The organism is Streptomyces sp. NPDC048417 (assembly GCF_040651615.1).
GTDB lineage: Bacteria > Actinomycetota > Actinomycetes > Streptomycetales > Streptomycetaceae > Streptomyces.
The window spans coordinates 233966-291636 of record NZ_JBEZKI010000010.1 but is presented as its reverse complement, the minus strand read 5'-3'; the positions used below and the strand labels follow the sequence as shown (position 1 = coordinate 291636).

Genomic DNA, 57671 nt, shown 5'->3' with positions numbered 1-57671 from the left:
GACGGCCTTGTTGCGCTGCCGAGCCTTCTCGTTGGTCTTGATCCGCTTGATCTGGGACTTGATGTTCGCCACGAAAGAGCCTTTTCAGGTTCTGGTGCGGGACCGTGCAGATCCCGTACCGATGATTTCTCGAAGACGTGCCTCGCGCTGAGAGGGCATGAGACACAGCTGCCCAGAGTAGCAGCGGGGCGGGGAACGGCCCAAACCGGTCTCCGGTCCCCTGCCATGGGACCATGGAGACTACGTATCGATCCGACCCGAGGCATAAGGCGCCTCAAGAGACAGGACCCTGCGTGCCCGCGACCCCTAACAATGTGCCCGAGCCGAGCCGTACCGCCCCGGCTCTGATCCGCAATTTCTGCATCATCGCGCACATCGACCACGGCAAGTCCACGCTCGCCGACCGGATGCTCCAGCTGACCGGCGTGGTCGAGCAGCGGCAGATGCGTGCTCAGTACCTCGACCGGATGGACATCGAGCGCGAACGCGGCATCACGATCAAGTCCCAGGCGGTGCGTCTGCCCTGGGCCCCCACCGAGGGCCCCGACCAGGGCAGCACGCACATCCTCAACATGATCGACACCCCGGGGCACGTCGACTTCACCTACGAGGTCTCGCGGTCGCTGGCGGCCTGCGAGGGGACCGTCCTCCTCGTCGACGCCGCCCAGGGCATCGAGGCGCAGACCCTCGCCAACCTCTACCTGGCGATGGAGAACGACCTCACGATCATCCCCGTGCTCAACAAGATCGACCTGCCGGCCGCCCAGCCGGAGAAGTTCGCCGAGGAACTGGCGAACCTGGTCGGCTGCGAACCGGACGACGTGCTGCGGGTCTCCGCCAAGACCGGTGTGGGCGTCGACGCCCTGCTGAACAAGGTCGTCAAGGAGATCCCGGCGCCGGTCGGCGTCGCCGACGCGCCCGCCCGCGCGATGATCTTCGACTCGGTCTACGACTCCTACCGCGGTGTCGTCACCTACGTCCGTGTCATCGACGGCCAGCTCAACAAGCGCGAACGCATCAAGATGATGTCGACCGGCGCCACCCACGAGCTGCTGGAGATCGGTACGAACTCGCCCGAGATGCTGGGCGCCGACGGCCTCGGCGTCGGCGAGGTGGGCTATCTGATCACCGGTGTGAAGGACGTCCGGCAGTCCAAGGTCGGTGACACCGTCACCAGCCAGCACAAGGGCGCCACGGAGGCGCTCGGCGGCTACAAGGACCCGAAGCCGATGGTCTTCTCCGGTCTGTATCCGCTGGACGGCTCCGACTACCCCGAACTGCGCGAGGCCCTCGACAAGCTGCAGCTCAACGACGCCGCGCTCGTCTACGAGCCGGAGACCTCCGCCGCTCTCGGCTTCGGTTTCCGCGTCGGCTTCCTCGGCCTGCTGCACCTGGACGTGATCCGGGAGCGGCTGGAGCGCGAGTTCGGGCTCGACCTGATCGCGACGGCCCCGAACGTGGTGTACCGCGTGGTCATGGAGGACGGCAGCGAGCACACGGTCACCAATCCGAGCGAGTTCCCCGAGGGGAAGATCGGTGAGGTGTACGAGCCGGTCGTGCGCGCCACCATCCTGGCGCCCAGCGAGTTCATCGGCTCGATCATGGAGCTGTGCCAGACCCGGCGCGGCACCCTGCTCGGCATGGACTACCTGTCCGAGGACCGCGTCGAGATCCGGTACACGCTGCCGCTCGCGGAGATCGTCTTCGACTTCTTCGATCAGTTGAAGTCGAAGACGCGTGGTTACGCGTCGCTGGACTACGAGCCCACCGGCGAGCAGACGTCCAGCCTGGTCAAGGTCGACATCCTGCTGCACGGCGACAAGGTGGACGCCTTCTCGGCGATCACGCACAAGGACGCGGCGTACGCGTACGGGGTGCGGCTCGTCGCCAAGCTGCGCGAGCTCATCCCCAGGCAGGCCTTCGAGGTGCCGATCCAGGCCGCCATCGGCTCCCGGGTGATCGCCCGCGAGACCATCCGCGCCATCCGCAAGGACGTCCTCGCCAAGTGCTACGGCGGTGACATCTCCCGTAAGCGCAAGCTGCTGGAGAAGCAGAAGGAAGGCAAGAAGCGGATGAAGATGGTGGGTTCCGTGGAGGTTCCGCAGGAGGCCTTCATCGCCGTCCTCAGCAGCGATGACAGCGCGGGATCGGCCAAGAGCAAGAAGTAACCGCCGGTAACAATCGGCTACGGCCGCAAATCGGGTGCAACAGGGGTCCGCTGTACGAAAGTGTGGCGGGCCCCTACGCGTGCGTAGGGTCGCTCTGCGTGGAACATGCGGGGAAACAGACAGGCCGAGGCCCCTTACGTACAGGCCGGTCGCGGCTTACTCTGATCCCTGCTCGATAGTTACTCGCGAGTTAAACAAGTAGTGCGAACCGCACCGTGAGTAAACCCAGCCGCCTGAGTAAACCCAGCCGCACTGAGCCAGCCGCACCGTCGCGGGCCCCCGGAGGATGTCGTGAGCGACACGCAGACACTGATCGAGAACCGTCCGCCGTCCGTGGCGGCCCTCTTCCTGGAGCGCGTGGCGGCCACACCGGACGCCGAGGCCTACCGGTACCCGGTGCTCGCCGCCTCCGGTCAGGGCCCGGACGACTGGAAGTCGCTGAGCTGGGCGCAGGCGGCCGAGCGCGTCTACGCGATCGCGGCCGGGCTCATCGAACTCGGTATCCAGCCCGAGCAGCGGGTCGCCCTGGCCTCCTCCACCCGTGTCGAGTGGATCCTCGCCGACCTCGGCATCCTGTGCGCCGGAGCGGCCACCACGACCGTCTATCCGCAGACCAATGCCGAGGAGTCGGCGTTCATCCTCTCCGACTCCGGAAGCCGGGTGCTGATCGCGGAGGACGCGGCGCAGGTCGCCAAGGCCGTCGAGAAGCGCGCCGAGCTGCCCGAGCTCACCCAGGTCGTCGTCATCGACCCGGCCGGTGCGCAGACGGGTGACTGGGTCATCACCCTCGCCGAGCTGGAGGAGCGCGGCGCCAAGTACCTGGAGAGCCACCCCGAGCTGATCAAGGAGCGGGTCGGGGCGATCACCAAGGACCAGCTCGCCACGCTCATCTACACCTCCGGCACCACCGGCCGCCCCAAGGGCGTACGGCTGCCGCAGGACAACTGGTCGTACATGGCGAAGGCGATCGCCGCGACCGGGCTGATCAGCGCCGACGACGTGCAGTACCTCTGGCTGCCGCTCGCCCATGTCTTCGGCAAGGTGCTCACCTCCGGGCAGATCGAGGTCGGCCATGTCACCGCCGTCGACGGCCGCGTCGACAAGATCATCGAGAACCTGCCGGTCGTGCAGCCGACGTACATGGCCGCCGTGCCGCGCATCTTCGAGAAGGTCTACAACGGTGTCGCCGCCAAGGCCCGAGCCGGTGGCGCGGCCAAGTACAAGATCTTCCAGTGGGCGGCCGACGTCGCCCGCGAGTACGCCAAGGCCACCCAGGACAACTTCCGCCGCACCGGGTCCGCCACCGCGCCCTTCGGGCTCACCGCCAAGCACAAGGTCGCCGACGGCCTCGTCTACTCCAAGCTGCGGGAGGCCTTCGGCGGGCAGTTGCGGGCCTGCGTCTCCGGGTCCGCCGCGCTGGCACCCGAGATCGGCTACTTCTTCGCCGGCGCCGGTGTGCACATTCTCGAGGGCTACGGTCTGACGGAGTCCTCCGCCGCGTCCTTCGTGAACCCCGGCGAGGCCTACCGCACCGGTACGGTCGGCAAGCCCCTGCCCGGCTGCGAGGTACGGATCGCCGACGACGGGGAGATCCTGCTCCGCGGCCCCGGCATCATGCAGGGCTATCACGGACTGCCCGAGAAGACGGCGGAGGTCCTGGAGGCCGACGGCTGGTTCCACACCGGTGACATCGGTGAGCTGTCCCCCGACGGCTATCTGCGGATCACCGACCGCAAGAAGGACCTCATCAAGACGTCCGGCGGCAAGTACATCGCGCCCGCCGAGGTCGAGGGACAGTTCAAGGCGGTCTGCCCGTACGTCTCCAACATCCTCGTCCACGGCGCCGACCGGAACTACTGCACGGCCCTGATCGCCCTCGACGAGGTCGCGATCCTGGATTGGGCCAAAGAGAACGGCCTGGACGGCAAGTCCTACGCCGAGTTGGTGGCCGCGCCGGCGACCGTCGAGATGGTCGACGGATACGTCAAGCAGCTCAACGAGGGGCTGCAGCGCTGGCAGACCATCAAGAAGTTCCGGCTGCTGCCCCGGGACCTGGATGTGGAGCACGGGGAGATCACACCGAGCCTGAAGGTGAAGAGGCCGGTTGTGGAGCGGGAGTACAGGCACCTGATTGACGAGATGTACGCCGGGACGCGCGAGGCGTAGGAGGTGGCGGGGGACGTGTGGCGGCCGCGGGTTCGTGGTGGCTCGTCGCGCCCACGCGGCGGAGCCGCACGTCGTCACAGTCTCCCGCCCCTTTCAGCCGGACCGCTTGGCGTTGCTTAAGAGTCGGCGCATTTCCCTGACCTCTTCTCGTAGCGTCACTACGTCGACAGGTTCGTTGGACAGCTGATCCTCCAGAACCGTCAGCCGTTTGCCCAACGCGCTGAAGTCCGCCTGTTCGCGAGCCAGCAGTGACTGCAACTGCTGGTTCTTCCGGTGCAGTTCCAGGAAGACGTTGACCTTCGCCCGCAGCACCCATGGATCGAAGGGCTTCGTCAGATAGTCCGCCGCGCCTGTCGCGTAGCCGCGGAACGCGTACCCGGCGTCCTCCTCGGCTCCCGTCAGGAAGATGATCGGGACGTCCTTGGTCTGGTCGAGGCGTTTGATGTTCGCGGCTGTTTCGAAGCCGTCCATGCCCGGCATGCGGATGTCGAGGAGGACCACGGCGAAACGGTGGCGCAGCAGGGCCTTCATCGCCTCCTCGCCGGAACGCGCGCGTACTATCGGCTCGTTCAGGGATCCGAGCACGGCCTCCAGCGCTATCAGGTTGTCCTCCATGTCGTCGACCAGGAGGATGCCGGCCCGCTCGTCAGCGATCATCGTCCCGTCCGTTCCTTGTCGGCGGGCTCGCCGTCTTCCGTGCTGTCGGGGTCCAGGAGTGCGCAGACGACGGTGAGCAGCCGGTCGACGTCCACGGGTTTGGGTACGTAGTCGTTGGCGCCGCGCGCGATGGACTTCTCCCGGTCGCCGGGCATCGCCTTCGCCGTCAGCGCGACGATCGGCAGGCCGGTCCAGCGGGGGGCGCGGCGGATGGCCGCGATGGTCTCGTAGCCGTCCATCTCCGGCATCATGATGTCCATCAGGACCAGTTCGACGTCCGGGTTGCGTTCGAGGGTCTCGATGCCCTCCCGGCCGTTCTCCGCGTAGAGCACGGGCATGCCGACGCGGCCCAGGACGTGGGTGAGCGCGAAGACGTTGCGGATGTCGTCGTCGATGATCAGGACGCGTCGGCCGGGCAGGATCTGGCCGGCGCGGCCGGACTGCCACGCCTCCAGCTTGGCCGGAGCCGGCCAGGAGTCGTCGGTGTCGGGGGTGGTGGCCTGGGCGGGGCCGAGGACGGGCAGGGCGTGGTCCTCCGGGGTGGGGCCGGCCGCCGTGTGCCCGGGGCAGACGACCGGGACGTACAGCGTGAACGTCGAGCCCTTGCCCTGTTCGCTCGCCGCGACGATACGGCCGCCGAGCAGGCCCGCGATCTCGCGGCTGATGGACAGGCCGAGGCCGGTGCCGCCGTACTTGCGGTTCGTGGTGCCGTCGGCCTGCTGGAACGCCTCGAAGATCACCGGGAGTTTCTCGGCGGCGATCCCGATGCCGGTGTCCGTCACCTCGAAGGCGATCACCTCGTCGCTGCCGTGGACGTAGCGCTGGTCGGGGTCCTGCACCCGGTCGACCCGCAGTTCCACTCGTCCCTTGGCGGTGAACTTGATCGCGTTGGAGAGCAGGTTGCGCAGGATCTGCTGGAGGCGCTGTTCGTCGGAGTACATCTCGCGCGGTACGTCCTCGCCGACCGCCACCTCGAAGGCCAGACCCCGGTCCAGGGTCAGCGGGCGGAAGGTGGCGTGGACGTAGTCGAGGAGTTTGATCAGAGGCAGGCGTTTGGGGCGTACGTCCATCCGGCCGGCCTCGATCTTCGACAGGTCCAGGATGTCGTTGATGAGCTGGAGCAGGTCGGAGCCCGAGCGGTGGATCGTCGTCGCGAACTGGACCTCCTGGTCGGAGAGACGGCCGTCCGGGTTGTCGGCCAGCAGCCGGGCCAGGATCAGCAAGGAGTTCAGCGGAGTGCGCAGTTCGTGGGACATGTTCGCGAGGAATTCCGACTTGTACTGGGAGGACGTCGCCAGCAGGGCGGCTTTCTCCTCCAGTTCCGCGTTCGAGCGTTGCAGTTCCGCCTGTTGTTTCTGAAGTTCGTCCGAGCGTTCCTGGAGTTGCATCGCCAGGCGTTGCGACTCGCCGAGCAGGGACTCCGTGCGGGAGTTGGCGATGATCGTGTTGATGGCCACGCCGATGGTGTTGACGAACTGGTCGAAGAAGGCCAGGTGGACGTCGGAGAAGCGGGAGAAGGAGGCCAGCTCGATCACGCCGAGGAGTTTGTCCTCGAAGAGGATCGGGATGATGACGATCGTCGTCGGCGCCGCTTCGCCGAGACCGCTGTTGATCTTGATGTAGTCCGGCGGTGCCTCCTCGACGAGGATGCGCTTTTTCTCGCCGGCCGCCTGGCGGACCAGGCCGTGTACCGGCAGGCCGCCGGTCTCCACGATCGCGCCCTGTGCGGAGCCGTAGCCGGCGATGAACGCCAGGCCTTTCGCCGGTACGGCCGTCCGCACGGCCGCGCCGTCCTCGTCCGGGTCGGCCAGGAAGAACGCGCCGTACTGGGCGTTCACCAGCGGGGTCAGCTCGCGCAGGATCAGGTCGGCGACCTCCATCAGGTCCCGGTGGCCCTGCATCAGCGCGGCGAGCCGGGCCAGGTTGGACTCCAGCCAGTCCTTCGCGCGGGTCGTCTCGCGCAGGTTGGCCACCATCAGGTTGATGTTGTCCTTCAGTTCGGCGACCTCGCCCTGCGTCTCCACGGTGATCGACCGGGACATGTCGCCCTGTGCGACGGCCGAGGCGACCTCGGCGATCGCGCGGACCTGGGTGGTGAGGTTGAGGGCGAGTTCGTTCACGTTGGTCGTCAGGCGCTTCCAGGTGCCGTACACGCCCTCCACGCGCGCCTGGCCGCCCAGTTGTCCTTCGGAGCCCACCTCGCGGGCCACGCGGGTCACCTCGGACGAGAACGACGACAGGGTGTCGACCATCGTGTTGATCGTCGTCTTCAGTTCGAGGATCTCGCCGCGCGCGTCCACGTCGATCTTCTTCGACAGGTCGCCCTGTGCCACGGCCGTCGCCACCTGGGCGATGTTGCGCACCTGTGAGGTGAGGTTGTCGGCCATGTAGTTGACGTTGTCGGTCAGGTCCCGCCAGACGCCGGAGACGCCGAGCACCTGGGCGCGGCCGCCCAGCCGGCCGTCGGTGCCGACCTCGCGGGCCACCCGGGTCACCTCGTCGGCGAAAGCGCGCAGTTGCTCCACCATCGTGTTGACGGTGTCCTTCAGCTCGAGGATCTCGCCGCGCGCGTCGACGGTGATTTTCTTGGAAAGGTCGCCGTTGGCGACCGCTGTCGTCACCTGGGCGATGTTGCGGACCTGTGAGGTCAGGTTCAGCGCCATGAAGTTGACGTTGTCGGTGAGGTCTTTCCAGACTCCGGACACGCCCCTGACCTGCGCCTGACCGCCGAGGTTTCCTTCGGTGCCGACTTCGCGGGCGACGCGGGTGACTTCGTCGGCGAACGCCGACAGCTGGTCGACCATCGTGTTGATCGTTGATTTCAGTTCGAGGATCTCGCCTTTCGCCTCCACGGTGATCTTCTTGCCGAGGTCGCCCTGGGCGACGGCCGTGGAGACGAGCGCGATGTTGCGGACCTGGGACGTCAGGTTGTCCGCCATGAAGTTGACGTTGTCGGTGAGGTCTTTCCAGACTCCGGACACGCCTCTGACCTGCGCCCGGCCACCGAGGTTTCCTTCGGTGCCGACTTCGCGGGCGACGCGGGTGACTTCGTCGGCGAACGCCGACAGCTGGTCGACCATCGTGTTGATCGTCGACTTCAGTTCGAGAATCTCGCCCTTGGCGTCGACCGTGATCTTCTGCGAGAGGTCGCCGTTGGCGACGGCTGTCGTCACCTGGGCGATGTTGCGGACCTGTGAGGTCAGGTTCGACGCCATGAAGTTGACGTTGTCGGTGAGGTCCTTCCACACGCCGGAGACACCCCGCACCTGGGCCCGGCCGCCCAGCTGGCCCTCCGTGCCGACTTCGCGCGCGACCCTTGTCACCTCGTCGGCGAACGCGGACAGCTGGTCGACCATGGTGTTGACGGTGAGCTTCAGTTCCAGCAGTTCGCCGGTCGCCTCGACGGTCACCGTGCGGGTCAGGTCGCCGCGCGCCACCGCCGTCGTCACCAGGGCGATGTCGCGGACCTGGGCGGTCAGCCGGGACGCCATGGTGTTGACGGCCTCGGTCACGTCCCGCCAACTGCCGGACAGGCGCTGCACCTTGGCCCGGCCGCCGAGCCGGCCCTCGGTGCCGACCTCGCGCGCGACCCGGGTCACCTCGCCGGTGAACAGGGACAACTGATCGACCATCTTGTTCACCGCGCGGCCCAGTCTGCGCAGATCGCCGCGCAACTGGCGGCTGCCGTCGTGCAGATCGACGCGTTGGGTGAGATCGCCGCCGGCCACCGCGTCCAGCACGCGCGTGGCGTTCGCCGCGGGGGCGACCAGGGCGTCGAGGACCTGGTTGACGTCGTCGACGCGGGACGTCCAGGCGCCCTGGCCGGGGCTGGCCGACAGCCGTTCGTCGAGGCGGCCGTGGCGCACCAGCTCGCGTTTCACGCGTTGCGCCTCGGTGTTGAAGTGAACGCTGCGGTCCATGATCTGGTTGAAGACCGCGGTGAGTTCGGCGACCATCCCCTCACCGGTCTCGGGCACTTTGGTGAAGTCGCCGTCGCGGGCGGCGGTCATCGCGGCGAGCAGAGGGCGCAGCTCGGATGCTCGGAGTTGTTCCGGTTTCTGTCCGTCTTCGAGCACACGCGTAGCACTGTTCTCACTCATGGCGGCCCACTTCGGTAACTCGGTGCTTATGGGCGCAGCCAGTCTGTCACTCTGTCCGCATCGATCGGGATGTATTCGTCCGAACTGCTCGGGGAGCTGGACATGGGGGCCATACCCACGCAACGGGAGACCGTCTCCCGGGTCCGTGAGGCGCCTGCGCGCGACGAGGCGCCCGCGCACGAGAGCGCGGGCGCGTACGCGCAGGGGCGCGCGACCCTGCCCGGGAACCCCCTGGCGCCGGGTTCCGCCCGTGCGCGGGTGCGCGCCTGCCTCGACGAGTGGACCGACTGCGGCCTGCTGGAGCCGGGACAGCGGGTCGCCGAGGACGCCATGGTCGTCGTCAGTGAACTCGTCACCAACGCCGTCGTGCACGCCGGCACGGACGTCGAGGTCGACTGGTGGCTGGAGGAGGCACGGGAGGAGACGGCGTTCGTCGTCGAGGTCACCGACCACCATCCCTCCCGGGCCCCGCGCGACCACCCGGGCGAGACGCCGTACGAGACCCCGGAGTACGGGCGCGGGCTGCGTCTGGTCGCCTCGCTCGCCGAGTCCTGGGGGGTCACCTACCGCATCGGCGCGAAGACGGTGTGGGCGCGCCTGACCGGCCGGGGCGGCACGCTCCCCGACGAGCAGGAGCTGAGGGTGGCCGAGATCCTCGCGCCCGAGCCCCAGCGTCCCGACCGGGACCGGGACTGGCTGGACAGGGGCGCGCTGTCCTTCCTCGCCGAGGCCTCCGACCTGCTCGCCGGGCAACTCGACGAGAACCTGGTGGCCGCGCTCGCCGGCCAGCTGATCGTGCCGCGGCTGGCCGACTGGTGCGCGGTGTGGCTGGAGGACGAGTCGACCGTACGGTCCGGCGGCTGGGGCGACGCGAACGGCGCGGGCGGCCCGCGGCTGGCCCGGGTCTGGCACGGCAGCGAGAACCGCATCGAGGAGCTGCGCCGCGCCCTGGAGAAGGACCCGCCGGGCGCGAAGGACGGGTTACGGTCCGGGCCCGAGCCGTATCCCTGGCCCGGCGAGGCGCTCGGCCCGCAGGGCGCCCGCGGGTCGGCGCTCTCCTACCGGCTGATCGCGGGTGGCCGTCCGCTCGGCACGCTCGTGATCGGACGCTCCGGCCCGGCCGGTTTCCCGGACGAGATCACCGGTCTGGTCGAGGACTTCGGACGGCGGGTCGCGCTCGCCATCGGCGCGGCCCGCCAGTACGCCCGCCAGGCCACCATCAGCGCCGTCCTCCAGCGTGGGCTGCTGCCGGGTGCGGTCGCCGAGATCCCGGGCGTGCGCAGCGCGCTGGTCTACGAGCCCTGTGACAAGGGCGGCCCCAGCGGTGACTTCTACGACCTGTTCCCGGCCGGCGACGGCCGCTGGTGCTTCGCCGTCGGCGACGTCCAGGGCAAGGGCCCCGAGGCCGCCGTCGTCATCGGCCTGGCCCGGCCCTGGCTGCGGCTGCTGGCCCGGGAGGGGTACCGGGTGGCCGACGTCCTCGACCGGCTCAACCAGCTCCTCCTCGACGACGCCACCGAGGCCGCCGACGCCGCCGCCCGCGCCCTGGTCGCCGCCGGCGGCGGCGCCGTGCCGCCCGGCGACGGCCCGCAGACCCGTTTCCTCTCCCTCCTCTACGGCGAACTCACCCCCCTCGAAGCGGGCGGCATCCGCTGCACCCTCGCCTCCGCCGGGCATCCGCTGCCGCTGCTCCTCGGCCCCGACGGCGCGGTCCGTACCGCCGCCCGGCCGCAGACCCTGCTCGGGGTCGTGGAGGACGAGACGTACACCAGCGAGACCATCGAGCTCGGGCCCGGTGACAGCCTGCTGTGCGTGACCGACGGGGTCACCGAGCGCCGCTCGGGCTCCCGCCAGTTCGACGACGGCGACGGGCTCGCGCGGGCGCTCGCGGGCTGCGCGGGCCTGAGCGCCGAGCTGATCGCCGAGCGCATCAGACGGCTCGTGCACGAGTTCGGCGGCGGGCAGCCGGAGGACGATCTGGCGCTGCTGGTCCTGCAGGCGGAGTAACCGGCGTCGTACGGGACAATGGGGGACATGCCTTCCGCACTTCCCGACGGCGAGCCGGTCCCCGACGACGGCGCGCTCCCGGCGCACGCGCTGGCCGGTGCCGCCGACCGCCCCCTCGGGTTCTATCTGCACGTCCCCTACTGCGCGACCCGCTGCGGCTACTGCGACTTCAACACGTACACGGCGACCGAGCTGCGCGGCACCGGTGGTGTCCTCGCCTCCCGCGACAACTACGCGGACACCCTGATCGACGAGATCAGGCTGGCCCGCAAGGTTCTCGGCGACGACCCGCGCGAGGTCCGCACGGTGTTCGTGGGCGGCGGTACGCCGACGCTGCTGGCCGCCGGCGACCTGGTACGGATGCTGGGCGCGATCCGCGACGAGTTCGGGCTGGCCGCCGACGCGGAGGTCACGACGGAGGCGAACCCGGAGTCCGTCGACCCCGCGTATCTGACGGCCCTGCGCGAGGGCGGCTTCAACCGGGTCTCCTTCGGCATGCAGAGCGCACGGCAGCACGTGCTGCGCGTCCTGGACCGCACGCACACCCCGGGGCGCCCCGAGGCGTGTGTCGCGGAGGCCCGCGCGGCCGGCTTCGAGCACGTCAACCTGGATCTGATCTACGGCACGCCGGGCGAGTCCGACGACGACTGGCGGGCCTCGCTGGACGCGGCGCTCGGAGCCGGCCCCGACCATGTGTCGGCGTACGCGCTGATCGTCGAGGAGGGCACCCAGCTGGCCCGCCGGATCCGCCGGGGCGAGGTCCCGATGACCGACGACGACGTGCACGCGGACCGCTATCTGATCGCCGAGGAGATGCTGTCCGCGGCGGGCTTCGACTGGTACGAGGTGTCCAACTGGGCCACCTCGCGGGACGCCCGCTGCCTGCACAACGAGCTGTACTGGCGGGGCGCCGACTGGTGGGGCGCGGGACCGGGCGCGCACGCGCACGTGGGCGGCGTGCGCTGGTGGAACGTCAAGCACCCGGGGGCGTACGCGGCGGCGCTGGCGTCGGGACGCTCGCCGGGGGCCGGGCGGGAGGTCCTCACGGACGAGGACCGCCGGGTGGAGCGGATCCTGCTGGAGCTGCGGCTGCGGGAGGGAGTGCCGCTGACGCTGCTGAAGGAGCAGGGGCTGGCGGCCGCGCGGCGGGCGCTGGGGGAGGGGCTGCTGGAGAGGGGCCCGTACGAGGACGGGCGGGCCGTGCTGACGCTGCGGGGGCGGTTGCTGGCGGACGCGGTGGTCAGGGACCTGGTGGACTGAGGGAGCCGGGGGCGGGGGCGCCCGGCTACGGGGCCGTGACGAAGTCGATCAGTTCCTCCACCCGGCCCAGCAGCTCCGGTTCGAGGTCCTTGTAGGAGCCCACCCGGGCCAGGATCGCCTGCCACACCGCGCCCGTGTTGTCCGAGGGCCAGCCCAGGGCGCGGCACACGCCCGTCTTCCAGTCCTGGCCGTGCGGGACGCGCGGCCAGGACTCGATGCCCACGGCGGCGGGCTTCACCGCCTCCCAGATGTCGATGTACGGGTGGCCGACCACCAGGGCGTGTGCGCTGGTGACCGACTGGGCGATGCGCCACTCCTTGGTGCCGGGGAGCAGGTGGTCCACCAGGACACCGAGACGTGCGTCCGGGCCGGGTGCGAATTCGGCCACGATCGACGGGAGGTCGTCCACGCCCCCCAGGTACTCCACGACCACGCCCTCGACGCGCAGGTCGTCGCCCCAGACCTTCTCGACCAGCTCCGCGTCGTGGCGGCCCTCGACGTAGATGCGGCCCGCGCGGGCCACGCGCGCGCGTGCGCCGGGCACGGCGACCGAGCCGGAGGCGGTACGGGCGGGGCGTGCGGGGGTGGCCGACGTGGGGCGTACGAGGGTGACCGCCCGGCCCTCCAGGAGGAAGCCCCGCGGCTCCAGCGGGAAGACGCGGTGTTTGCCGAAGCGGTCCTCCAGCGTCACCGTGCCCGCCTCGCAGCGGATCACCGCGCCGCAGAATCCGGTGCCGGGTTCCTCGACGACCAGGCCGGGTTCGGCGGCCACCTCCGGGGCCGGTTTCGGCTTCTTCCACGGCGGGGTCAGGTCGGCGGAGTACTGGCGCATTCGGATGACGATAGGAGAAGTGGCGGCGGCGTGGTCACGACACGCCGAAGCGGGCGGCCAGGGCGTCGCGTTGCCGTCGTACGAACGCCGCGTCCACCACCGCTCCGTGACCGGGCACGTACCGGGCGTTCTCGCCGCCGAGGGACAGCAGGCGGTCCAGGGCGGCCGGCCAGTGGGACGGTACGGCGTCGGGGCCGGCCTGGGGGTCGCCGGACTCCTCCACCAGGTCGCCGCAGAACACCACCGGCCGGTCGCCGGGGACGCCGGGGACGAGGACCGCGAGGTCGTGGGAGGTGTGGCCGGGGCCCACGTCGGCGAGCAGGGCCCGGCGGCCGTCGCCGAGGTCGAGGGCCCACTCGCCGGAGACCGGACGGCGGGGCGGGGGCAGCGCGTCGGCCGCCTCCTCGGCCTCGGGGGCCGGGAGGCCGCCTCGGATCGCGTCCAGGAGGAGCGCCTCGCGGCCGTGCGCGAGGACGGCCTCCGCGCCCGCCGCCGCGTGCACGTCCGCGCCCGCGAACGCCGGGGTGCCGAAGACGTGGTCGAAGTGGGGGTGGGTGAGCGCGAGATGGGTCACACGGCGCCCGGCCAGGCGCTGTGCCTCCGTACGCAACCGCGCGCCCTCGGCCAGGCTCGACCCGGCGTCCACCATCAGGACCGGGCCGGCCCCGAGGACCAGCCCGGCCGTGCAGTCCCACCCCGGCAGCCGGCACCGGCCGACCCCCTCGGCCACCCGCTCCCAGCCCAGCTCTTCCCAAGTCACCGTCATACCGCGACGCTAGCCGCAGAACGCCCCGGGTCCTCACCGACCTTGCCCAGTCGGTACCCGGCGGCCGTACACTGGGCGGGGGATGCTGGCACTCGGGATCGCAGAGTGCCAGGCGAATGACCCGAAAGGCCGCGGGGACGACTTTCTGGAGGTGTGGCGCTGGATGCTGAGTGAACGCAGGCTTCAGGTATTGCGCGCCATCGTCCAGGACTATGTCGGCACCGAGGAGCCGGTGGGTTCGAAGGCGCTGACCGAGCGGCACAACCTCGGGGTCTCCCCGGCGACCGTGCGCAACGACATGGCCGCCCTGGAGGACGAGGGGTTCATCGCCCAGCCGCACACCAGCGCCGGGCGGATCCCCACCGACAAGGGCTACCGGCTGTTCGTCGACAAGCTGGCCGGCGTCAAGCCGATGAGCGCGCCCGAGCGGCGGGCCATCCAGAACTTCCTCGACGGCGCCGTCGACCTCGACGACGTGGTGGCGCGGACGGTGCGGCTGCTGGCGCAGCTGACGCGGCAGGTCGCGGTCGTGCAGTACCCGTCGCTGACACGGTCCACCGTGCGGCACGTGGAGCTGCTCGCGCTCGCGCCGGCCCGGCTGATGCTGGTGCTGATCACCGACACCGGGCGGGTCGAGCAGCGGATGGTCGACTGCCCGGCGCCCTTCGGGGAGTCGTCGCTGGCGGATCTGCGGGCACGGCTCAACAGCCGGGTCGCCGGTCGCCGGTTCTCGGACGTGCCCCGGCTGGTGGAGGACCTGCCGGACGCCTTCGAGGCCGAGGACCGCGGTACGGTCTCGGCGGTGCTCTCCACCCTGCTGGAGACGCTCGTCGAGGAGAACGAGGAGCGGTTGATGATCGGCGGCACCGCCAATCTCACCCGCTTCGGACATGACTTTCCCCTCATGATCCGGCCCGTCCTGGAGGCCCTGGAGGAGCATGTCGTCCTCCTCAAGCTCATGGGCGAGGCGGGGGATTCGGGCATGACCGTACGCATCGGTCACGAGAACGCCTACGAGGGACTCAACTCCACGTCCGTGGTGTCGGTCGGCTACGGTTCGGGCGGCGAGGCACTCGCCAAGCTCGGCGTGGTCGGACCGACCCGCATGGATTACCCGGGAACGATGGGAGCGGTACGAGCGGTGGCACGGTACGTCGGACAGATCCTGGCGGAGTCGTAAGTGGCCACGGACTACTACGCCGTTCTCGGCGTGCGCCGCGACGCGTCGCAGGAAGAGATCAAGAAGGCCTTCCGTCGGCTCGCGCGCGAGCTGCACCCGGACGTCAACCCGGATCCGAAGACCCAGGAGCGGTTCAAGGAGATCAACGCCGCCTACGAGGTGCTCTCCGACCCGCAGAAGAAGCAGGTCTACGACCTCGGAGGCGACCCGCTCTCGCAGAGCGGCGGCGCGGGCGCGGGCGGCTTCGGGGCCGGTGGCTTCGGGAACTTCTCGGACATCATGGACGCGTTCTTCGGTACCGCGTCGCAGCGTGGGCCGAGGTCCAGGACCCGGCGCGGCCAGGACGCGATGATCCGGATCGAGGTCGAGCTGGACGAGGCGGCCTTCGGTACGACCAAGGACATCCAGGTCGACACGGCGATCGTCTGCAACACCTGCAACGGTGAGGGCGCGGCGCCGGGCACCTCCGCCCAGACGTGTGACATGTGCCGGGGCCGTGGTGAGGTCTCGCAGGTGACGCGGTCCTTCCTGGGCCAGGTCATGACCTCGCGGCCGTGTCCGCAGTGCCAGGGCTTCGGTACGGTCGTGCCGACGCCGTGTCCCGAGTGCGCCGGTGACGGGCGGGTGCGGTCGCGGCGGACGCTGACCGTGAAGATCCCGGCCGGTGTCGACAACGGCACCCGGATCCAGCTCGCCGGCGAGGGCGAGGTCGGGCCCGGCGGCGGTCCCGCCGGTGACCTGTACGTCGAGATCCACGAGCTGCCGCACTCCACGTTCCAGCGGCGCGGCGACGATCTGCACTGCACGGTGACCATCCCGATGACGGCGGCCTCGCTCGGTACGAAGGTGCCGCTGGAGACGCTGGACGGGATGGAGGAGGTCGACATCCGGCCGGGTACGCAGTCCGGGCAGTCGATCCCGCTGCACGGGCGCGGTGTCACGCATCTGCGCGGAGGCGGGCGCGGTGATCTCATTGTCCATGTCGAGGTGATGACCCCCACCAAGCTCGACCCCGAGCAGGAGCGGCTGCTGCGCGAGCTGGCGAAGCTGCGCGGCGAGGAACGGCCGACGGGGCAGTTCCAGCCCGGTCAGCAGGGTCTGTTCAGCCGGCTGAAGGACGCGTTCAACGGGCGTTGACCCGTCAGGCGGGGCACCGCCCCTTCGGCCCGGACATATCTGGCATGTGCCAGAGGGACGGCCCGATTCGGTCTTGTTCGGAGGACGTGACAACATGCCGTCATGTCCTCCGCACTGACCGATCTCTTTCCCCTTCCGATCGTGCAGGCCCCCATGGCGGGCGGGGTCTCCGTGCCGCAGCTCGCCGCCGCCGTGTCCGAGGCGGGCGGGCTGGGGTTCCTGGCCGCCGGGTACAAGACCGCCGACGGGATGTACCAGGAGATCAAGCAGCTGCGGAGGCTGACCGGCCGTCCCTTCGGTGTGAACCTGTTCATGCCGCAGACGGAGTACGCCGAGGCCGGGGCCGTGGAGGTCTACGCCCATCAGCTGGCCGGTGAGGCCGCCTGGTACAAGACCGAGCTCGGCGATCCCGACAGCGGCCGGGACGACGGGTACGAGGCCAAGCTGGCCGTGCTGCTCGACAACCCGGTGGCCGCGGCCTCGTTCCACTTCGGCGTCCCCGGCCGGGACGTCCTCGGCTCCCTCCGCCGGGCGGGAACCTTCACCCTCGTCACCGCGACCACCGCCGAGGAGGCCCTCGCCGTCGAGCGGGCCGGTGCGGACGCGGTGATCGCCCAGGGCGTGGAGGCCGGCGGTCACCAGGGCACCCACCGGGACGTGCAGGACAACGAGGGGGCCGGGATCGGTCTGCTGTCGCTGGTCGCCCAGATACGGGAGACGGTGGGCATTCCCGTCGTCGCCGCCGGTGGCATCATGCGCGGCAGCCAGATCGCCGCCGTGCTGGCCGCGGGGGCGAGCGCCGCCCAGCTGGGTACGGCCTTCCTCGCCACCCCCGAGTCCGGCGCCACCGACCTCCACAAGCGGGCGCTGACCGACCCGCTGTTCATCCGGACCGAACTGACCCGGGCGTTCTCCGGGCGGCCCGCCCGGGGTCTGGTCAACCGCTTCATGCGCGAGCACGGCCCGTACGCGCCCGCCGCCTACCCGGAGGTCCACCACCTCACCTCCCCGCTGCGCAAGGCCGCCGCCAAGGCCGGGGACACGCAGGGCATGGCCCTGTGGGCGGGGCAGGGCCACCGGCTGGCCCGCCCGCTGCCCGCCGGGCAGCTGGTGGAGACCCTCGCGACGGAACTCGCCGCCGCGTCGACAGCGTTGTCGGGCAAGGCCGAAGGGTACGAGGGGGACGGGCGATGACCGCCCCGGTGTTCGTGCTCGACCCGCTCGTGGTGCCCGACTTCTCCGGCGGCGAGGTCGTCCTGGACGGGCCCGAGGGACGGCACGCCGTCTCCGTGAAGCGGCTGCGGCCCGGCGAGGACGTCATCCTCACCGACGGGCGCGGACGCTGGACGGAGGGCGTCGTACGGGCCGCCGAGGGCAAGGACCGGCTGGTGGTGACCGGCCTGGAGAGCGTCGTCGAGGAGCCCGGGCCGAGCCCCCGCGTCACCGTCGTCCAGGCCCTCCCCAAGGGGGACCGCGGCGAGGTCGCCGTGGAGACCATGACCGAGGTCGGCGTCGACGCGATCGTGCCCTGGCAGGCCGCCCGCTGCATCACCCAGTGGAAGGGCGACCGGGGCCTGAAGTCCCTCGCGAAGTGGCGGGCCACCGCCCGCGAGGCCGGCAAGCAGTCCCGCCGGGTGCGCTTCCCGGAGATCGCGGACGTGGCGACCACCAAGCAGGTCGCCGCACTGCTCGCCGGAGCCGACCTGGCCGCCGTGCTCCACTCCGACTTCGAGCACCGCAGCGACCCGCTCGCCGAGGCCCGGCTGCCCGCCGAGGGCGAGATCGTGCTGGTCGTCGGGCCCGAAGGGGGCGTCGCCCGGGACGAGCTGGCGCTCTTCGAGGAGGCGGGTGCGAAGGCGTACACCCTGGGGCCTACCGTGATGCGCACATCGACCGCCGGCACCGCCGCCGCGGCCCTGCTGCTGGGCCGCACCGGCCGGTGGTCCTGACCCGTACGACACCTCAAGGGGAACGCGCCGTGGAACTCGCCCAAGTCCGGCTCCTGGTCTCCGACTTCGCCGCCTGCTACCGCTTCTACGCCGAGGTGCTCGGGCTGAAGCCGCAGTCGGGGGCGAGCGAGGGACCGTACGAGAAGTTCAGCCCGCACGCCGGGTCGGCGGGGATAGCCCTGCAGGACCGGGCCATGATGGCCGAGGTGCTGGGCGAGTTGGGGGACACCGCGACCGGGCACCGTTCGCTGGTGGTGCTGCGCGTCGACGACCTGGACGCCTACTGCGAGCAGATCGCCGCCCGGGGCGCGGTCCTGGTGCACGGGCCGACGCCGATGACGGAACGCATGCGCGTCGCCCATCTCAAGGACCCGGAGGGCAACCTGGTGGAACTCCAGGAGTGGCTGCTGCTGCGCACCTGAGGAGCCGTCGACCGCCAGGGGGACCACTCCGAACACGTGAGTGGCCGTATGCCCCCTACCGTCACGGAGAGGACGGTGGCAGGCTGCCCTCCATGGGGGCATTGAGGCCGATTTGGCGCCGACCGCGCGGGACGCGCCGGTCGCGCGTGACCAGGGCGGCGGCCGTGGCGGGGCTCGCGGTGGTCGCCGTGGGGGGTGTGGTGGGCTGCCGGCCGACCGACCTGAACTCCGCGACCGTCGCGTACACCACCGACCGGACCGCCACCGCCGAGCTGAAACGGCAGCACGTCGACGTGAGCTGGCTCACCTGCACCGGCGACTACAGCTCGTCGGCACCGAGGACGCCCTCGGCATCCGAGACCAGCGTCGTCTCCGTGGACTGCCGGGGCCGGACCAAGGACGGCCGGGACATCACCGTCACCGGACGCGTCACCAAGGCGGTCAGCGGCGCCTGTGTGCGCGGGAACCTCGTCGCGAAGGTGGGCGGCAAGGAGTGGTTCCGGGTGACGGGCCTCGGCGACTGCGAGGCCACGCCCGGACCGATCTACAGCACCTACCGGCCGCCCACCTACGGACAGCGGCCGGGTCCCACCGTGACCGTGACGAAGACCATCTGGTGCCAGGGCGACCCCAAGTGCTGGCCGGTCCAGGGCAAGTGATCGAAATCGGCCACCGCGATCGTGCCGCGATGCATAGGCTGAGCGGGTGACTCAGGGTGCAGCGACAGGACCGCGGTCCTACCTCCGATTTCCCCATGTCCACGGCGACCTGGTCGCCTTCACCGCCGAGGACGACGTGTGGCTCGCGCCCCTGGACGGGGGCCGGGCCTGGCGGGTCAGCGCCGACAACGTCCCCGTGACGCTGCCGCGTATCTCGCCCGACGGGACCACGATCGCCTGGACCTCCGCCCGGGACGGGGCCCCCGAGGTGCACACGGCCCCGGTGGCGGGCGGCAGCAGCGAACGCCTGACGCACTGGGGGAGTTCCCGCACCCAGGTGCGCGGCTGGACCGCCGACGGGCAGGTCCTCGCGATCAGCACCTACGGCCAGTCCAGCCTCCGGCGCAGCTGGGCCCGCACCGTTCCGCTCGACGGCGGACCGTCCACCGTCCTGCCGTACGGTCCGGTCGGCCATGTCGCGTTCGGGCCGAACACCGTGCTGCTGTCCGCGCCGATGGGCCGGGAGGCGGCCTGGTGGAAGCGGTACCGGGGCGGTACCGCCGGGAAGCTGTGGATCGACCCGGACGGCGATGGCGAGTTCGTCCGGCTGCACGAGGAGCTGGACGGGAACCTCGAATACCCGGTGTGGGCCGGCGACCGGATCGCCTTCCTCTCCGACCACGAGGGCACGGGCGCGCTGTACTCCTCCCTCGCCGACGGCTCCGACCTGCGCCGGCACACCCCTCTCGACGGTTTCTACGCCCGGCACGCGGCCGGTGACGGCACCCGGGTCGTCTACGCCTCAGCCGGTGAACTCTGGCTCCTCGACGACCTGGAGGGCGCCGAGCCGCGCCGGCTGGACATCCGGCTCGGCGGGTCCCGCGTGGACCGGCAGCCGCGCCCGGTCAACGCCTCCCGCTGGTTCGGCTCCGCCTCGCCCGACCACACCGCGCGCGGCAGCGCCGTCCTGGTGCGCGGCGGCGTGCACTGGGTGACCCACCGGTCGGGGCCGGCCCGCGCGCTGGCCGCCCAGCCCGGGGTGCGCGCCCGACTGCCCGTCACCTTCCGCGCGGACGCGGAGGAGTGGGTGGTGTGGGTGACGGACGCCGAGGGCGACGACGCCCTGGAGTTCGCCCCCGCCACCGGTGCCGTGCCCGGCTCCACCCCGCGCCGGCTCGCCGCCGGGCAGCTCGGCCGGGTCCTGGACCTCGCCGTCGCCCCCGACGGCGGCCACGTCGCGGTCGCCGCGCACGACGGACGGCTGCTCCTCGTCGAACGCGAGACCGGCGAGGTCCGCGAGGTCGACCGCAGCGAGGACGGCGACGTCTCCGGGCTGGCGTTCTCGCCCGACTCCGGCTGGCTGGCCTGGTCCCACCCCGGGGCCGGCGGGCTCGCCCAGCTCCGTGTCGCCCACACCACCGACCTCACCGTCACCGAGGCGACCCCGCTGCGCTTCCAGGACTACGACCCCGTCTTCACCCGCGACGGCAAACACCTCGCCTTCCTCTCCACCCGCTCCTTCGACCCGGTCTACGACGAGCACGTCTTCGACCTGGCCTTCGTGGTCGGCGACCGGCCGCACCTGATCACGCTGGCCGCGACCACCCCCTCGCCGTTCGGCCCGCAGCGGCACGGCCGCCCCTTCGAGGCCCCCGACAAGGACGAGACCCCGGACGCCGAGGGCACCCCGGCCACCCGCATCGACCTGGAGGGCCTCGCCGACCGGATCGTGCCCTTCCCCGTCGAGGCCGGCCGCTACTCCGGGCTGCGCGCCGCCAAGGACGGCGTCCTGTGGCTGCGCCACCCGGTACGCGGCGTGCTCGGCGCCTCCCGCGCCCACCCCGAGGACCCCGACCCCAAGACCGAGCTGGAACGCTACGACCTCGCCCAGCAGCGCATCGAGTACCTCGCCTCCGACGCCGACCACTTCGAGGTCAGCGGCGACGGCAAACGCGTCCTGCTGTGGGCCGACGGCAAGCTCAAGGTCGTACCCAGCGACCGGCGTGCCTCGAACGACGACGACAGCGACACCAACATCACCGTCGACCTGTCCCGGGTCCGGCAGACCGTCGAACCTGCCGCCGAGTGGCGGCAGATGTTCGACGAGACCGGCCGCATCATGCGGGACCAGTTCTGGCGGCCGGACCTCGGCGGCGTCGACTGGAACGGCGTCCTCGACCGCTACCGCCCGCTCGTCGACCACGTCGCCACCCACGACGACCTGGTCGACCTGCTCTGGGAGGTCCAGGGCGAACTCGGCACCTCGCACGCCTACGTCACCCCGAATGGCGGCTACGGCCGCGGCGCCCGCCAGGGCCTCCTCGGCGCCGACATCTCCCGGCACCCGGACGGCAGTTGGCGCATCGACCGGATCCTGCCCGCCGAGACCTCCGACCCCGGCGCCCGCTCCCCGCTCGCCGCACCCGGCGTCGCGGTACGCCCCGGGGACGCGATCGTGGCCGTCGCCGGCCGCTCCGTCGACCCGGTGACCGGACCCGGCCCCCTCCTCGTCGGCACCGCAGGCAAGGCCGTAGAACTGACCGTGTCCCCGGCCGGCGGCGGCGAACTGCGCCACCCCGTCGTCGTCCCGGTCGCCGACGAGGAACCGCTGCGCTACCACGCGTGGGTGGCCGACCGGCGGGCCCATGTGCACGAGCTGTCCGAGGGCCGGCTGGGGTATCTCCACGTGCCGGACATGCAGGCACCGGGCTGGGCCCAGATCCACCGCGACCTGAGCGTGGAGATGGCCCGCGAGGGCATCGTCGTGGACGTCCGCGAGAACCGCGGCGGGCACACCTCCCAGCTCGTCGTGGAGAAACTGGCCCGGCGGATCGTCGGCTGGGACCTGCCGCGCGGCATGCGCCCGTTCAGTTACCCGAGGGACGCGCCCCGGGGCCCGGTGGTCGTCGTCGCGAACGAGTTCTCCGGCTCGGACGGGGACATCGTCAACGCGGCGATCAAGGCGCTGGGCATCGGCCCGGTGGTCGGCACCCGCACCTGGGGCGGCGTGATCGGAATCGACAGCCGCTACCGCCTGGTCGACGGCACGCTGGTCACCCAGCCCAAGTACGCGTTCTGGCTGGAGGGCTACGGCTGGGGCGTGGAGAACCACGGCGTCGACCCCGACGTGGAGGTCGTACAGACCCCCCAGGACTGGGCCGCGGGCCGGGATCCCCAGCTGGACGAGGCAGTACGGATAGCGCTGGAGGCGTTGGAGACGACGCCGGCGAAGGTGCCGCCGACGCTGCCGATGTAAGGAGGCGGGGTCGGGTCCCACCTGAAGGGGCGCGGGGCTGTGCCGATGTGCGGCTCCGCCGCGTGGGGCGCGACCAGCCCCCACAGGACCCGCACTCGACGACGATACGATGCCCTCGGAACTGATCACCGGGCGAGGAGAAAACATGGCAGGGGAACCCCAGGACGACTGCCTGTTCTGCAAGATCGTCGCAGGTCACGTCCCCGCGACGATCGTCCGGGAGACGGACACCACCGTCGCCTTCCGGGACATAAACCCCCAGGCACCCACCCACGTCCTGGTGATCCCCAAGGTCCACTACAAGGACGCGGCCGAGCTCGCCGCAGGCGAACCCGCCGTGGCCGCCGACATACTGCGCGAGGCGCAGGCCGTCGCCGACGAGGACAAGCTGGACAGCTACCGCATCGTCTTCAACACCGGCAGCGGCGCCGGCCAGACCGTCTGGCACGCCCACGCGCACGTCATCGGCGGCCGCGGCCTGCAGTGGCCGCCCGGGTAACCCGGGCAAGTCACCGTGTCCGTCCGTGAACTGGTGGTCCTCGGCACCGCCAGCCAGGTTCCCACCCGGCACCGCAACCACAACGGCTACGTGCTGCGCTGGGACGGTGAGGGCATCCTCTTCGACCCCGGCGAGGGCACCCAGCGGCAGATGCTGCGGGCCGGGGTCGCCGCGCACGACCTCAACCGGATCTGCGTCACCCACTTCCACGGTGACCACAGTCTCGGCCTCGCCGGGGTCATCCAGCGCATCAACCTCGACAAGGTCCCCCACCCGGTCACCGCGCACTACCCGAAGTCCGGGCAGCGCTTCTTCGACCGGCTCCGGTACGCCACCGCCTACCGGGAGACCGTCGGCATCACCGAGGCCCCGGTCGACGCGGACGGCGACCTCGCCGTGACCCCGTCGTACACGCTCCAGGCCCGCAAGCTGTCCCACCCGGTCGAGTCCTACGGCTACCGGCTGGTCGAGCCGGACGGTCGCCGCATGCTGCCCGAACGGCTCGCCGCGCACGGCGTCAAGGGCCCGGACGTCGGCCGTCTGCAGCGCGACGGCGTCCTCGGGGACGTCACCCTCGACCAGGTCAGCGAGGTACGGCGCGGGCAGCGGTTCGCGTTCGTGATGGACACCCGGCTCTGCGACGGTGTGCACGCGCTCGCCGAGGGCTGCGACCTGCTCGTCATCGAGTCCACGTTCCTCGACGAGGACGCCGAACTCGCCGCGGAGCACGGCCATCTGACCGCCGGGCAGGCGGCGGCCGTCGCGCGGGACGCCGGGGTACGGCACCTCGTGCTGACCCACTTCAGCCAGCGCTACTCGGAACCCGAGGAATTCGAGCGGCAGGCGCGGGACGCCGGATACCAGGAGGAGCTGACCGTGGCGCGGGATCTGCTCCGAGTGCCGGTTCCGAAGCGCAGGTGAAACGGCCGTACCATGCTCTGATGCCCCTCCCGAAAGCTGAACTGCACCTCCACATCGAAGGCACTCTGGAACCGGAGCTGGCGTTCCGGCTCGCCGCGCGCAACGGCGTCGAGCTGCCGTACGCGGACACCGACGCGCTGCGCGAGGCCTACCGGTTCAAGGACCTGCAGTCCTTCCTGAACCTGTACTACGAGCTCATGGCCGTCCTGCGCACCGAGCAGGACTTCGAGGACCTCGCGAACGCCTATCTGGCCCGGGCCGCCGCGCAGGGCGTGCGGCACGCCGAGATCTTCTTCGACCCGCAGGCGCACATCGCCCGGGGCGTGCCCATGGGCACGGTCGTGGAGGGCCTGTGGCGGGCACTCGGCGAAAGCGTCGAGAAGCACGGGATCTCCACCCGGCTGATCATGTGCTTCCTGCGGGACGAGCCCGCCGACTCGGCGCTGGAGACGCTGGAGGCCGCACGGCCCCACCTCGGCCGGATCATCGGGATCGGGCTGGACTCGGCCGAGGTCGGGCATCCGCCGGCCAAGTTCCGCGAGGTGTACGAGGCCGCCGCCGACCTCGGGCTGCGACGTGTGGCGCACGCCGGTGAGGAGGGGCCGCCCGCCTACATCGCCGAGGCGCTGGACGTGCTCGGCGTGGAGCGCGTCGACCACGGGCTGCGCTGCATGGAGGACCCGGAGCTGGTCGCCCGGCTGGTGCGGGAGCGGATCCCGCTGACGCTGTGCCCGCTGTCGAACGTGCGGCTGCGCGCGGTCGACGTGCTCGCCGAGCACCCGCTGCCGGCGATGCTCGACGCGGGCCTGCTGTGCACGGTCAACTCCGACGACCCGGCCTACTTCGGGGGTTACGTCGCCGACAACTACCACGCCGTGCACGACGCCCTGGGCCTGTCCAGGGAGCAGATGCGGGAACTGGCCCGCAACTCCTTCCTCGCGTCCTTCCTGGAGGACGACGAGGAGCTGCGGACCCGGTACCTCGCCGAGGTGGAGGCCTACGAGTTCGGCTAGACGGCGACGTCCAGCCGTACCGTCTGGTCGGTGAGCGCCGGGTGGGTCGCCGTGACGGTGGTGGTCCTGCGCCGCAGCGCCACCGCCGTCAGCGGGACCGCGACCGCCAGCAGGCCCACCGCCAGGACCGTCCCCATCGCCGGGAAACCGGCCCGGGCCGACAGCAGGCTGCCGGTCATCGGGCCGACGGCCGTCCCCAGCGACGACGCCGACCCGACCAGCACCGCCCAGCGGCCCCGCGGGTCCAGGGCGGCCGCCAGGCCGATGACGTACGACAGGACGACCGGGTAGAGCAGGTTCCAGGCGATCTCGCCGGACGCGAACGTCGTCAGGTCCGTGGCGGACGCGCTGAGCGCGATACAGCCCGCGATCAGCACGGTGCCGAGGCCGATCGGCAGGCCCTGCCCGAGCCGCGGGCCGAGCGCGCCCGCTCCGACCACGCCCAGCAGACCGGCGCCGAGCGCCACCGCGAACACCACGCCGACGGTCACCTCGCTCAGATGCGCCTGCGTCAGGCCGATCCGGCCGCTCACGCCCCACAGCGAGTTCTGCGCGGCCGACCAGCAGGGCATCGCGGCGGCCAGCAGCAGACCCGAGCGCAGGTGCGGGAGACGGGATCCGGTCGCGGTGCGGGGCGGGGCCGGGGCGGTACGGGGGGACAGGCGGGCGGTCAGCGGCCAGACCGCCAGTGCGGTGAGCGCGATCGCGGCGAGGGGCTGCGCGTGACCGGGGCCGAGGTGCGGGACCGTCAGATAGACGGCACCCGCGAGGGCGGAGACGCCGAGCAGGCCGAGGGTGGTGGTGCGGTGCGGGTCGAGTTGTGCGGCGATGCCGGTGGCGGCCACCGCGGTGACCGCGCCGGAGCCGAAGCCGCCGACGATCGCGCCGGCCACGACGGCCGGGACGTGGGTGGTGAGGGCGGCGCCGCCGTAGCCGAGGACGGCGAGCAGGAGACCGGCGCGGGCGAGGGCGCGGGGGCCGACGCGGTCCACGCGGGACGCCAGCAGGAAGCCGGCCGCCGCGGAACTCAGCAGCAGGGCACTGCCGATGGCACCTGCCTGGGTGGCGGAGATCGGGAGCCCCGATTCGAGCCTGCCGACGGTGGTCGGGAGCAGGTACGGGGCGAGATACCCGGCCGTGAAAAGGGCGACGAGGGGCCAGGGGGTGGTGCGGGCGAACACGGGCGTTCCCAGGGCATGCGAAAGGACCGACGGAGAAAGGGGGTTGGGCGCAGGCCGTCGACGGACAGGAACGCGCGGGCAATTTGTATCAAGTGAGGGAGGGCGGAAGAAGGGCGGGGGGTGTGATGTAGGTCATGTTCCGTTTCGGGTGTGGGGGGTGGGGTAGGAGCGCCGCGCGCCGTGGGGTGGTGTGCGTTCTCGGGTGCGGTGCGGTGCGGTGCGGTGCGGTGCGGTGCGGTGCGGTGCGGTGCGCGGGATGCGGGATGCGGGATGGCTGGTCGCGCCCACGCGGCGGAGCCGCACATCGATACAGTCCCGCGGCCCTGAGTGGGCCCGGAGCCGCACATCGATACAGCCCCGCCCCCTGGGTGGGCCCCGGAGCCGCATGCTGACAAGTCCCGCGCGTCCGGACGGAGGCGCCGCGGTCAGCTGGACGGAGGACCTGCGGTCAGCGCCAGTTGACTGTGCCGCCGGGGGGTGTGGCCGACTCGATTCGTGAGCGGATCTCTCTCATCACCGTCACGATCTCCGCCTCGTGGTCCGGGGTCAGGCGGGTCACCGGTACCGAGCAGCTGATCGCGTCCTGGGGCGGGGTGTCGTACCGCAGGGCGAAGCCGAAGCCGATGATGCCGGTGACGCCTTCCTCGCGGTCGATCGAGTAGCCGCGGGTGCGGATCTCGGCGAGGTCGGCGGTGAGGGCCTCCCGGGTGGTGTGGGAGTTGGGGGTCAGGGGTTCGTACGGGCCCTCGGGGAGGTCTTCGGCGGGGCGTTCCGCGAGGAGCGCCTTGCCCAGGGCGCCCGCGTGGGCCGGCAGCCGCCGGCCCACCCTGCTGATCGTGCGCAGGTATTCGTGCGACTCCCGCGTCGCCAGGTACGCCACGTTCGGGCCGTCCAGGCGGCCCAGGTGGATCGTCTCGCCCAGCTCCTGGGACGCCTCGTCCAGGTACGGGCGTACGAGGCGGACGCGCGGGTCGGAGTCCAGGTAGCTCGTGCCGGTCAGCAGGGTGCGGATGCCGACGCCGTAGAGGGAGCCGGTCGTGTCGGTGCGTACCCAGCCCCTCGTGATCAGCGTCTGGAGCAGGGCGTACATCGAGCTGCGCGGGACGGCGAGTTCGTCCGCCAGTTCCTGGAGGCGGGCCGGGCGGTCGCCGCGGGCCGCGAGGAGCTCCAGCAGCTCCACCGTGCGCGCCGCGGACTTCACCTCGCGGACGCCTGCTGTCTCGGACATGTGCAGATCGTAGAGGGGCGGGGGCGGTGTGCGCCGTTGACGGGGGGTGTTCGCATATCTAGTCTTAGTTCTTATACGTGGATGACGTCTACATGGGGAGATGGATTCGGTGGCCGGACAGCCGGAGGATGTGGTGCGGAGCCTGCGCAAGGGGATGGCGGGAGGGGTGCTGTCGTTCCCGCTCACCGCCTTTCACGCCGACGGGTCCCTCGACGTGGACGGATTCCGGGAGTACGTCGGCGGACAGCTCGCCGCCGGGCCCGGCGCGCTCTTCCCGGCCTGCGGGACGGGGGAGTTCTTCTCGCTGGACGAGGACGAGTACCGGCGGGTCGTCGCCGTCGCCGTCGAGGAGGCGGGCGGGCGGGTGCCGGTGGTCGCGGGGGTGGGGTACGGCTGGGCGCAGGCCGTACGGTTCGCCCGGGTCGCCGAGGAGGCCGGCGCCGACGCCCTGCTCGTGCTGCCGCACTATCTCGTCGCCGCCCCGCAGGACGGGCTGGTCGCGCAGCTGGAGCGGATCGCGGCCGGGACGTCCCTGCCGCTCATCGCCTACCAGCGCGGACAGGTCGCCTTCACGGCCGACTCGTTGACCCGTGTCGCCCGTATCCCCGGCGTCATCGGGCTCAAGGACGGGCACAGCGACCTGGACCGGCTCCAGCGCCTCACCCTCGCCGCCCCGGAGGGCTTCCTCTTCTTCAACGGCGCCGCCACCGCCGAGATCCAGGCCCGCGCCTACGCCGCCGTCGGCGTCCCCGCCTACTCCTCCGCGGTGCACGCCTTCGCGCCCGAGATCGCCGACGCCTTCTTCGCCGCCCTCGGCGCCGGCGACCACGGCACCGTCGACAAGCTGCTGCGCGACTTCTACGTGCCGTTCGTCGAACTCCGCGACCGCGTCCCCGGATACGCCGTGTCCCTCGTCAAGGCGGCGGCCCGGCTGCGCGGCCGTCCCGTCGGCGCGGTGCGCGCCCCGCTCACCGACCCCTCGGCCGCCGACCTGGCCGACCTCAAGGCCCTGCTGACCGCCGGACTCGACCTCGTGGGAGCGCCCCTGTGAACCTCACGATCGCCGACGTCCGCCCGACGCGATCCTGGTCGCCGACCCGCCGCTGCCGAACACCTGGGGCGTGCACCAGCCGTACATGCCCCGGCTGATCGGGGAGGGGGAGACCGCCGACGGGGTGACCGGGGTCGGCGAGACCTACGGCGACACCAAGTACCTGGAGCCGGCCCGGCCGTTCGTCCTCACCGAGCGGCTCGTCTTCGAGGGCGGCCGGGTCGCCGGCACCGACGCGCCGGGCCTGGGCGTCGAGCTGGACCGGGAGCGGCTGCGGACGCTGCACCAGCGGTGGCCGGACGACGAGGGGACGCTCCGCGACCGCGACGACGCGGCGGCGATGCGGGCGGCCGAGCCGGGGTGGACCACACCCACCGTGCCGCGCTGGTGACGACGCTCGTTCGGGCGGTCGTACGGCGAGAGCCGCCGCCGCTGTCACGACATGGTGCAGACTGGCCGGATCCGCACCACGCCCAGGGAGCGCACCGTGACCGCGTCCAACGCGTTCGCCGGAGAGGAACCGGAGTACCTCGACGACGACAGAGGAGCAACGACACCGCACTGCGCCGTGCAGGTCGACCCGCTGGCCGGCGTGCGGACGCCGGACGATCCGCCCTGGGACGTCTACCTCACCGGCACCGTCTTCCTCGACATCATCTTCACCGGGCTGCACTCCGCCCCCGTGCGCGGCACCGAGTCCTGGGCCCGGGGCATGGGCTCCAGCCCCGGCGGCATCGCCAACATGGCCACCGCCCTCGCCCGGCTCGGCCTGAAGACCTCCCTCGCGGCGGCCTTCGGCGACGACCACTACGGCGAGTACTGCTGGGACGCCCTCGAACAGGGCGAGGGCATCGACCTCTCCCCGTCGCGGACCGTGCGCGGCTGGCACTCGCCGGTCACCGTGTCCATGGCGTACGAGGGGGAGCGGACCATGGTCTCGCACGGCCACGAGCCGCCCGCCGACACCCTGTTCCGCCAGCAGAACGCGCCCGGCCACCCCGCCCACGCGCGCGCCGCCGTCGCCTCCCTCACGCCCGGCAAACGCAACCCCTGGATCGCCAAGGCCGCCGCCGAGGGCACCCGGATCTTCGCGGACGTCGGCTGGGACGACACCGGCGCCTGGGACCTGGCCGGCCTCGCCGATCTCGAACACTGCGAGGCGTTCCTGCCCAACGCGGAGGAGGCGCGGCGGTACACCGGCGCCGACTGCCCGCGCGCCGCGGCCCATGCCCTCACCGAGTACGTGCCCCTCGCCGTCGTCACCCTCGGGGCGGAGGGGGCCTACGCCGTCGACGGGCGGACCGGGGAGTCCGCGGAGGTCCCCGCGATCGCCGTGGAGGCCCTAGACCCGACCGGAGCGGGTGACGTCTTCGTCGCCGGGTTCGTGACCGGCACGCTGGCGGACTGGCCGCTGGCCGACCGCCTCGCCTTCGCGGGCCTCACGGCGGCGCTCTCCGTCCAGGAGTTCGGCGGCTCCCTGTCCGCGCCGGGCTGGTCGGAGATCGGGGCGTGGTGGCGGAAGGTCCAGTCGGTGGCGGGGCAGGACCCGGCGGCGCTGCGGCGATACGCGTTCCTGGAGGGCCTGGTACCGGAGGAGGACCAGGTCAGGCCGTGGCCTCTGCGGAGGGCGGTGCCTACGATCGGGTTCGGCCGGTCGGCGTGATGATCGCGGGTGCGGGTGCGGGTGCGGGTGCGGGTGCGGGTGCGGGTGCGGGTGCGGGTGCGTGGGGGCTGGGGGCGGGGGGTTTCGCTTCCCGGCGCCGGCAGGGTGCCGCTGCGCCCACCCGTGCCGCCTGGGGGCACCTCCCAGGCCCTTAAGGCACTGGGGGGAAGCACGCCTGCCCGCGGCTACGGAGGACGCGGCCGGGCAGCGCCCCGTCAGGGGCGCGGGGCTGTGTCGGTGTGCGGCTCCGCCGCGTGGGCGCGATCGGCTCCCACCGGCCCGCAGCCGACGACCGGGCGCCACCACCCCGGAGCTACCCTCCGAGCACCCCGGCAACCTGCTCCCGCAGCAACTCCCGCCCCGCCCCCGACACCCCGGCCAACGCACCGGCGAACAGTTCCTCCACCCCGCCCCCGTCGGCGGCCACACTCCCCCCGCTCACCACGTACCCCTCCCGCACCGCGACCCGCAGCACACCCTCCGTGTCCACCGCCGCCGCGGCGATCGTCGGCACCTCGCCGCCCCCCGGGTCCGCCACCTTCGCGTACGCCCCCTTCACCGGCTCCCGCCAGCGCAGCGCCAGCAGCACCGGCGACTTGGCCTCCAGCTCGGACAGGTCCACCTCGTCCACGCCGTCCGCCGTGAGCACCTCGGCCCACGCGTCCAACACGATCGCCGCCGGCAACAGATCCCGCAGGCTCGACCCTGCGATGTTCCCGCCCACCGTCGCCGTCCGGCGCACCGAGCCCGTGCCGACTCCCTTCGCCGCCTTCCGCAGCACCTCCGGAACCCGGTCGTCCACCTGGTGCAGAAGCACCGCACCCCCCAGCACGCCGTCCCCGACCGCCGTCGCCTCCGGCACCTTCCGCAGGGACACCGCCTGTTCCGGGAAGCCGTCACGCTGCCAGACGGCCCATACCAGGGTCGCACCGCCGACGGGTATCGCCCCCTCGGCCAGGCATTCCCGGGCCTCGGACACCGACGTGGGCAGACGCAGCAGCACGGCTACCTGCTTTCTGTACGTACAGGTGGCGTGGAGCGGACGCGGCCCCGTGACCACGTATGGCAGTGACGGCCCGGATTCTGCCCCGGCGGGCAGGAGCGCAGGCAGGGCTCACGGCTGCATCGGGGGCGCCTTTCTTCGCGAAAAGGCCTACGGCGTTGTCAGCCCCGCGTCGTACGCTTGGTATCGCGAGGCCGCCCTCAGCTACGCGGCCGTGATGAGGAGGAACCGCAGGCCTTAAGCGCCGGCCCATGACTCAGACACCCACAGCTCACACTCCCGCGCAGCAGCAGGCCCGAGCTCAGTTCGAGGTTCCCGCCCAGCACCCGATGGTCACCGTGCTGGGATCCGGCGACTCCCTGCTGCGCGTGATCGAGAAGGCCTTCCCGGCGGCCGACATCCATGTCCGGGGCAATGAGATCAGCGCGGTCGGCGATGCCCGTGAAGTCGCCATCGTCCAGCGCCTGTTCGACGAGATGATGCTGGTGCTCCGCACCGGGCAGCCGATGACGGAGGACGCAGTGGAACGCTCGATCGCCATGTTGCGGGCGAGTGAGAACGGGGAGGGACCGGAGGAGACCCCGGCCCAGGTTCTGACACAGAACATCCTGTCCTCGCGCGGCCGCACCATCCGACCCAAGACCCTCAACCAGAAGCGGTACGTCGACGCGATCGACAAGCACACGATCGTCTTCGGCATCGGCCCCGCCGGTACCGGAAAGACGTATCTGGCCATGGCCAAGGCGGTGCAGGCCCTGCAGTCCAAGCAGGTCAACCGCATCATCCTGACCCGGCCGGCGGTCGAGGCGGGCGAGCGGCTCGGCTTCCTGCCGGGCACGCTCTACGAGAAGATCGACCCGTACCTGCGGCCGCTGTACGACGCGTTGCACGACATGCTCGACCCGGACTCGATCCCGCGCCTGATGGCGGCTGGGACGATCGAGGTGGCGCCGCTGGCGTACATGCGCGGCCGTACGCTCAACGACGCCTTCATCATTCTCGACGAGGCCCAGAACACCTCGCCCGAGCAGATGAAGATGTTCCTCACCCGGCTCGGCTTCGAGTCGAAGATCGTGATCACGGGTGACGTCACCCAGGTCGACCTGCCCAACGGGACCAAGTCCGGTCTGCGCCAGGTGCAGGACATCCTGGAGGGCGTGGAGGACGTGCACTTCTCCCGGCTGTCGTCCCACGATGTCGTACGGCACAAGCTGGTGGGCCGTATCGTCGACGCGTACGAGATGTACGACAGCCAGCACGGCACGGAGAACGGCACGCACCAGGGCGGCCGCTCGAAGTCCGGGCACAAGGGGAAGTAGACAAGCACAGCGCCATGTCGATCGACGTCAACAACGAGTCCGGAACCGAGGTCGACGAGCAGGCGATCCTCGACATCGCCCGCTACGCCCTCGCGCGGATGCGCATCCACCCGCTCTCCGAGCTCTCGGTGATCGTCGTGGACGCCGACGCCATGGAGCAGTTGCACATCCAGTGGATGGACCTGCCCGGGCCGACCGATGTCATGTCCTTCCCGATGGACGAGCTGCGGCCGCCGTCGAAGGACGAGGACGAGCCGCCGCAGGGGCTGCTCGGCGACATCGTGCTCTGCCCGGAGGTCGCCGCGAAGCAGGGGGCCGAGGCCGACACCCAGCACTCCATGGACGAGGAGCTCCAGCTGCTCACCGTCCATGGCGTGCTGCACCTGCTCGGCTACGACCACGAGGAGCCCGACGAGAAGGCCGAGATGTTCGGCCTGCAGGCGGCCATCGTGGACGGCTGGCGGGGGGAGAAGGGCCTGACCGGTCCCTCCCCGGCGCCGACGGTCTCGTAACCGGGTGGTCGTCCTCGTATGAGTCCGCAGATCGTCGCCGGAGCGATCGCCCTGGTCGTCGTGGCGTGGCTGGCCGCCTGCGCCGAGGCCGGTATCGCCCGCGTCTCCAGCTTCCGCGCCGAGGAGGCCGTGAAGTCCGGGCGGCGCGGCAGCGCCAAGCTCGCCCAGATCGCCGCCGACCCCACCCGCTACCTCAATGTGGCGCTGCTGGTCCGCGTCGCCTGCGAGATGGCCGCCGCGGCCCTGGTCACCTACGCCTGCCTCCAGGCGATCCCCACCACCTGGGAGGCGCTGCTCGCCGCGATCGGCGTGATGGTGCTCGTGTCCTACGTCGCCGTCGGCGTCTCCCCGCGCACCATCGGCCGCCAGCATCCGCTGAACACGGCCACGGCCGCCGCGTACGTGCTGCTGCCGCTGGCCCGCATCATGGGCCCGATCCCGTATCTCCTCATCCTCATCGGCAACGCCCTCACTCCCGGCAAGGGCTTCCGGCGCGGCCCGTTCGCCTCCGAGGCCGAACTGCGGGCCCTGGTCGACCTCGCCGAGAAGGATTCCCTGATCGAGGACGAGGAGCGCCGGATGGTGCACTCGGTCTTCGAACTGGGCGACACGCTCGTCCGCGAGGTCATGGTGCCGCGCACCGACCTGGTGGTCATCGAGCGGTACAAGACCATCCGGCAGGCCCTCACCCTGGCCCTGCGCTCGGGCTTCTCGCGCATCCCCGTCACCGGGGAGAGCGAGGACGACATGGTCGGCATCGTGTATCTCAAGGACCTGGTCCGCAAGACGCACATCAGCCGGGACGCCGAGTCCGACCTGGTCTCCACCGCCATGCGGCCCGCGTTCTTCGTGCCCGACACCAAGAACGCCGGCGACCTGCTGCGCGAGATGCAGAAGGAACGCAACCACGTCGCCGTCGTCATCGACGAGTACGGCGGCACGGCCGGGATCGTCACCATCGAGGACATCCTGGAGGAGATCGTCGGCGAGATCACCGACGAGTACGACCGGGAGCTCCCGCCGGTCACCGACCTCGGCGACGACCGCTACCGGGTCACCGCCCGCCTCGACATCACGGACCTCGGCGAGCTGTACGGGCTCGACGAGTACGACGACGAGGACGTGGAGACCGTCGGCGGGCTGCTCGCCAAGGCGCTCGGCCGGGTGCCCATCGCGGGTGCCGCCGCCCAGGTCGAACTCCCCGACGGACGGAGGCTGGCCCTGACCGCGGAGGCCGCCGCCGGACGCCGGAACAAGATCGTGACGGTGCTGGTGGAGCCGGTGCCGGTGGCCGACGACCCGAAGGGCGAGCCCGAGTGACCCCCGACCGGCTCCGCGCCTTCTGCCTCTCCTTCAACGCGGCGGAGGAGGACTTCCCGTTCAACCCGGACATCTCGGTGTTCAAGGTCCTCGGCAAGGTGTTCGCGCTGAGCTGGATGGATGCCCGCCCGCTGAAGGTCAACCTCAAGTGCGATCCCGACGACGCGGTCCGGCTGCGCGCCGACCACGAGGGCCTGATCATCCCCGGCTACCACATGAACAAGCGCCACTGGAACACCGTGACCGTGGACGGCGACCTCCCCGACCGCCTGGTGAAAGAGCTGATCGAGGACTCGTACGACCTCGTCGTGGCCGGCCTGCCGAGAGCGGAGCGGCTGCGGCTGGACCGGGCGTGACGTCCGCGGCGGATCAGCGGGACGCACCCTTCGGCACGCAGCATCCCCGACCGGGCCTTCGACGAACTGTTCGCCGGGCTCGCCACGCATCGGGACCGCGCACTGGTCGCGTTCTTCCCTCTCGACCCGCGCACGGGCCGAGCAGCCGGCACGGAGTGGCTGACCTCAGCCACGGCATCTTCACCGCACGGCTGCCGATGCCGGCGCGGTTGTGGCCTCTCAGCCTGGGGCGGTCGGCGGTTCTGCGACGCCGATGAAGTTCCCGCCCATGGTCCGGATGCCGACCGACCAGCCCAGCGCTGTGAGGTCGTCCGTGAGGGTCTGGGCATCGTGGAATACCTTCACGATGCGGTACTGGCTGCCGTCATCGAGCCGGCGCAGCGCGGCCGGGGCCGGCTGGTTCGCGAGGACTTCCTCGTATGCGGCTGCGGCGGGGCCGTCGTCGATGAAGATCGCTTTGCCGCCCGGCGTGAGCGCGGCGGCGACGGTGTTCCACAAGTCGGGCAACCGTGTCGGTGGGACATGGGAGAGCCAGAAGGCGAAGAACACGGTGTCGTAGCGTCGTGGCGGCTGCCACTCGAACAGGTCGGCCTCAAGGAATTGCACGGTGGGAGATGGGGTGCGCGCCCGGGCGAGGGCCAACACCTCGGTTGCCGCGTCGACGGCCGTCACCGAATGCGCCCGCGCGGCGAGCAGAGGGGTCCACTGGCCCGTTCCGCAGGCCAACTCCAGTACGTCCCCGGCAATCGGGAGGTCATCGACGACAGCCAGCAACCTCTGGAGGTCTTCGTACTCTGCATAGGGCCGGTCGTATTCGGCCGCGCCGGCCCGGTAGTAGGCCATCTGTTCTGCCAGGAGAGGGTCGTCATCCAATGCAGGTTCCTCTCATCCGGGTTCCGTCAGAGACAAGCGCTCAGCTCACCAGTGCGGTCACCACGGACAGTGTCGGCCTTCACCTTTGGGCAAGGTCAAGAGTCATGAGGGTCTTGTGCGTCTCGACGGCGAAGCCGGCTTCGGCAAGCCACTCCATCGTTCGGTCATGCTGGCGACGATGGACGACATAGACCCTCATCGGGTGCCTGCCATAGCCCTCAGTCTTCAACTGTGACTCGTCGCCGACATGGAAGCCGAGCAGCAACGGCCCACCGGGCCGAAGCTGCCGTATCTGCCGTTGGTGAACGGTGCGCGGGGGCCGGTGCTGCACACGGGTGTACGGAGTCAGATCCTCCAGACCCTCGACTGACTCCGTCCGGTGGCGGGGCGGGCGGTGGGTCTTCTCCCGGGTGTTCGTATGCTTCGGGGCATGACCGAGAGCAGCGCGCTTGATCCTGAGGACCGCAAGATCGTCACCCTGGCCCGGTCGGCGCGGGCCCGTAACGGGGTGCCCGAGGGGGCGGCCGTGCGGGACTCGACGGGGCGGACGTATGTGGCGGGGACCGTGGAACTGGCCTCGCTGAAGCTGAGCGCGCTGCGGACGGCGGTGGCGATGGCGGTGGCGTCGGGGGCGGAGTCGCTGGAGGCGGCGGCGGTTGTTTCTGGGGCGGACGGGGTTTCGGCCGAGGATCTCGCGGCGGTGCGGGATCTTGGGGGACCGGGGACGCCGGTGCTGCTTGCGGGGCCGGGCGGAGAGGTACGGCTGACTGTCCCCGCCTGACCTTTCCCACCCACCCACCCACCCGACTCGCTCTGCTGAGAAGCGAGGAGCTTATTGACTCCGTCGGTCGAGGGGTCGGGGACTGTTGACTCGGGTGGGCGGGGGCGCAGGACGGGCGCGGCGCCGTCGTGGTTGGTCGCGCAGTTCCCCGCGCCCCTTCGGGCGGGACCAGCGCAGGCGCCCCGAAAGCGGCGCGGGGAACTGCGCGATCAGCCCCCGCTCAGCCGCTCCGCGCCTCCGGCCGCTCCGCGCCTCCGGCCGGACCGCGCCTCCGGCCGCTCCGCGCCTCCGGCCGGACCGCGCCTCCGGCCGCTCCGCGCCTCCGGCCGGACCGCCCGCCTCTCGCCGCCCCCACCTCCGCTTCGCGGACAGTCGGCCAGATTTCAACCTTGTCGGTCCCTGTCTCTCGCGTATCAATGGGACCGTAAGTTCCGACGGACCGTCAGATTTTGATGGTGCGTCAGATTCGGCCCCGCGGTGTGCCCGCATCCACCCGGACCGGGGTCGCCATCCCCACATGGCATTCCCACACAACGGGAAGGGAGCCCGATCTCCATGAAACGCTTGACCACCGGTGCGGCACTCGCGGCGGGGGCCCTCGCCGCCACGGCACTGGCCTTCGCGCCCTCGGCCGCCGCCGTCACCCCGACCACCGCCACCGTCACCGCCAGCTGCGGCATCTTCGGCGGCGGCGCGGCCACCCTCACCGCGACCCAGAGCGGTACCTCGGCCACCCTCACGCTCACCTCCAGCGCGATCACCACCCCGCTCGCCCTGTCGGCGAACTCCATCGCCTCCACGCTCACCATGGCCAACTCGGCCGGCAGCAACGTCGTCTTCAGTGGCACCGTGAACCCGGCCATGGCCGCCGGCAGCGCCGTCACCGTCGGCCCGCTGCCCGGCACCGTCGCCTCCGGTGACAGCCTCGACTTCTACGGCGGCTCCCTGAAGATGGTCATCTTCGGCGTCACCGTCACCTGTACGTCCAGTGCCGCCCAGTCCCCGGGCCCGTTCGTCTTCTGAGTACCGACGGGTTCGTTCCGGATGCCGCAGAAGCTGATGAACCGTCAGGTTTCTGCGGCATCTCCATTGACTTCTCACGCGCCCTCCACATCAATGGCCCCCTGTCGGCGCAGAGGAGCCGCTGCGCCCGCAACCCTCAGGAGGGGGCTTCCATGGGTTCACCCCCAAGATCACGAAGATCCCGACGGTGGCGCTGGATCTCACTGTTCGGGGCGACCGCGCTCGCGGTCACGACGGGGGGCGCGCTGGCCTGTCCGGCCGGCGCTGCCGGGACGAACGTCGACTTCGCCACGCACTGCATTCCGCCCGCCGTCGCGGGCCTCCCGCCGATCGACGGCACCACCACCGCCAGCATCTCGGTGGACGACACCACCCCCAAGGTCGGCGACACGGTCACCGTGACCTACACCGTGGTCACGCCCGCCGCCAACAACCCCACCGCTCTCGCCCTGCCGGCCGACATCATGACGCCGACCGGGAAGGTGACGCTGGGCGGGGCGCAGAGCGGGGACGTCACGGTCACCGGGCCGAAGAAGAACGACCCGGTGCCCGGCTACGGCACCTTCCCGTCGTTCTCCATGACCGGCACCTTCACGGTCACCTCGCCGGGTGCCATCACCCTCTCGCCCGGCGACTACAACATCCACACCAGCTACATCCTGGAGCTGGACACCCCCTGCACGGTCACCAACCCGCCCGCCCCGGTGTCGGAGACCGTCACGGCGACCGACTCGACCCCGGTCAACAACCGTGCCATCAGCCTGAGTTCGGCCTCCGGGAACCCCGGTGACAGCGTGACCGTCAGCGGGCAGAACTTCACACCCGGCGCGAGCGTCACGCTCGCCGGGCGGTCCGGGACCAGCCAGACCGCGGACACGGCCACCGCGACCGCGGGCTCCGACGGCTCCTTCAGCGCCCCGCTCACCGTCAACGACAAGACGACGACCGGGATCGTGGCGTACGAGGGCAGCGCGTGGAGCGACACGGCGGGGGCCGGTCCGGCCGCCTACGTCGTCAACGACACCACACCGGTGCCGGACGGGAGCCAGAAGCTGACGACCACCGTCAAGGCGGGGACCCTGTCCATGTCCCAGGCCGGGGACTCCGTCGCGCTGTCGGCGGTCGACTTCGGTCAGGGCGGGGCCTCCACCGGTGCGCTGCAGACCGTCACCGTCAAGGACTTCCGCGGCGGTCCGGCCGGGTGGTCGCTCACCGGTAAGGTCACCGACTTCACCGGTCCCGGCGCCAAGATCGACGCCGGGAAGCTCAGCTGGACCCCGTCCTGTGCCACCAAGGCGGGCAGCCCGAGCACCTGTGCGGCCGGTTCCGCGGGCGCCGTCGGCGGTTCCGGAGCGACCCTCGCGTCGACCCCGGACGGCACGGTCACCGGCGGCGAGTTCACGGTCGGCGCCGGACTCTCCCTGGACGTACCGGCGTTCACGCCTCCGGGGTCCTACTCCGGAGTCCTCACCCTGACGCTCACCTGAGCCAGCTCCCCTGTGGCGACCGGGCTTTCCTTTCGTGATGATCTTCATGAAGGACCATCGTGAAAGACCCGGTCGTCACCCGACCCGCTTCCGACCGGGGGTCCGCACCCATGCGTCGCGTCAAGCCGTATGTCCTCCTCCTGAGCCTGCTCCTCGGACTCCTGTGCACGGCGGCTCCCGCGCACGCCGCCGACAACGGCAGCTGGTCCGTCTACCCGGTCGCCTCCAAGATCGCGGCGCGGCCGTACTTCTATCTCTCCCTCGACCCCGGGCAGACGATCACCGACAAGGTGGCCGTCGCCAACAAGACCGCCGAACCGCTGACCTTCCGGCTGTACGCGGCCGACGCCTACAACACCGCGCGGGACGGCGGGTTCGCCGTCCGGACGGTGAAGGAGAAGATGCGGGGGGTGGGGGCCTGGGCGCGCATCGCGAAGACGCGGGTCACCGTGGAGCCGCACCAGACGGTCACCGTTCCCTTCACCCTGCGGGTGCCCCAGGGCGCCGAGCCCGGTGACCATCCGGGGGCGATCGTGGCGCTGGACGAGCGCGTCGACCCGGGGGCCGGCTCCCTCGCGCTCGGTGTGCGGCGGGCCGTCGGCGCCCGGGTCTACCTGCGGGTGAGCGGGCCGACGCTCCCGGCCGTCGCCGTCGAGAACGTGCACCTCACCCACCACCAGCCGCTCGTGCCCGGCCTCGGCGACAGCACGGCGACCGTCTCCTACACCCTGCACAACACGGGGAACGTGACGTTGAACCCCAGGGTGCGGCTGCGGGCCGAGGGGCTCTTCGGCCGTACTCTGCTCAGCCGCGACCTCGCCGGGATCCCCGCCGAACTGCTGCCGGGGGAGCGCGTGCGGCTCACCGCGCCCTGGCGGGACGCGCCCCAACTCGACTGGGGGAGCGTGACGTTGACGGCCAGCGCGACCGGCACCAGGGAGTCGGCGAGCACGTCGTTCCTCGCGCTGCCGTGGCTGGTGGTGGGGCTGGCCTTCGTCGCCGGGGTGGCGGGCGGCGTGCTGCTCGCCCGGGCGCGCCGGGGCCGCGGTCTGCCGCGGCTGCTCAGAGGGCGTCGGGGCCGCGTTCGCCCGTCCGCACCCGTACGACCGTCTCCACCGGCATCACCCACACCTTCCCGTCCCCGATCTTCCCCGTCCGCGCGGCCTTGACGATCGCCTCGATCGCCGGCTCGGAGTCGGCGTCCTCGACGACGACCTCGATCCGGACCTTGGGGACCAGGTCGACCTGGTACTCGGCACCGCGGTACACCTCGGTGTGACCGCGCTGCCGGCCGTACCCGCTGGCCTCGGCCACGGTCAGGCCGTGCACCCCGATCTCCTGGAGAGCGGTCTTCACCGCCTCGAGGCGGTAGGGCTTGACGATCGCGGTGACGAGCTTCATGGGCGGGTCTTGACCTTCTGGGCGGAGGGGAGGACGGACGCGCTGACCGGGGCGCCGTGGCCCAGGACCCCGTGATCGTAAGCCGTCTCGGCGTGCACTGTAAGGTCCAGGCCGGTGTGCTCCTGCTCCTCGCTCGCCCTGAAGCCCAGCGTCCTGTCGAGCAGCTTGCCGAGGCCGTACGTCACCGCGAACGCGTATGCCGCCACGGCCGCCACCGCCACCGCCTGCCTGCCGAGCTGGGCGAGCCCGCCGCCGTAGAGGAGGCCCTCCGCGCCGCCGGTCATGGCTCGCTCCGCGAACAGGCCGATGAGAAGGGTGCCGATGACACCGCCGACCAGGTGAACGCCGACGACGTCGAGCGAGTCGTCGTAGTTCAGCTTGAACTTCCAGGAGACCGCGTACGAGCAGACCACGCCCGCGGCGAGGCCGACGGCCAGCGCGCCGAGCAGCGAGACCGAGCCGCAGGACGGGGTGATCGCGACCAGGCCGGCGACCGCGCCGGAGGCCGCGCCCAGTGTGGTCGGGTGGCCGTCGCGCTTCTGCTCGACGAAGAGCCAGCCCAGCAGGCCGGTGCAGCCGGCGGCCATGGTGTTGAGGAAGGCGGCGGCCGCGAGGCCGTTCGCGCCGAGCGCGCTGCCCGCGTTGAAGCCGAACCAGCCGAACCAGAGCAGACCGGCGCCCAGGATCACCATCGGGAGGTTGTGCGGGCGCATCGCGTCCTTCTTGAACCCGAGCCGCGGGCCGAGGACCAGGCACAGGGCCAGGCCGGAGGCGCCGGAGGTGATCTCGACGGGGAGGCCGCCGGCGAAGTCCAGGGCGCCGAGGTGGTGCAGGATCCAGCCACCCGGGCCCCAGACCCAGTGCGCCACCGGAACGTATACCAGCAGCGTCCAGACCGGGACGAACACCAGCCACGCGCCGAACTTCGCCCGGTCCGCGACGGCGCCGCTGATCAGCGCGGCCGTGACGATCGCGAAGGTGAGCTGGAAGGTGGCGAAGAGGAGGGTGGGGACCGTGCCCTGCACGCTGTCCGGTCCGATCCCGTGCATCCCGGCGTGCCGCAGCCCGCCGATGAGCCCCGCCCCGACGTCCTCCCCGAAGGCCAGCGCGTACCCGCCCGCCAGCCACACCACCGTCACCAGCGCGATCGACACGAAGCTCATCATCAGCATGTTGAGGACGCTCTTCGTACGGACCATGCCGCCGTAGAACAGGGCCAGGCCCGGGGTCATCAGCAGGACCAGGGCGGTGGCGGCGAGCAGCCAGGCGGTGTCGCCGGTGTCGGCGTGCGCGGCGGAGAGGATCACGGGCGTCTCCAACGTCGTGGGGGCTCGTCAGAGATTCACCGGAGCGCGTTTCCGGTCGCGTACGGCTGTGTTTCCGTGACGTTTCGTTGCGTCGGGGTTACCGGATTCTCACGGTGCGGCGGGGTGTCGTGGATCAGGGAGAATGGGGGGCATGAGCGTTCGCAGCCAGTCAACCGAGCCGTCGGAATCGTCGGAGGCCGTCCACCGGGCGGGCTTCGCCTGTTTCGTCGGGCGCCCCAACGCGGGCAAGTCCACCCTCACGAACGCTCTGGTCGGGCAGAAGGTGGCGATCACCGCGAACCAGCCGCAGACCACGCGGCACACGGTACGCGGCATCGTGCACCGGCCGGACGCCCAGCTGATCCTGGTCGACACCCCCGGCCTGCACAAGCCGCGCACCCTGCTCGGCGAGCGCCTCAACGACGTGGTCCGCACCACCTGGGCGGAGGTCGACGTGATCGGCTTCTGCCTGCCGGCGAACGAGAAGATCGGCCCCGGTGACCGCTTCATCGCCAAGGAGCTGGCCGGGATCCGCAAGACCCCGAAGATCGCGATCGTCACCAAGACCGACCTCGTCGACTCCAAGGCCCTCGCCGAGCAGCTGATCGCCATCGACCAGATGGGCAAGGAGCTGGGCTTCGAGTGGGCCGAGATCGTGCCGGTGTCGGCGGTCGGCGACAAGCAGGTGAGCCTGCTGGCCGACCTCCTCGTCCCGCTCCTCCCCGAGGGCCCGGCCCTCTACCCCGAGGGCGACCTCACCGACGAGCCCGAGCAGGTCATGATCGCGGAACTGATCCGCGAGGCGGCCCTGGAGGGCGTCCGCGACGAGCTGCCGCACTCCATCGCCGTCGTGGTCGAGGAGATGCTCCCCCGCCCGGACCGCCCCGCCGACAAGCCCCTCCTGGACATCCACGCCAACCTCTACATCGAACGCCCCAGCCAGAAGGGCATCGTCATCGGCCCCAAGGGCACGCGCCTGAAGGAGGTCGGCATCAAGTCCCGCAAGCAGATCGAGGCACTGCTCGGCACGCCGGTCTTCTTGGACCTGCATGTGAAGGTGGCCAAGGACTGGCAGCGGGACCCGAAGCAGTTGCGGCGGCTGGGGTTCTGAGGGGGCGGGGCGCGTCGGCCGCGCGGCGGTAGCCGCATGTTGATGCAGCCTCGACCTGCACGTGAAGGTGGCCAAGGACTGGCAGCGGGCCCCGAAGCAGTTGCGGCGGCTGGGGTTCTAGGACCGACCGCGTTCAGCGAGGCGAACTCCCTGAACTCGTAGTGCTCGGCGATGTCGGCCCAAGAGCCTGTGCCTTCCTAAGTCGTCGCGCCGAAGGATGCGACGAAGTCCCGTACCACCGCCGCGGAGAAGGGGTCGGTCGCGGGGTCCTCCGGTGTGAGCAGACTGACGGTGTAGTACTCGGCCATCAGCAGGCCCGTTCCTTCGACCGCCTGTTCGATGTCGGGGTCGTCCGTCCTGATGCCGGAGATCGCCGTGGCGTGCAGCGGCCCCGTGCGCCGCCGGTAGAAGACGGCGTACGGCCCCTGCCCCGAGTCGTCCAGCGCGTAGCCGTTCTCCTCCCAGAAGTCCTCCATCTCCAGCCCGGAGGAGAAGGTGACGATCCCGGAGTAGTCGTCGTCCGGTTCGGGCAGCCGCCAGTCCGCTTCCCCGGCCGTCGGCTCCCCGGACAGCAGGAGCTGTGTCCACCGCTGCCGCGCGCGGGCCACGAAGCGGCGCATGGCGTCGGGGAAGGCCGCGTCCACGGTGAAGTCGTTCGAATAGCCGGTGAGATCCATGGGTGTTCCTCGCAGGGGTGCCGAGTCCGGGGTGATGTGCGTCGCTCAGGCCGTCCAGCCCGAGGTCGGGCCGTGGTACCGGATCGCGTCGCGGGGGATGGTGACGTCGCTGTTGGAGAACCAGATGTGATCCCGGCCGCCCCGGAGCCTCCTCGAACCAGTGACCGACGTCCTGCCACCAGTGCCGGTTCGGGATCCCCGCGTCGGACGCCTCGTCGATCTTCCGCTTCGCCTCGCCCGCCGCGTCGTCCCGCATCTTGCGGGCGTCCTCGGCCATCTTCTTCGCCGCGTCGAGGGCGTTGTGGGCGGTGGTGACGTCCGACTGGGCCTGGGTGTGGGCGGACTTGGCGCTCTGTACGTCCCGGGTGGCGGCCCGCGCTTTCGCCTCGTCCGGCTTGTCGCCGTCCGATTTGCTGCCGGTGGGGTCGTCCTTGTACTTGTCGGCTTCCTTGCCAGCGCGGGTGACCCAGGAATCGGCGGAGGACAGACGGGACTTGGCGGAAGAGAGGTCGGACTGGGCTTCCTTCGCCTTGGCGAGGGCCTTGTCGGCCAGGGCCTGCGCGCGCTCCAGCTTGGGCCAGTAGTCAGCGAGCGCGTCGCCGCACATCTCGTACGACTTCTTCAGCTTCTTCAGGTTCTTCGGGACGTCCTTGAACTGCTCCTTGAAGACGTCCGCGGACTTGCCGGCCCACTGAAGGAGGGTGTCCTCGCCGGCCATGCCCTTGACCAGGCGCAGGGCGTCCGAGACATCGTCGGCGAAGTCATGCACTGCTTCGCGAGGGAACGGACACGCTGAGGGTCCCCGGGGGTGGGGTCCTTGTCCAGGTCGAGTGGATGCCAGTCCGCCGGCCGATACCCCGCCATGACCCCGCAACCCCCGTTGCCGTTCTTCACTCATTGCGCGTGCGTCCCGGCAAAGGTATCCGGTGGGTCAAGTGCGGCTGGGCGTCATGTCCTGCAGTCCCAGGACTCGTAGCAGTTGCAGGCGTTCGTGGGACTCCGTGCCCGGGCGGGCCGTGTGGATGACGAGGAGCTGGTTGTGGTCGGCGGCGAGCAGGACCTCGCAGTCCAGCTCCAGCAGGCCGACGGCCGGGTGGCGGAAGCGTTTTGTCGCCGCCCGGCGTACCGAGACCTCGTGTTGGGCCCAGAGGTCGGCGAACTCCTGGCTGTGGGCGCGAAGTTCGGCCACCAGCGCGCCCGGCGCCGGGTCCGTGGGGCGGGCCGCCGCCACCGCGCGCAGGTTCGCCACGTGTTCGCGGGCCCGCACCGGCCGGTCCTCCGGCGGGAACAGGGTGTGGGACGCCGGGTCCAGGAAGAAGCGGCGGATCACGTTGCGATCCCGGTGCGGGCGGCCCGAGACATCGCCGTACAGGGCCCTGGCGAGGGCGTTCTGGGCGAGGACCTCGCCCAGGTCGGTGATCACGGTCGCGGGCGCGTCGTGCAGCCGGTCCAGGACCAGCAGCAGCCCCGGGCGGACATGGGTGCTGGTCGCGTCGCGGCGCGGGGGTTCCTCGCCGGTCAGGTGGAAGAGATGGTCGCGTTCGTCCTCCGTCAGGCGCAGTGCGCGGGCCATCGCCGTCAGCATCTGGCGGGAGGGGCGCGGGCCCCGGGACTGTTCGAGGCGGGTGTAGTAGTCCGCCGACATGCCCGCCAGAGACGCCACCTCCTCGCGGCGCAGGCCCGGGGTGCGGCGGCGGGCGCCGGGGGCCAGGCCCACGTCGGCGGGGTCCAGGCGGGTGCGGGCGTGGCGCAGGAAGTCGGCCAGTTCGGGGCGGTTCACCCCTCCAGGGTCGCCCGGGCCGCCCGGCTTATCCAGGGATTGCCGGTCCCCTGATCGGGAGGTCTCTCCCGGCCGTGGGGCAGGCGGACGAGGGTGGTGGCACCAGAGCCAAGGAAGCCAAGGAAGCGAAGGAAGAGAAGGAGAAGACCGTGATCACTCTTGTCACCGGTGCGACGGGGCAGGTCGGACGGCGGTTCGTGCCACGACTGCTGGCACAGGCCCGGCCGGGGGAGCGGGTACGGGTGCTCGTGCGGGACGCGGCCCGCGGGGAGCCGTTCGCCGATCTCGGCGCCGAGGCCGTCGTCGGCGACCTGCGGGACGAGGAGGCGCTCGGCAAGGCCGTCGCCGGGGCGGACGCCGTGGTGAACGTCGCCGCCGCCTTCCGCGGGGTGCCGGACGAGGAGGCCCGGGCCGTCAACCGGGACGCGGCGGTGGCGCTCGGGCGGGCCGCGCTCGGCGCCGGCGTACGGCGGTTCGTTCAGGTCAGTACCGGGCTCGTGTACGGCACCGGACGCGGCCGCCCGCTGACCGAGGACGACGAGAGCCGCCCCGGCGGTGAGATGTGGGGCGCCTACCCCGAGTCCAAGGCGATCGCCGAGCGGGAACTGCTCGCGCTGGAGGGCGGCATGGAGGTGCGGATCGGGCGGCTGCCCTTCGTCTACGGCGAGGGCGACCCCCACCTCGCCGACTCCCTGCGCTGGGCGGCGCACTGGGCACCGACCCAGCGGCTGCACATGGGTCACCACGCCGATGTCGGGCAGGGGCTGCTGCGCCTCCTGTACGCCCCGGCGGTGGACGGCCCGGTCCACAACATCGCCGACGACGCCCCCGTCACGGCCGTGGACCTGCACCAGCTCAACGGCGTCGAGGTGCCCGCGGACCTGCACACCCACACCGACCCCGACCCCTGGTTCGGGATCATGTCCACCCAGAAGATCCGCCGGGATCTCGGTTTCCGGCCGATTTACCCGAGCGTCTGGGCGGCCCGGGACGCCGGGGCCCTGTAGGAACGTCAGTCGACCCCTCTGATCCGCCCCACCAGCCCCGCCCCCGCCAGCCCGATCACCGCCGCCGCCAGGTAGAGCACCCGGTAGCCGCCCAGGTACGTCACGACCGGCGCGGCGAGGGCGGGCGCCGCGACCTGGGGCAGGGCGTTGGCCACGTTGATGACACCGAGGTCCTTGCCGCGGTCCAGGGCCTTGGGCAGGACGTCCGTCATCAGGGCGAAGTCGACCGAGGTGAACACGCCGAAGCCGATGCCGAGGAAGGCCGCCGCGACGATCGCCCCCGGCCAGGTCTGCCACGCCGCGAGCAGCGCCGTCGCCGCCGCCATCAGCATCCCCGACCAGACGACGAACGGCTTGCGCCGGCCCACCCGGTCCGACCAGACCCCGCCGACCACGACCGTCGCCATCAGCGTCAGCCCGTTCACCGCCGTCAGGATCAGTACGCCCTGGTCGGGGTCGTGGTAGTGCAGGCGGTCCCGCAGGTAGTACAGCAGGTACAGCAGCACCAGCGCATTGCTCAGGTTGATCAGGAAGCGGGTCAGCCAGGCCCAGCCCAGGTCCGGATAGCGGCGCGGGCTCAGCCAGAAGCCCGTCAGGAAGCCCCGCCGGGACCAGGGCGGCCGGTCCTCCGGGGCCAGCCGCAGATCCGGGTGGCGGAGCACGTACGGCAGCACGCCGACCGCCGTGAACACCGCGCACGCCACATAGCCCGCCCCGACACCCCCGGCGGCCGTCGCCAGCCCCGTGCCGCCGACCACCCCGAGGATCTGCGCGGCCCCCAGCCAGCCGCCCACCGAACCCCGCTGGCCTCTCGGCACCCGGTCCGGCACCGCCGCCGTCACCGCCGCGAAGGCCGCGTTCAGCGTCAGCTGGACCAGGCACCAGCCCAGCATCATCGTCCACATGCCGCCGGCGCCCGCGAGGAGCAGCAGCGACAGCGCCCCGCCCGCCGTGCCGGCCACGATCCACGGCGTACGGCGGCCCCAGCGGGACGTCGTACGGTCCGACAGCGCGCCGAAGACCGGGTTCGCCGCCAGCGACACCACCGCGCCGACGCCCGTCACCCACGCCAGCATCGTCTCCTTCGACATCCCGGAGCCGGGCGCGAAGTCCTTGGCCTGGGAGGCGAGGAGGATCTGGAGGGGGCCGTACCAGCCCACCCAGATCGCCCCGTTGGCGAGGGAGAGCGCCGACGTCCAGCCCCGGCCGACCTTCTCGGCCGGTTCCGCCAGCGCGGCCGGCGCCCGGGTCGTCGTCATCCCCGCGCCTGGAATCTCTGCGCCGGGAGTCGCTGCGCCCGGATCAGGTCCCGGAACCAGCCGTACGACGGCTTCGGCGTCCGTGCCTGGGTGGCGTAGTCCACGTGGACCAGACCGAAGCGGCGCGCGTACCCCTCCGCCCACTCGAAGTTGTCGAGGAGCGACCAGACGAAGTAGCCGCGCACGTCCACCCCGGCCTCCACCGCCCGGTGCAGCGCCCGGATGTGGCCGTCCAGGTAGGCGATGCGGTCCTGGTCGTCGAGGCCCTCGTAGGAGCAGCCGTTCTCGGTGATGACGATCGGCGGGAGCTTGTCGCCGTAGCGGTCCCGGAAGCCGGTGAGGAGTTCGGTGAGGCCCTCCGGGACCACCGGCCAGCCGAAGTCCGTGACCGGCACGTCCTCGATGTCCTGGACGGAGAAGGGGAGTTCGGCGGGGAGGGTGAGCCCGCCGAACTCGATCTCGGCGCCCTGCGGGGCGCCCACCTTCGTCGGGGCGTAGTAGTTGACGCCGTACCAGTCGAGCGGCTCGGAGATCACCTTCAGGTCCGCGGCGACATCGCCCGGCATCAGGTCGCCCATGCCCTCCGGGTACTCGCCCAGCAGGACCGGCTCCGCGAACAGCCGGTTGAGGAGGAGGTCGTAGAAGCCGGCCGCCTCCAGGTCCGGCTGCTCCTGGGAGGCCGGCCAGGTGGGGCCGTGGGAGTTGGCGATGCCGATGTCGGCGGCGCCGGCCGCGCGCAGTGCCCGTACCGCCAGACCGTGGGCGAGGAGCTGGTGGTGGGCGACCGGGAGCGCGTCGAACATCAGCTGCTCGCCGGGGGCGTGGGCGCCCAGCGCGTGGCCGAACAGGGTGTGTTCGGCGGGCTCGTTGAGGGTGATCCACTTCTTGACCCGGTCACCGAGCCGGTCCGCGACCGTCGAGACGTAGTCGGCGAAGCGCGCGGCGGTGTCCCGCTCCAGCCAGCCGCCCCCCGCGGCGGAGCCGCTCTTGGACGCAGCCTGCAGGGCCGCCGGCAGGTCCCAGTGGAAGAGGGTCGGGACCGGCCGTACGCCCGCCGCGCACAGCTCGTCCACCAGCCGGTCGTAGAAGTCCAGGCCGCCCGCCGAGCGCACCCTCGGCCAGGAGATCGAGAAGCGGTACGCGTCCACGCCGAGGCCGGCCAGCAGGGCCACGTCCTCGCGGTGGCGGTGGTAGTGGTCGCAGGCCACCGCGGCCGTCGAGCCGTCCTTGATACGGCCCGGCTCGGCCGAGAACACGTCCCACACGGAGGGCTCGCGCTCGTCGGCCGCGCCCTCGATCTGGTGGGCCGAGGTCGACACACCCCAGAGGAAGCCGTCGGGGAGACCAGGGATACCGGGTATCGGATGGACCGCGTCAGTCGCCATGGCCGGGATCATCCTTACCGCCAGTAACAGAAGTCAACGCCCGCACGTGAACTACCCGTTACCGGTGCCGCTTAGGCGCCCTCCTTCAACACCCGTGAGATCAGCTCGCGTTGTTCGGAGGTCAGCCGCGGATCGGCCGCGTACACCGTCCGCCCGTCCACCGTGATCCGGTACGCGAACCCGTCCGGTACCCCGGGCGGCGGCGTGCCCCGGCCGGCCGCGAGCGCGTGCTCGGCCAGGGCCTGCCACTCATGGGCGTCGGGCCGCCCCGAGGTGTCCACCTCGGCCCGCCGCTCGATGCCCGCGAACCCGCCCGTACGCCTCACCTGAATACGCATGGGTCCCTGTGTAGTACGGGATCAGCCGGTCTGCACACCCACCTGCGCCCACGCCTTGAGGGCCGCCTCGGTCTCCTCGCCCTCCTTGAAGCGGGCCCTGGCCGCCGCCACGGTGAGCTTCGCGAAGTCCGTGAAGCGGGCGTCCGACCGCAGCTCGCCGCCGGTGAGCACGTCGTACCAGATCAGCCCGGCCCGCTCCCAGGCGTTGCCGCCGAGCGCACTGGCGAGGAGATAGAAGGCGTGGTTGGGGATTCCGGAGTTGATGTGGACGCCGCCGTTGTCGCGGTTGGTCTTCACGTACTGCGCCATGGTCGCGGGCTGCGGGTCCTTGCCGAGGCGAGGGTCGTCGTAGGCCGTGCCCGGGGCCTTCATCGAGCGCAGGGCCACGCCGTGCACGCCCGGGGCGAGCAGGCCCTCGCCGATCAGCCAGTCCGCCTGGTCGGCGCTCTGGCCGAGGGAGTGCTGCTTGATGAGCGAGCCGAAGACGTCGGAGACCGACTCGTTGAGGGCGCCGGACTGGCCGTAGTACTCCAGGTTGGCGGTGTACTGGGTGACGCCGTGGGTGAGCTCGTGACCGATGACGTCGACGGAGCTGGTGAAGTCGGTGAAGACCTGCCCGTCGCCGTCGCCGAACACCATCTGCTCGCCGTTCCAGAAGGCGTTGTCGTAGTCGACGTCGTAGTGCACGGTCGCGTCGAGGGGCAGCCCCTCGCCGTCGATGGAGTCCCGTTCGTACGCCGCCAGGTACAGGTCGAAGGTGGCGCCGAGGCCGGCGTAGGCGCGGTTGACGCCGGCGTCCTGGCCGGGCTCGGAGCCCTCGTCGCGGACCTTGGCGCCGGGCAGGTCGGTGCCGTGCCCGGCGTCGTAGATCGTGCGGTGCGGGGTGCCGGTGGCGGCCGTCACCGTCGGGGCGACGGCGCCGCGGACCGTGGTGATCCGGCGGCGGGTGCGCTGTACGGCGTCCTGCTGGAGGGTGCGCAGTGCGGAGTCGGCGAGCTCCCGGTCCTCGTGGGTGGCGAGGTGGTCGAGGATGTGCGGCGGCACGATGGTGCAGAAGACGGGCCTGTGGCCCCCGTTGGTCGTCATGGACCGCACCATCGCACTGAGTTATGTCACTGTCACTACCCGCAACCATGATTGGTGAAATACGGTGACAATTGACCACCCTCCGTGAGCGGGAGTGGTATGGCGCACTTTTTGTCCTATTTCTCCCAGCGGTCCCGCATACTGATACGGCGCCCCGCGTCCGGAGGGGGCTCGGCTAGCATGCGGAGCATCATGCGTTTCGGGCTGCTTCTTCTTAGCTGCCGCGGCGAGGGCCTGTAGTCCAGGTCGACTCCCTCCCCGCGGAGCTTCGCGTTGCGTCGTCGGCCGTCCTTCCGGACATCCTGAGGAGCCCCGCAATCATGGCGAACCGCCAGCAGCCCACCACCATGCCGGTGCACAAGTACGGCCGCTACGAGCAGGTCGACATCCCGGACCGCACCTGGCCCCAGCAGCGCATCACCACCGCCCCCCGCTGGCTCTCCACCGACCTGCGCGACGGCAACCAGGCCCTGATCGACCCGATGTCGCCCGAGCGCAAGCGCCGGATGTTCGACCAGCTGGTGAAGATGGGCTACAAGGAGATCGAGGTCGGCTTCCCGGCCTCCGGCCAGACCGACTTCGACTTCGTGCGCTCGATCATCGAGGAAGAGGGCGCGATCCCGGACGACGTCACGATCTCCGTGCTGACCCAGGCCCGCGAGGACCTGATCGAGCGGACCGTGGAGTCCCTGAAGGGTGCCAGGCGTGCCACCGTCCACCTGTACAACGCGACCGCCCCGGTCTTCCGCCGGGTCGTCTTCCGCGGCTCCAAGGACGACATCAAGCAGATCGCGGTGGACGGCACCCGCCTGGTGATGGAGTACGCCGAGAAACTGCTGGGTCCCGAGACCGAGTTCGGCTACCAGTACAGCCCCGAGATCTTCACCGACACCGAGCTGGACTTCGCGCTGGAGGTCTGCGAGGCGGTCATGGACGTCTACCAGCCGGGTCCGGGCCGCGAGATCATCCTCAACCTGCCCGCCACCGTGGAGCGTTCGACGCCGTCCACGCACGCGGACCGCTTCGAGTGGATGCACCGCAACCTCTCCCGCCGCGAGCACGTCGTGCTGTCCATCCACCCGCACAACGACCGCGGTACCGCCGTCGCCGCCGCCGAGCTGGCGCTGATGGCCGGCGCCGACCGCGTCGAGGGCTGCCTGTTCGGGCAGGGCGAGCGCACCGGCAACGTCGACCTGGTCACCCTGGGCATGAACCTGTTCTCGCAGGGCGTCGACCCGCAGATCGACTTCTCCGACATCGACGAGATCCGTCGTACGTGGGAGTACTGCAACCAGATGGAGGTCCACCCGCGCCACCCGTACGTGGGCGACCTGGTCTACACGTCCTTCTCCGGCTCCCACCAGGACGCCATCAAGAAGGGCTTCGACGCCATGGAGGCCGACGCGGCCGCCAACGGCGTCACCGTCGACGACATCGAGTGGGCCGTGCCGTACCTGCCGATCGACCCGAAGGACGTCGGCCGCTCCTACGAGGCGGTGATCCGGGTCAACTCGCAGTCCGGCAAGGGCGGTATCGCCTACGTCCTGAAGAACGACCACAAGCTGGACCTGCCGCGCCGGATGCAGATCGAGTTCTCCAAGCTCATCCAGGCCAAGACGGACGCCGAGGGCGGCGAGGTCACCGGCTCCGACATCTGGTCGGTCTTCCAGGACGAGTACCTGCCGAACCCGGAGAACCCCTGGGGCCGCCTCCAGGTGCGGACGGGGCAGTCGACCACCGACACCGACGGGGTGGACACCCTCACCGTCGAGGCCACCGTCGACGGCGAGGACACCGTCCTGACCGGCTCCGGCAACGGCCCGATCTCCGCGTTCTTCGACGCGCTGCAGGGGCTGGGCGTCGACGTACGGCTCCTGGACTACCAGGAGCACACGATGAGCGAGGGCGCCTCCGCGCAGGCCGCCTCCTACATCGAATGCGCGATCGACGACAAGGTTCTGTGGGGGATCGGCATCGACGCGAATACGACGCGTGCGTCGCTGAAGGCGGTCGTCTCCGCCGTCAACCGCGCCACGCGATAACCGCTCTGACCGGCGGTTTAAGGGCCCTGATCGCGCTGCATGGCGATCAGGGCCCCGTCGTTTACCGGCCATCCGGCCGTGGAGGTCACGGAAAGGTCTCGTACGGGGTACTGACTCCACCTCACCGATGTGGCTAACATCACGCCAGCGGTGGCGATGTTGCCACGGCGTTAAGGAGGTGCGACGTGCTGCCAGTACGGGGACGAGACGGCCAAACCGCCAGGCCTGCCCGCATTCTGGGCACCCGCACCGCATGGACGCCCGTCGGCGACGGCGAGTTCTTCTGCCCCGGCTGCGGAGGCGACCGCAACTACCAGCGGCTCACCGGCCGCCGCCGCTTCACCCTGCTCGGCGTACCCGTGCTGCCGCGCGGCACCACCGGGCCGGTCGTGGAGTGCGCCGCCTGCCGTCACCACTACGGCACCGACGTCCTCGACCACCCCACCACCTCCCGCTTCTCGGCGATGCTCCGCGACGCCGTGCACACCGTCGCCCTCGCCCTCCTCGCCGCGGGCGGCGCCTGTGCCCGTACGTCCCTGGAGGCGGCCGCGGCCACGGTCCGCGCGGCCGGCTTCGAGGACGTCACGGAGGAACAGCTGAGCGCGCTCGTCGACGCGCTCGCCGCCGACACCGGCCGGCTCTTCGAGCAGCCGTGCAGGGCGAGCCTCGCGATAGAACTGCACGAGGCCCTCGACCCGCTGGCCCCGCACCTCGCCCCCGCCGGCCGTGAGTCCCTGCTCCTGCAGGCCGCCCGGATCGCACTCGCCGACGGCCCCTACACCAACGCCGAACGCGAGGTCCTCGGCACGGTCGGCGCGGCCCTGACCATCTGCGCCGACGACGTGACCCGCCTGCTGGCAGCGGCCCGCACCCCCTCCTGAGCCGCGGCGGGGCACGGCCCGCAACCCCCCTCCCGATCCGCCTGTCGTGCATGGCCCCACGCCCTCCCGAGCCGTCCGCGGGGCTTGGCCCGTACGTCCTCCTGATCCGTCCGCGGGGCTTGCCCCGAACGTGCCCCGGCGCCTCCTGCGGGGCACGGCCCGTACCCGCCCCGCAGCCCCGACCGGCCCGGCCCGGACCTGACGGCGCGCCAAACCGTATGACCCGTTCGGCCGTTGCGGGGGTGCGGTGAAGGCGGCGGGGAGGAACATGGAAGGGTGAGCCATGTGTCTCCTGTGACCCGTGTGAGCCGGATCTCCCTCGCCGCCGCCCTGCTGCTCGGGGCGTTCACCGTCGAACCCAGGGCCTGGGCGGCCACCTGCGAGTCCTCGGTGCCGTATGTCTCCGGCGAGGGCGGCTACACCCAGTACCGCATCCCGGCCGTCGTCCGCACCTGGCACGGCACCCTGCTCGCCTTCGCCGAGGGCCGGCACACCACCGCCGGCGACAGCGGTGACATCGACGTCGTGCTGAGACGTTCCTCCGACGGCGGCTGCACCTGGGGTCCGCTCCAGGTGGTGGCCGACGGCCAGGGGAACACCCGGGGCAACCCGGCACCCGTCGTCGACCCGCGCACCGGCGACATCGTCCTGGTGACCTCCTACAACGACGGCTCGGTGAGCGAGGATCAGATCATGCGCGGCCAGGTCACCAAGGAGCAGAGCCGCCGGGTGTTCGTGCAGCGCAGCCGGAGCGACGGCCGGTCCTTCACCGCCCCGCGGGAGATCACGGCCCAGGTGAAGCCCCCAGGCTGGCGCTGGTACGCCACCGGCCCCGGCCACGCCGTCGCCGTCACCGAGGGACCGCACCGCGGCCGGCTGGTCGTCGCGGCCGACCACTCCGGCCCGCCGCGCCCCGGCTCCTCCGACACCGGCCGGGAGGCCAGGTACTACGGCGGTCACGCGATCTACAGCGACGACGGCGGCCGCAGCTGGCACCTCGGCTTCGTCGACGACTCCTACACCGGCCGTGACAACGCCAACGAGACGACCGCCGCCCAACTCCCCGACGGCCGTCTCTACTTCAACGCCCGTGACCAGAACGGCACCAGCCCCGGCAACCGCCTCAACGCCTGGTCGAGCGACGGCGCGGAAACCCTGGACGCGGACTACACCGTCCAGCCGTCCCTGCACCGGGTCCCGGTGGTCGAGGGCTCGGTCCTCCAACTCCACGGCGCGGACGCCCCGTTGCTCTTCTCGGCGCCCTCGATCCCGACGGCCCGCCAGGCCATGGCGCTGTGGACCAGCACGGACGAGGGCATCAGCTTCGACAAGCTCCTCACCCTGTCCGGCCGGAAGGCGGCCTACTCGGACCTGGTCCAGGTGGACGGGGGCACGGTGGGGGTGCTGTACGAGACGGGGACGCGGACGGCGTACGACACGATCGAGTTCCGGCGGGTCGCGGCGCCCCGGGAGTGAGCCGTGGCCGTGAGCCGGCCGTCGCCATGAGCCGGCCGTTGCCATGAACCGGGCAACCGAATCGGCCCGGCCGGTGGTCTGGAGGGCGAGGGGGTGGCTGATGCAGGCCGAACTCGAGGCCCAGTTCCAGGAATTCGTCAGAGCGCGGTGGTCCCATCTCGTACGGACCGCCTATCTGCTCACCGGCGACCCGCACCACGCGGAGGACCTCACGCAGACCGCGCTGGCCAAGGCGTACCGGTCGTGGCGCCGGGTCTCCGGGACCGACCGCCCGGAGGCGTACGTCCGCCGCATGCTGGTCAGCTGCAACAGCGACCGGTTCCGTAAACGGCGGGTCACCGAGTCGCTGACCGCCGCTCCGCCCGAGCGCGCGGAGCACGACGACGCGGTCTCCCGGGCGGACGAGCGCGGCACGCTGCTCGCCGCGCTGTCGGAACTGCCGCCCAGGCAGCGCGCGGTGGTGGTGCTGCGGTACTGGGAGGACCTGTCCGAGGCGGAGGTCGCCGACGTGCTCGGCTGCTCCCCGGGCACGGTCAAGAGCCAGGCGTCCAAGGGCCTGGCGAAGTTGCGTACGTTTCCGGGGCTCGCGCAGACCATGAGCCACGCGGGAACCGGACAGGGAGGCACCAGGTGAGTGGCGAGAAGCAGGGCGCGGAAGCCGAGCCGGAGTTCGAGGACCGGGTCCGGGCGCTGCTGGCGGGGGACGCGTCGGCACTCAGGCCGTCACCGGTGCCGTACCCGGAGATCCGGCGGCGGGGGGTGCTGGAGCGCCGGCGGCGGCGTCTCGGGGTGACCGGGGCGGCGCTGGCGACCCTGGCGGTGGTGCCGGTCGGCGCGTACGCGATCGGCGGCGGCGGGGGCGGTGCGGTGAGCCCGGCGCGGCCCGAGCCGTCCGTGCGGACCAGCGCGCGCCCGACGCCGTCCGCGCCGTCCGTGGCGGGCCCCGCGCGGCCCGCCACCGCGGGGCAGCTCCTCGACGGAGTCACCTTCGAGAACGCCGCCGCCGGGCTCGGCAAGTGCATCGCCTACAACAAGGCGAACAGGGTGGCCGCGGATCCCGGCCACACCGACCTCGGCACGGCCGCCGACTACCGGATCATCCTCGCGATGCGGAGCACCGGCGACTCCAACGCACCGGGCGACGGCATCTCCGTGGTCGCCGTGCGCGAGACGCCGACGCCGGCCCGGCTGATCTGCTCGGTGAAGGGCGGCGAGGCGCAGGGGCTGAACAGCAGCCTCGGGAACCCGTTCGGCGACTCCCTGGTGGCCGTGGTCCCGGACATCAACGCCGGGAAGCTGTACCAGCAGTCGTACCTCGACAAGGGCCACTGGAAGCTGCCGTTCCGGTGGGGTGTCATCGGCGGCTACCGCAGCTCGGTCAGCAAGGTGACCGTCTCCTACGGCGGCAGCACGCGCAAGGCCGTGCTGGACCACGGCTGGTTCGTCGCCACCGGCACCCTGCACCAGCAGGTCACCGAGGCGCCCCGGCTCCGGGGCTACGACTGGACCGGAAAGCTCGTCTACGACTCCGACCAGGACGGGTCCTACGAGAAGACGCTGCCCTAGTTTCCCTGCCCGTCCCGAGCTTCCCCGCCCGTCCCGGCCGCCGGCGCCGTGCAGGAGGTCGTCGACCGGCTGGATCGCGACGTCCTCGGAGACCGCCTCACCCCGCCGCCTCCCGCACCGCCATTGGTCCGACCTCTGGCGGTTTACGCCATTCGTGTGCGCTGCCTTGACCGCCCCCAAACGCCCTCTTATGGTCGCGCTTACACATGACGTCCGACGTCTCCTTTCCCCCACGCTGGAGGCACCGTGCGCGACGAGGCGACCCACGGCCGCAGGACGTTCCTGAAACACGCCGGCGCCCTGGGGGCGGCCGCCTCGCTGACGGCCTGTGGCCCCAAGTCCACGATCGACCTCGGCGGCAGCGGCCCCGACCGCACCCTGACGGCCGTGATCGGCTACGGCAACGACGGCAGCTGGGACCCGACCCAGACCGCTTCCGCGTTCGCGATGGCCGCCAACAACCACATCTACGAGGGCCTCGCCGACACGGATCCCCTCACCCGCGCTCCCTATCCGGCGCTGGCGACCCGGCTGCCCGCCGACCCGGACGCCACCACCTGGCGGTTCACCCTGCGCCCGGGCGCCACCTTCCACGACGGCAGGCCGGTCACCGCCGACGACGTGGTCTTCGTCTTCGACCGGATCCTCGATGCGGGCACCCAGACCCTCGCCAAGGGCTTCTTCGCGAGCTGGCTGAAGGAGGCCCGCAGGATCGACACCCGGACCGTCGACCTGGTCCTCAGGTTCCCCTTCCCGGACGGGATCGCCCGCCTCACCCTCGCCAAGATCATGCCGGAGCACGTGTTCTCCCGGCCCGGCGCCTGGGACGACGCGATCAAGGGACTCGCGGTGGGCACGGGACCGTACCGGCAGACCGGGCACCACCCGAAGTCGAACACCACCTTCGCCGCGTACGACGGCTACAACGGCCCCCGCAAACCCGCCTTCCGGCGGATGAACTGGCTGACGATCGTCGACGCGGCCTCGCGCGTGGCCAGGATCTCCGGCGTCGACGCGGGCGCGCAGATCTCCGACAACATCCCCTACGCCAACATCACCCGCCTCGAACAGGGCGGACTGTCGGTCGGCGGCGGCGCCGGGATGAACAACCTGTTCCTGATGTTCAACACCCGGCACAAGCCCTTCGACGACGTCCGGGTCCGCCAGGCCCTGCACCACGCCATCGACAAGGCGAAGATCATCGAGGTCGCCCTCAAGGGCCACGGAAAACCGGCGAGTTCGTTCCTGAACGAGACCAACCCCGGCTACCGCAGGGCGAAGACGGTCTACGACTACGACCCCGAAAAGGCGAAGGCGCTCCTCAAGGCCGCCGGAGTCAGCGGACTCCACGTGAACATCCTCGCCGTCAACGTGAGCTGGATCGTCGACTGCCTGCCCACCATCAAGTCGTCCTGGGACGCGATCGGCGTCGCCACGACCCTGTCCCCGCAGGAGACCACGGCCGTGTTCACCAAGATGGACCAGAAACAGGACTACCAGGTCGTCGCCGCCGTCTCGAACCCCAACCAGTTCGGCCTCGACGCCGACCTGGTCATGCACTACAAC

General features: G+C 71.2%; 50 protein-coding genes and 2 pseudogenes (2 of these 52 running past the window's edge). 34 read left to right on the top strand and 18 right to left on the bottom strand.

The genetic code is table 11. The features are described from left to right. Window positions 1-72, bottom strand: partial view of a 30S ribosomal protein S20 gene (gene rpsT / locus AB0D59_RS18435; protein WP_360484013.1) — the beginning only. It extends 195 nt beyond the left edge of the window; 72 of the gene's 267 nt are visible here — the first part of the coding sequence; the start codon lies at window positions 70-72; its stop codon lies beyond the left edge, outside the window. A gap of 221 nt (window positions 73-293) precedes the next feature. On the opposite strand from rpsT, the gene lepA reads away from it, so the two are divergent. Further along, a complete protein-coding gene (gene lepA / locus AB0D59_RS18430) occupies window positions 294-2168 on the top strand; it encodes a translation elongation factor 4 (protein ID WP_362565949.1) in 1875 nt (624 codons plus the stop codon). 291 nt (window positions 2169-2459) lie between these two features. Beyond that, window positions 2460-4334, top strand: a complete 1875-nt coding sequence (locus AB0D59_RS18425; RefSeq protein ID WP_362565947.1) for an AMP-dependent synthetase/ligase — start codon at window positions 2460-2462, stop codon at window positions 4332-4334. A gap of 93 nt (window positions 4335-4427) precedes the next feature. Here the strand turns inward: AB0D59_RS18425 and AB0D59_RS18420 are convergent, their stop codons facing one another. Together AB0D59_RS18420 and AB0D59_RS18415 are read right to left on the bottom strand one after the other, a co-directional pair. Further along, window positions 4428-4991 (bottom strand): response regulator, encoded by a 564-nt coding sequence (locus AB0D59_RS18420; protein WP_362565945.1) that lies wholly within the window; start codon window positions 4989-4991, stop codon window positions 4428-4430. Next, window positions 4988-9091, bottom strand: coding sequence for a HAMP domain-containing protein (locus tag AB0D59_RS18415; RefSeq protein WP_362565943.1), 4104 nt, complete (start codon window positions 9089-9091; stop codon window positions 4988-4990). Before AB0D59_RS18415 ends, AB0D59_RS18420 begins: the two co-directional genes overlap by 4 nt. 102 nt (window positions 9092-9193) lie before the next feature. Between AB0D59_RS18415 and AB0D59_RS18410 the strand changes: the two genes are divergently transcribed. Together AB0D59_RS18410 and hemW are read left to right on the top strand one after the other, a co-directional pair. Further along, window positions 9194-11098, top strand: a complete 1905-nt coding sequence (locus AB0D59_RS18410) for a SpoIIE family protein phosphatase (RefSeq protein WP_362565941.1) — start codon at window positions 9194-9196, stop codon at window positions 11096-11098. A gap of 27 nt (window positions 11099-11125) precedes the next feature. Beyond that, window positions 11126-12358, top strand: a complete 1233-nt coding sequence (gene hemW / locus AB0D59_RS18405; RefSeq protein ID WP_362565939.1) for a radical SAM family heme chaperone HemW — start codon at window positions 11126-11128, stop codon at window positions 12356-12358. 25 nt (window positions 12359-12383) lie between these two features. Here hemW and AB0D59_RS18400 read toward each other — a convergent pair whose 3' ends face one another. After that, on the bottom strand, window positions 12384-13190 hold the full coding sequence (locus AB0D59_RS18400; RefSeq protein ID WP_362565937.1) for a DUF3097 domain-containing protein: 807 nt from the start codon (window positions 13188-13190) through the stop codon (window positions 12384-12386). Between the two features lie 34 nt (window positions 13191-13224). Continuing rightward, a complete protein-coding gene (locus AB0D59_RS18395) occupies window positions 13225-13956 on the bottom strand; it encodes an MBL fold metallo-hydrolase (protein ID WP_362565935.1) in 732 nt (243 codons plus the stop codon). Window positions 13957-14119: 163 nt separating this feature from the next. On the opposite strand from AB0D59_RS18395, the gene hrcA reads away from it, so the two are divergent. From hrcA to AB0D59_RS18345, 10 genes are all read left to right on the top strand, one after another. Further along, window positions 14120-15136, top strand: coding sequence for a heat-inducible transcriptional repressor HrcA (hrcA, locus tag AB0D59_RS18390; RefSeq protein ID WP_362565933.1), 1017 nt, complete (start codon window positions 14120-14122; stop codon window positions 15134-15136). Further along, window positions 15137-16273 carry a molecular chaperone DnaJ gene (dnaJ, locus tag AB0D59_RS18385; RefSeq protein ID WP_362565931.1) on the top strand — a complete coding sequence of 379 codons (1137 nt, stop codon included), beginning with the start codon at window positions 15137-15139 and terminating at the stop codon, window positions 16271-16273. It abuts the gene before it with no gap. A 102-nt stretch (window positions 16274-16375) separates the two neighbouring features. Then, window positions 16376-17467, top strand: a complete 1092-nt coding sequence (locus tag AB0D59_RS18380) for a nitronate monooxygenase (protein ID WP_362565929.1) — start codon at window positions 16376-16378, stop codon at window positions 17465-17467. Next, window positions 17464-18222 carry a 16S rRNA (uracil(1498)-N(3))-methyltransferase gene (locus AB0D59_RS18375; protein WP_362565927.1) on the top strand — a complete coding sequence of 253 codons (759 nt, stop codon included), beginning with the start codon at window positions 17464-17466 and terminating at the stop codon, window positions 18220-18222. The genes AB0D59_RS18380 and AB0D59_RS18375 overlap by 4 nt, the downstream gene beginning before the upstream one ends. Before the next feature lie 29 nt (window positions 18223-18251). Next, the gene (locus tag AB0D59_RS18370) at window positions 18252-18644 is read left to right on the top strand and encodes a VOC family protein (RefSeq protein ID WP_362565925.1); all 393 of its coding nucleotides are present in this window, start codon (window positions 18252-18254) and stop codon (window positions 18642-18644) included. A 92-nt stretch (window positions 18645-18736) separates the two neighbouring features. Next, window positions 18737-19303, top strand: a complete 567-nt coding sequence (locus AB0D59_RS18365; RefSeq protein WP_362565923.1) for a hypothetical protein — start codon at window positions 18737-18739, stop codon at window positions 19301-19303. Window positions 19304-19349: 46 nt separating this feature from the next. Continuing rightward, on the top strand, window positions 19350-22559 hold the full coding sequence (locus AB0D59_RS18360; protein ID WP_362565921.1) for a S41 family peptidase: 3210 nt from the start codon (window positions 19350-19352) through the stop codon (window positions 22557-22559). A gap of 145 nt (window positions 22560-22704) precedes the next feature. After that, a complete protein-coding gene (locus AB0D59_RS18355) occupies window positions 22705-23058 on the top strand; it encodes a histidine triad nucleotide-binding protein (RefSeq protein WP_362565920.1) in 354 nt (117 codons plus the stop codon). 15 nt (window positions 23059-23073) lie between these two features. Then, window positions 23074-23979, top strand: coding sequence for a ribonuclease Z (locus tag AB0D59_RS18350; protein ID WP_362565918.1), 906 nt, complete (start codon window positions 23074-23076; stop codon window positions 23977-23979). A gap of 20 nt (window positions 23980-23999) precedes the next feature. Then, a complete protein-coding gene (locus AB0D59_RS18345; protein WP_362565917.1) occupies window positions 24000-24992 on the top strand; it encodes an adenosine deaminase in 993 nt (330 codons plus the stop codon). Here AB0D59_RS18345 and AB0D59_RS18340 read toward each other — a convergent pair. Both AB0D59_RS18340 and AB0D59_RS18335 read right to left on the bottom strand, forming a co-directional pair. Continuing rightward, window positions 24989-26173, bottom strand: coding sequence for an MFS transporter (locus AB0D59_RS18340; RefSeq protein ID WP_362565916.1), 1185 nt, complete (start codon window positions 26171-26173; stop codon window positions 24989-24991). The two genes, AB0D59_RS18345 and AB0D59_RS18340, sit on opposite strands and share 4 nt — an antisense overlap. Window positions 26174-26621: 448 nt before the next feature. After that, on the bottom strand, window positions 26622-27401 hold the full coding sequence (locus tag AB0D59_RS18335; protein WP_362565915.1) for an IclR family transcriptional regulator: 780 nt from the start codon (window positions 27399-27401) through the stop codon (window positions 26622-26624). 100 nt (window positions 27402-27501) lie between these two features. Between AB0D59_RS18335 and AB0D59_RS18330 the strand changes: the two genes are divergently transcribed. The 3 genes and pseudogenes from AB0D59_RS18330 (at window position 27502) to AB0D59_RS18320 (ending at window position 30115) form a co-directional block, all read left to right on the top strand. Further along, window positions 27502-28452 carry a 5-dehydro-4-deoxyglucarate dehydratase gene (locus tag AB0D59_RS18330; protein WP_362565913.1) on the top strand — a complete coding sequence of 317 codons (951 nt, stop codon included), beginning with the start codon at window positions 27502-27504 and terminating at the stop codon, window positions 28450-28452. A gap of 184 nt (window positions 28453-28636) precedes the next feature. Further along, window positions 28637-28843: pseudogene (locus tag AB0D59_RS18325) on the top strand (glucarate dehydratase); the annotation flags it as partial. Window positions 28844-28894: 51 nt separating this feature from the next. Beyond that, entirely contained in the window at window positions 28895-30115 is a 1221-nt protein-coding gene (locus AB0D59_RS18320; RefSeq protein ID WP_362565911.1) for a PfkB family carbohydrate kinase, read from the top strand. A 313-nt stretch (window positions 30116-30428) separates the two neighbouring features. Here the strand turns inward: AB0D59_RS18320 and AB0D59_RS18315 are convergent, their stop codons facing one another. Then, window positions 30429-31118: an FAD binding domain-containing protein gene (locus tag AB0D59_RS18315; protein ID WP_362565910.1), complete on the bottom strand. Its 690-nt coding sequence runs from the start codon at window positions 31116-31118 to the stop codon at window positions 30429-30431. Between the two features lie 251 nt (window positions 31119-31369). Between AB0D59_RS18315 and AB0D59_RS18310 the strand changes: the two genes are divergently transcribed. The 4 genes from AB0D59_RS18310 to AB0D59_RS18295 are packed head-to-tail and all read left to right on the top strand — an operon-like array spanning window position 31370 to window position 34625. Beyond that, window positions 31370-32437 (top strand): PhoH family protein, encoded by a 1068-nt coding sequence (locus AB0D59_RS18310; RefSeq protein ID WP_362565909.1) that lies wholly within the window; start codon window positions 31370-31372, stop codon window positions 32435-32437. A 14-nt stretch (window positions 32438-32451) separates the two neighbouring features. Beyond that, window positions 32452-32949, top strand: a complete 498-nt coding sequence (gene ybeY, locus AB0D59_RS18305; protein ID WP_351691360.1) for an rRNA maturation RNase YbeY — start codon at window positions 32452-32454, stop codon at window positions 32947-32949. 18 nt (window positions 32950-32967) lie between these two features. After that, entirely contained in the window at window positions 32968-34269 is a 1302-nt protein-coding gene (locus AB0D59_RS18300) for a hemolysin family protein (RefSeq protein ID WP_362565908.1), read from the top strand. Next, a complete protein-coding gene (locus AB0D59_RS18295; protein ID WP_362565907.1) occupies window positions 34266-34625 on the top strand; it encodes an MmcQ/YjbR family DNA-binding protein in 360 nt (119 codons plus the stop codon). The genes AB0D59_RS18300 and AB0D59_RS18295 overlap by 4 nt, the downstream gene beginning before the upstream one ends. Before the next feature lie 219 nt (window positions 34626-34844). Here the strand turns inward: AB0D59_RS18295 and AB0D59_RS18290 are convergent, their stop codons facing one another. Continuing rightward, entirely contained in the window at window positions 34845-35498 is a 654-nt protein-coding gene (locus AB0D59_RS18290; protein ID WP_362565905.1) for a class I SAM-dependent methyltransferase, read from the bottom strand. A 247-nt stretch (window positions 35499-35745) separates the two neighbouring features. On the opposite strand from AB0D59_RS18290, the gene AB0D59_RS18285 reads away from it, so the two are divergent. From AB0D59_RS18285 to AB0D59_RS18265, 5 genes are all read left to right on the top strand, one after another. Then, complete coding sequence (locus AB0D59_RS18285; protein ID WP_362565904.1) at window positions 35746-35868, top strand: hypothetical protein; 123 nt, start codon at window positions 35746-35748, stop codon at window positions 35866-35868. A 60-nt stretch (window positions 35869-35928) separates the two neighbouring features. After that, complete coding sequence (locus tag AB0D59_RS18280; protein ID WP_362565903.1) at window positions 35929-36279, top strand: cytidine deaminase; 351 nt, start codon at window positions 35929-35931, stop codon at window positions 36277-36279. Between the two features lie 555 nt (window positions 36280-36834). Next, window positions 36835-37302 carry a hypothetical protein gene (locus tag AB0D59_RS18275; protein WP_362565902.1) on the top strand — a complete coding sequence of 156 codons (468 nt, stop codon included), beginning with the start codon at window positions 36835-36837 and terminating at the stop codon, window positions 37300-37302. A 152-nt stretch (window positions 37303-37454) separates the two neighbouring features. After that, on the top strand, window positions 37455-38789 hold the full coding sequence (locus tag AB0D59_RS18270) for a beta-xylosidase (RefSeq protein WP_362565900.1): 1335 nt from the start codon (window positions 37455-37457) through the stop codon (window positions 38787-38789). 110 nt (window positions 38790-38899) lie between these two features. Further along, window positions 38900-39958, top strand: a complete 1059-nt coding sequence (locus AB0D59_RS18265) for a DUF916 domain-containing protein (protein WP_362565898.1) — start codon at window positions 38900-38902, stop codon at window positions 39956-39958. On the opposite strand, the gene AB0D59_RS18260 is transcribed toward AB0D59_RS18265, so the two are convergent. Further along, the gene (locus tag AB0D59_RS18260) at window positions 39852-40190 is read right to left on the bottom strand and encodes a P-II family nitrogen regulator (RefSeq protein ID WP_362565897.1); all 339 of its coding nucleotides are present in this window, start codon (window positions 40188-40190) and stop codon (window positions 39852-39854) included. The genes AB0D59_RS18265 and AB0D59_RS18260 overlap by 107 nt on opposite strands. Next, window positions 40187-41497 carry an ammonium transporter gene (locus AB0D59_RS18255; protein ID WP_362565896.1) on the bottom strand — a complete coding sequence of 437 codons (1311 nt, stop codon included), beginning with the start codon at window positions 41495-41497 and terminating at the stop codon, window positions 40187-40189. The genes AB0D59_RS18260 and AB0D59_RS18255 overlap by 4 nt, the downstream gene beginning before the upstream one ends. A gap of 151 nt (window positions 41498-41648) precedes the next feature. Here AB0D59_RS18255 and era point away from each other — a divergent pair, with 151 nt between their 5' ends. Then, window positions 41649-42608, top strand: coding sequence for a GTPase Era (gene era, locus AB0D59_RS18250; RefSeq protein WP_362565894.1), 960 nt, complete (start codon window positions 41649-41651; stop codon window positions 42606-42608). 197 nt (window positions 42609-42805) lie between these two features. Here the strand turns inward: era and AB0D59_RS18245 are convergent, their stop codons facing one another. The 3 genes and pseudogenes from AB0D59_RS18245 to AB0D59_RS18235 all read right to left on the bottom strand — a co-directional run bounded on the left by AB0D59_RS18245 (window position 42806) and on the right by AB0D59_RS18235 (window position 45065). Then, complete coding sequence (locus tag AB0D59_RS18245) at window positions 42806-43285, bottom strand: hypothetical protein (RefSeq protein WP_362565984.1); 480 nt, start codon at window positions 43283-43285, stop codon at window positions 42806-42808. A gap of 148 nt (window positions 43286-43433) precedes the next feature. Then, window positions 43434-44149, bottom strand: a pseudogene (locus AB0D59_RS18240) (putative T7SS-secreted protein); the annotation flags it as partial. A 67-nt stretch (window positions 44150-44216) separates the two neighbouring features. Next, entirely contained in the window at window positions 44217-45065 is an 849-nt protein-coding gene (locus tag AB0D59_RS18235; RefSeq protein ID WP_362565892.1) for a helix-turn-helix transcriptional regulator, read from the bottom strand. 149 nt (window positions 45066-45214) lie between these two features. Between AB0D59_RS18235 and AB0D59_RS18230 the strand changes: the two genes are divergently transcribed. Beyond that, entirely contained in the window at window positions 45215-46072 is an 858-nt protein-coding gene (locus AB0D59_RS18230; protein WP_362565890.1) for an NAD(P)-dependent oxidoreductase, read from the top strand. Between the two features lie 5 nt (window positions 46073-46077). Here the strand turns inward: AB0D59_RS18230 and AB0D59_RS18225 are convergent, their stop codons facing one another. The 4 genes from AB0D59_RS18225 to AB0D59_RS18210 all read right to left on the bottom strand — a co-directional run bounded on the left by AB0D59_RS18225 (window position 46078) and on the right by AB0D59_RS18210 (window position 50140). After that, entirely contained in the window at window positions 46078-47331 is a 1254-nt protein-coding gene (locus AB0D59_RS18225) for an MFS transporter (RefSeq protein WP_362565889.1), read from the bottom strand. Next, window positions 47328-48716 carry a GH1 family beta-glucosidase gene (locus AB0D59_RS18220; protein ID WP_362565887.1) on the bottom strand — a complete coding sequence of 463 codons (1389 nt, stop codon included), beginning with the start codon at window positions 48714-48716 and terminating at the stop codon, window positions 47328-47330. The genes AB0D59_RS18225 and AB0D59_RS18220 overlap by 4 nt, the downstream gene beginning before the upstream one ends. Window positions 48717-48787: 71 nt before the next feature. Next, entirely contained in the window at window positions 48788-49054 is a 267-nt protein-coding gene (locus AB0D59_RS18215) for a protealysin inhibitor emfourin (protein ID WP_362565885.1), read from the bottom strand. A gap of 21 nt (window positions 49055-49075) precedes the next feature. Beyond that, the gene (locus tag AB0D59_RS18210; RefSeq protein ID WP_362565884.1) at window positions 49076-50140 is read right to left on the bottom strand and encodes a M4 family metallopeptidase; all 1065 of its coding nucleotides are present in this window, start codon (window positions 50138-50140) and stop codon (window positions 49076-49078) included. Window positions 50141-50460: 320 nt separating this feature from the next. Here AB0D59_RS18210 and leuA point away from each other — a divergent pair, with 320 nt between their 5' ends. The 6 genes from leuA to AB0D59_RS18180 form a co-directional block, all read left to right on the top strand. After that, window positions 50461-52182 (top strand): 2-isopropylmalate synthase, encoded by a 1722-nt coding sequence (leuA, locus tag AB0D59_RS18205; RefSeq protein ID WP_362565882.1) that lies wholly within the window; start codon window positions 50461-50463, stop codon window positions 52180-52182. A gap of 185 nt (window positions 52183-52367) precedes the next feature. Next, window positions 52368-53063, top strand: a complete 696-nt coding sequence (locus AB0D59_RS18200) for a TerB family tellurite resistance protein (protein ID WP_362565881.1) — start codon at window positions 52368-52370, stop codon at window positions 53061-53063. A 312-nt stretch (window positions 53064-53375) separates the two neighbouring features. Continuing rightward, window positions 53376-54539, top strand: a complete 1164-nt coding sequence (locus AB0D59_RS18195) for a sialidase family protein (RefSeq protein WP_362565980.1) — start codon at window positions 53376-53378, stop codon at window positions 54537-54539. Between the two features lie 100 nt (window positions 54540-54639). Next, a complete protein-coding gene (locus AB0D59_RS18190) occupies window positions 54640-55173 on the top strand; it encodes a SigE family RNA polymerase sigma factor (protein ID WP_362565879.1) in 534 nt (177 codons plus the stop codon). After that, entirely contained in the window at window positions 55170-56105 is a 936-nt protein-coding gene (locus AB0D59_RS18185; RefSeq protein ID WP_362565877.1) for a hypothetical protein, read from the top strand. Before AB0D59_RS18190 ends, AB0D59_RS18185 begins: the two co-directional genes overlap by 4 nt. 246 nt (window positions 56106-56351) lie before the next feature. Further along, window positions 56352-57671, top strand: partial view of an ABC transporter substrate-binding protein gene (locus tag AB0D59_RS18180; protein ID WP_362565876.1) — the 5' portion only. It continues 276 nt past the right edge of the window; the window shows 1320 of its 1596 coding nt (coding positions 1-1320); it begins with the start codon at window positions 56352-56354; the stop codon falls past the right edge of the window.

What these genes read in the sequence shown, in the direction of transcription:
- AB0D59_RS18420 (WP_362565945.1), bottom strand. Translation starts at nt 4,991, where the DNA reads ATGATCGCTGACGAGCGGGCCGGCATCCTCCTGGTCGACGACATGGAG.
- AB0D59_RS18415 (WP_362565943.1), bottom strand. Translation starts at nt 9,091, where the DNA reads ATGAGTGAGAACAGTGCTACGCGTGTGCTCGAAGACGGACAGAAACCG.
- AB0D59_RS18410 (WP_362565941.1), top strand. Translation starts at nt 9,194, where the DNA reads ATGGGGGCCATACCCACGCAACGGGAGACCGTCTCCCGGGTCCGTGAG.
- hemW (WP_362565939.1), top strand. Translation starts at nt 11,126, where the DNA reads ATGCCTTCCGCACTTCCCGACGGCGAGCCGGTCCCCGACGACGGCGCG.
- AB0D59_RS18400 (WP_362565937.1), bottom strand. Translation starts at nt 13,190, where the DNA reads ATGCGCCAGTACTCCGCCGACCTGACCCCGCCGTGGAAGAAGCCGAAA.
- AB0D59_RS18395 (WP_362565935.1), bottom strand. Translation starts at nt 13,956, where the DNA reads ATGACGGTGACTTGGGAAGAGCTGGGCTGGGAGCGGGTGGCCGAGGGG.
- hrcA (WP_362565933.1), top strand. Translation starts at nt 14,120, where the DNA reads ATGCTGAGTGAACGCAGGCTTCAGGTATTGCGCGCCATCGTCCAGGAC.
- AB0D59_RS18380 (WP_362565929.1), top strand. Translation starts at nt 16,376, where the DNA reads ATGTCCTCCGCACTGACCGATCTCTTTCCCCTTCCGATCGTGCAGGCC.
- AB0D59_RS18375 (WP_362565927.1), top strand. Translation starts at nt 17,464, where the DNA reads ATGACCGCCCCGGTGTTCGTGCTCGACCCGCTCGTGGTGCCCGACTTC.
- AB0D59_RS18365 (WP_362565923.1), top strand. Translation starts at nt 18,737, where the DNA reads ATGGGGGCATTGAGGCCGATTTGGCGCCGACCGCGCGGGACGCGCCGG.
- AB0D59_RS18355 (WP_362565920.1), top strand. Translation starts at nt 22,705, where the DNA reads ATGGCAGGGGAACCCCAGGACGACTGCCTGTTCTGCAAGATCGTCGCA.
- AB0D59_RS18345 (WP_362565917.1), top strand. Translation starts at nt 24,000, where the DNA reads ATGCCCCTCCCGAAAGCTGAACTGCACCTCCACATCGAAGGCACTCTG.
- AB0D59_RS18335 (WP_362565915.1), bottom strand. Translation starts at nt 27,401, where the DNA reads ATGTCCGAGACAGCAGGCGTCCGCGAGGTGAAGTCCGCGGCGCGCACG.
- AB0D59_RS18330 (WP_362565913.1), top strand. Translation starts at nt 27,502, where the DNA reads ATGGATTCGGTGGCCGGACAGCCGGAGGATGTGGTGCGGAGCCTGCGC.
- AB0D59_RS18320 (WP_362565911.1), top strand. Translation starts at nt 28,895, where the DNA reads ATGGTGCAGACTGGCCGGATCCGCACCACGCCCAGGGAGCGCACCGTG.
- AB0D59_RS18310 (WP_362565909.1), top strand. Translation starts at nt 31,370, where the DNA reads ATGACTCAGACACCCACAGCTCACACTCCCGCGCAGCAGCAGGCCCGA.
- ybeY (WP_351691360.1), top strand. Translation starts at nt 32,452, where the DNA reads ATGTCGATCGACGTCAACAACGAGTCCGGAACCGAGGTCGACGAGCAG.
- AB0D59_RS18300 (WP_362565908.1), top strand. Translation starts at nt 32,968, where the DNA reads ATGAGTCCGCAGATCGTCGCCGGAGCGATCGCCCTGGTCGTCGTGGCG.
- AB0D59_RS18285 (WP_362565904.1), top strand. Translation starts at nt 35,746, where the DNA reads ATGGAAGCCGAGCAGCAACGGCCCACCGGGCCGAAGCTGCCGTATCTG.
- AB0D59_RS18280 (WP_362565903.1), top strand. Translation starts at nt 35,929, where the DNA reads ATGACCGAGAGCAGCGCGCTTGATCCTGAGGACCGCAAGATCGTCACC.
- AB0D59_RS18275 (WP_362565902.1), top strand. Translation starts at nt 36,835, where the DNA reads ATGAAACGCTTGACCACCGGTGCGGCACTCGCGGCGGGGGCCCTCGCC.
- AB0D59_RS18270 (WP_362565900.1), top strand. Translation starts at nt 37,455, where the DNA reads ATGGGTTCACCCCCAAGATCACGAAGATCCCGACGGTGGCGCTGGATC.
- AB0D59_RS18265 (WP_362565898.1), top strand. Translation starts at nt 38,900, where the DNA reads ATGCGTCGCGTCAAGCCGTATGTCCTCCTCCTGAGCCTGCTCCTCGGA.
- AB0D59_RS18260 (WP_362565897.1), bottom strand. Translation starts at nt 40,190, where the DNA reads ATGAAGCTCGTCACCGCGATCGTCAAGCCCTACCGCCTCGAGGCGGTG.
- era (WP_362565894.1), top strand. Translation starts at nt 41,649, where the DNA reads ATGAGCGTTCGCAGCCAGTCAACCGAGCCGTCGGAATCGTCGGAGGCC.
- AB0D59_RS18245 (WP_362565984.1), bottom strand. Translation starts at nt 43,285, where the DNA reads ATGGATCTCACCGGCTATTCGAACGACTTCACCGTGGACGCGGCCTTC.
- AB0D59_RS18225 (WP_362565889.1), bottom strand. Translation starts at nt 47,331, where the DNA reads ATGACGACGACCCGGGCGCCGGCCGCGCTGGCGGAACCGGCCGAGAAG.
- AB0D59_RS18220 (WP_362565887.1), bottom strand. Translation starts at nt 48,716, where the DNA reads ATGGCGACTGACGCGGTCCATCCGATACCCGGTATCCCTGGTCTCCCC.
- AB0D59_RS18215 (WP_362565885.1), bottom strand. Translation starts at nt 49,054, where the DNA reads ATGCGTATTCAGGTGAGGCGTACGGGCGGGTTCGCGGGCATCGAGCGG.
- AB0D59_RS18210 (WP_362565884.1), bottom strand. Translation starts at nt 50,140, where the DNA reads ATGACGACCAACGGGGGCCACAGGCCCGTCTTCTGCACCATCGTGCCG.
- leuA (WP_362565882.1), top strand. Translation starts at nt 50,461, where the DNA reads ATGGCGAACCGCCAGCAGCCCACCACCATGCCGGTGCACAAGTACGGC.
- AB0D59_RS18190 (WP_362565879.1), top strand. Translation starts at nt 54,640, where the DNA reads ATGCAGGCCGAACTCGAGGCCCAGTTCCAGGAATTCGTCAGAGCGCGG.